The organism is Curvibacter sp. PAE-UM, from assembly GCF_001432305.1.
Classification (GTDB): Bacteria; Pseudomonadota; Gammaproteobacteria; order Burkholderiales; family Burkholderiaceae_C; genus Hylemonella.
Window position 1 is genome coordinate 2,579,232 of sequence record NZ_KQ483358.1, and the last position, 56,675, is coordinate 2,635,906.

The following is a 56,675-nucleotide window of genomic DNA, read 5'->3' on the forward strand; positions in this document are numbered from 1 at the left end:
AGCGCCTCTCTGTCGAGAGCTGCGTCGAGCAGATCAAGAACCTGCTCAAGCGCCCCGAGTTCGCCGAGACCCAGGCATCGAAGACGCTGCTACAGTGCATGGCGCTCAGCACCCGGATTCGGGTCGCCCTGAGCAACCATGCGGACACGCATGCTGTCGATATCGCCACCGAGTGCGTGGACGGCAACGTCACGCTGCGCGGCATCGTGGCCGACGACGCCGAGAAAGCCGCGGCCGTCCGTGTGGTCCAGGGTGTGGCAGGCGTGAAATCCGTCGACAGCCAGTTGCGCGCGTTCACCGACGCACGGCACTTCCCCACCAACCGTCGTTGATCGACGTTGCGCCGTGCCGACCTCGCGTCGCGGCACGGCGCCCTCCCCTGCGCATCAGATCTTGCCGCGCTGCTTGAGCCGGCTGAGGGTCTCGGCCGAGAGGTTCATGTAGGCCGCGAGTTCCTTTTTCGGAATGCGGTCGAACAGTTCGGGGTGCTTGCGCAGAAAACGGTGCACCCGGCCAGGTGCATCCAGCAGGTGCAGTGTGATGGTGTGCGCCATGATTTCACTCATGAGGTTCATCACGCAATATTCAAAGATGCGTTTTTCTTCCGCGTGGCGCTCCAGAAAGGCAATCCACTCGGGCATGGGCAGCTTGACCACACGGGCCTTGGTCACCGAGACGATGCTGTAGGGCGTAGGTGTCTTGAGAGACCATGCGGCGTAGCTGGTCTCCATCTCGCGCTCGGCGGCAAAGCGCAGGATCATTTCCTTGCCCTGGGCATTGGCCACCACCCGCTTGAGCACCCCGTCGAGGATGAAATACTGCTCCATCTCGTGCACGCCCTGGTGCAGCAGGAAATCACCCTTGTTGCAATCCACCACGGTGAGGTGCTGTTCCAGTTCCTCGTGCGACGCCGCACTCATGCCCTTGAGCACGTTATTCTGGCGGAGCTGAACCCGAATGATGTTCTTTTCCGGATGGTTCTCGATGGATGTCATGGGCCAGGGATCGCGCGTTCGCGCCGGTAGCGGGCCGGCTTCCCGTGGAAAGCCGGTTATTTGTCCCGAAAATTGACCGTGGTCAATGGCGGAACCTGAATCGGTTTCTATCATAACCCGTCGATGCAAATGGGCCCTGTTGACACCTCGTCGAACGAGGGCCCGCAGCACCACCTGAAACCCCGATTGCGCGCTCCCGGGGCCCCCCAGATTCGAGGAGCCGCGGATATTTGCCAGCCGGATCGCCCGACTTCCACAGACGTCAAAAACCGAGAGAGACTACACCATGTCCAACGACGCTCAATCCAGAGAACTGACCGACGGTTTCCACCTGGTCATCGATGCTCTGAAACTCAACGGCATCACCAACATCTACGGCCTGCCGGGCATCCCGGTCACCGACCTGACCCGCATGATGCAGGAAGAAGGCCTGCGCGTGATCTCCTTCCGTCACGAGCAGAACGCCGGCAACGCCGCCGCCATCGCCGGCTTCATGACCGGCAAGCCCGGCGTGTGCCTGACGGTGTCCGCCCCCGGCTTCCTCAACGGCCTGACCGCCCTGGCCAACGCCACCACCAACTGCTTCCCCATGATCCTGATCTCCGGCTCCTCCGAGCGCGAGATCGTCGACCTGCAGCAGGGTGACTACGAAGAGATGGACCAGCTGGCCATCGCCAAGCCCCTGTGCAAGGCCGCCTTCCGCGTGCTCAACGCCGAGGACATCGGTGTGGGCATCGCCCGCGCCATCCGCTCCGCCGTCTCCGGCCGCCCGGGCGGTGTCTACCTGGACCTGCCGGCCAAGCTGTTCGGCCAGGCCATGGACGCCGCTGCCGGCAAGGCTTCGCTGATCAAGGTGGTCGACCCCGCGCCGCGCCAGATCCCCGCTCCGGACGCCGTCAAGCGCGCGCTGGACCTGCTCAAGGGCGCCAAGAAGCCCCTGATCCTGCTGGGCAAGGGTGCTGCCTACGCCCAGGCCGACGCCGACATCAAGACCCTGGTCGAGAAGTCCGGCATCCCCTACCTGCCGATGTCCATGGCCAAGGGCATCCTGCCCGACACCCATGAGCAGTGCGCCTCGGCCGCCCGCTCCTTCGTGCTGCCGGAAGCCGATGTGGTGATGCTGGTGGGCGCGCGCCTGAACTGGCTGCTGTCGCACGGCAAGGGCAAGACCTGGGGTGGCAAGGACCACAAGAACGCCGGTGGCCAGAAGTTCATCCAGATCGACATCTCGCCCACCGAAGCCGACAGCAACGTGGCCATCGACGCCCCGCTGGTCGGTGACATCGGCTCCTGCGTGTCCGCCCTGCTCACCGGCATGGGCGCCAACTGGGCCAAGCCCCCGGCCGAATGGACCGGCGCCGTGGCCGAGCGCAAGAACAAGAACGTCGCGAAGATGGCCGAGACCCTGGCCAAGGATCCCTCGCCGATGAACTACCACAGCTCGCTGAACGTGGTGCGCGACATCATCAAGGCCAACCCGGATGCCATCCTGGTCAACGAAGGCGCCAACGCGCTGGACTTCACCCGCTCCATCGTCGACATGTACAAGCCGCGCAAGCGCCTGGACGTGGGCACCTGGGGCGTGATGGGCATCGGCATGGGTTTCGCCGTGGCCGCCGCCGTGGAATCCGGCCAGCCGGTGATCGCCATCGAGGGCGACAGCGCCTTCGGTTTCAGCGGCATGGAGGTCGAGACCATCTGCCGCTACAACCTGCCGGTCTGCATCGTCATCATGAACAACAACGGCGTCTACCGCGGTGACGAGCTGGCGCGTGGCGGCTCCAGCGATCCCTCGCCCCTGGTGTTCGTCAAGGGCGCCCGCTACGACAAGCTGATGGAAGCCTTCGGTGGCGTCGGCGTGCAGGCCAGCACCCCGGCCGAACTGCGCCGCGCGATGGAAGAAGCCATCAAGTCGCGCAAGCCCACCCTGATCAACGCCATCATCGACGAAAAAGCCGGCACCGAAAGCGGCCGTATCACCAGCCTCAACCCCACGAGTGCTGCGACCAAGAAGCACTGATTTCACTAGCGCAACAACCCACAAGGAGATATGCACATGTCTGGAAACCAACCCCTCAAGGGCATCAAGATCATCGACTTCACGCACGTGCAAGCCGGTCCGGCCTGCACCCAGCTGCTGGCCTGGTTCGGCGCTGACGTGATCAAGGTCGAGCGCCCGGGCTCCGGCGATGTCACCCGCAGCCAGCTGCGCGACATGCCCGATGCCGACGCGCTGTACTTCACGATGCTCAACAGCAACAAGCGTTCGCTGACCCTGGACACCAAGACGGCCGAGGGCAAGGAAGTGCTCGAGAAGCTGATCAAGAAGTCCGACGTCATGGTCGAGAACTTCGGCCCCGGCGCCCTGGACCGCATGGGCTTCACCTGGGAGCACATCCAGAAGCTCAACCCCGGCATGGTCCTGGCTTCGGTTAAGGGCTTCAGCGACGGCCACCACTACGAAGACCTGAAGGTCTACGAAAACGTGGCCCAGTGCGCCGGCGGTTCCGCTTCGACCACCGGCTGGTGGAAGGGCGAGAACTCCCAGCCCACCATCTCCGCTGCGGCCCTGGGTGACTCCAACACCGGCATGCACCTGGCCATCGGCATCCTGACCGCCATCATCGGCCGCCAGCAGACCGGCAAGGGCCAGAAGGTGGCCGTGTCCATGCAGGACGCCGTGCTGAACCTCTGCCGCGTGAAGATGCGCGACCAGCAGCGCCTGGAGCGCCTGGGCTACCTGGAAGAGTATCCCCAGTACCCGCACGAGATGGAAGCCTTCGCCGACAAGGTGACCCCGCGTGGCGGCAACGCCGGCGGCGGCGGCCAGCCGGGCTGGATCCTGAAGTGCAAGGGCTGGGAGAAGGATCCCAATGCCTACATCTATTTCACGGTGCAGGGCCACGCCTGGGAGCCGATCTGCGACGCGCTGGGCAAACCCGAGTGGAAGACCGATCCGGCCTACACCACCCCGAAGGCCCGCCAGCCGCACATCATGGAAATCTTCGCCACCATCGAAGACTTCATCAAGGACAAGACCAAGTTCGAAGCCGTGGACATCTTCCGCAAGTTCGACATTCCTTGCGCCCCGGTGCTGTCCATGAAGGAACTGCTGGTCGATGAATCGCTGCGCAAGAGCGGCTCCATCGTCGAAGTGCCGCACCCCGTGCGCGGCAGCTACTTCACCATCGGCAGCCCGATCAAGTTCTCGGACCTCAAGCCCGAAGTCACGGCTTCCCCGCTGCTGGGCCAACACACCGACGAGGTGCTGGCCGAGCTGGGTTACAGCAAGGACCAGATCACGTCCATGCACGGCAAGAAAGCCGTCTGAGGACGTCCTTCCCCGACATGAAAACGGCGCCTTCGGGCGCCGTTTTTTTTGCCTGGACGGTGCTGCCTGTTTTTTCGGCAAGGATCGTGGACTTCTCCTCTGTACGCATGTATCAGTGAGGCCCTGCGCGCACATAAAAAACGACAATATTTCAATGCGTTGAAACCCCTATAATGACCAAGTCATATAGAAGACCTGTCTCTTCTATTCATAAGAATTTTTTATCATTAGAACCAGGAGTTTTTCCATGACCAAGGCCCTCGAAGGAGTGCGCATCCTCGACTTCACACACGTGCAGTCGGGACCCACCTGCACACAGCTGCTGGCGTGGTTCGGCGCCGACGTGATCAAGGTGGAGAAGGCCGGTGAAGGCGATGCCACGCGCGGACAGCTGCGTGACATCCCGAACGCCGACAGCCTGTACTTCACCATGCTCAACCACAACAAGCGCTCCATCACCCTGGACACCAAGAACCCCAAGGGCAAGGAAGTGCTGGTCAAGCTGATCAAGGAATGCGATGTGATGGTCGAGAACTTCGCCCCGGGCGCGCTCGACCGCATGGGCTTTCCCTGGGAGAAGATCCAGGAGATCAACCCGCGCATCATCCTGGCCTCGGTCAAGGGTTTCGGCCCCGGCCCCTATGTCGACTGCAAGGTCTACGAGAACGTGGCCCAGTGCACGGGCGGCGCAGCGTCCACCACCGGCGATCCGGACGGCCTGCCCATGGTGACGGGCGCGCAGATCGGTGACAGCGGCACCGGCCTGCACCTGGCCCTGGGCATCGTCACCGCCCTGTTCCAGCGCGAGAAGACCGGCCGCGGCCAGAAGGTGCTCGCCGCCATGCAGGATGCCGTGCTCAACCTGTGCCGCGTGAAGCTGCGCGACCAGCAGCGCCTGGAGCGCACCGGTGAGCTGCGCGAGTACCCGCAGTTCCCCGACATCGAATTCGGCGAAGCCGTGCCGCGCGCGGGCAACGCCTCGGGCGGCGGCCAGCCGGGCTCCATCCTCAAGTGCAAGGGCTGGCAGAAGGACCCGAACGCCTACATCTACTTCATCACCCAGGGCGCCGTCTGGCCGGCCATCTGCAAGATCATCGGCGAGGAAGACTGGATCACCAACCCGCACTTCGCCACGCCGCAGGCCCGCCTGCCGCACCTGAAGATGATCTTCGCACGCATCGAGGAATGGACCAAGACCAAGACCAAGTTCGAGGCCATGGACATCCTCAACGAGTTCGACATCCCGTGCGGCCCCATCCTCTCCATGAAGGAAATCGCCGAAGACCAGTCGCTGCGCGAGACCGGCACCATCGTGGAAGTCGACCACCCGGTGCGTGGCAAGTACCTGAGCGTGGGCAACCCCATCAAGCTCTCGGACAGCCCGACCGACGTGACCCGCTCGCCCCTGCTGGGCGAGCACACCGAGGAAGTACTGATGCAGATGGGCTACAACAAGGCCCAACTCGACGAATTGCGCGCCGCCAAGGCGATCTGATCCGTCGCTGCCCTGCCCGCTGTACCGCGCGCATGAAAAAAGCCAGGGCCAGCCCTGGCTTTTGCTTTTGTGCCCGCGGTGACTCAGGCGTCTGCCAGCGGCGCCGGGCCTGAGCTCTCGAAATAGTAGGCGATGCGCTGGCGCGGGCCCAGGTACTCCAGCGCCTCGGGCGGCAGGCTGGCCGGCTTGAGACTGCGGCGGATGCCGATGCCGGGCTGGCTTTCCAGGTCCAGGATCAGGGCCTCGTGCTTGGGCACCGAAGGCTCGTGCACGATCACACGGGGCTTGAGCGGGCGCACCGAGTTGACGGAGACGACCAGCGCATAACGGCCGTCGATGAGCTGCACCACCGAACCGGGCGGGTAGACCCCCATCATGCGGATGAAAGCGCTCAGCACGATGTTGTCGAAACGCGCCTTGTGCTGCGCGAACAGCAGGGACAGTGCCTCGTGCGGGGTCAGTGCCGTCACCAGACGGACCGGGTTGCACAGGTTGTCGTAACGGTTGACCAGGGCCAGGATGCGCGCCGGCATCGTCAGGTCGCCGCCAGGCGGCCGCATGGGGAAGCCGGTGCCGTCGATCAGCTCGTGGTGCTGGGCGATGGCCATCAGCGCCCCTTCGCTGAGCTGCATGCGGTTGGCGATGGCCACGCCCTTGTTGACGTGCTCCTGGTAGAGCTTGAAGTCCTCGATGGAAAAGCCGTCCTCGAACCAGCGCACGCGCTGGGGCAGCTGCAGCTTGCCCACGTCGTGCAGGAAGGCGCCCACGCCCAGGTCGACCAGGGCCTGGCCCGCCAGGCCCATGGCCTTGCCCAGCAGCAGGCTCATCACGGTGACGTTGACCGGGTGCATGGCGGCGCGCTCGCCCACGCCTTCGGACAGCAGGCGGATCGCTGCCTCGCCGTCGCAGGCCATTTCCTGCACGAAAGCTTCAATCATGGCCACGCACTCGTCGCGCACGAGTTGCGGCTGATCCAGCACCTGCTCCTGCACGCGCCGGTATTGCTGCTGGGCCACGCCGAATTTCTGCTCACAGGCCTTCAGGCTCTGCTGCTGCGACTCGATCAGCGCAGCGCGGCGCCGGCGAAACTCCCGGTCCTTCGCCAGAGCGCGCGCGGCCGATGCCTCGTCCATGGCCGGCAGGCTCGGCAGTCCATCCGACGGCGAATCGCTCTTGGCCGGCACATAACGCACCTGCTTGAGGCCCAGGCCACGGATGGTTTCGATCTGGCGAGGAGAGGTGATCTTGAAGCTGCCGGTCGGAAAGGGATGCGACATCCAGCCCAGTTCGAGCTCGACGTAGAGCCCGATGCGCAGGTCAGAGATATTGATCAGTTCGGAATCGGAAGACTTCATGGGAATTTCGCGTCTGCCACCACCCTTGAATCCGGCAGACGCGCCGATTCTAGTCCAAGGTTCAGCGCTGCGCAGCGCCAGTCCCATGAAGAATCAACGACTTTGCTACAAATCCTGCAGCAGAACCTGAACTCGTACCCATTTCACACTGTCCGCCAGGATGGCGGGGCGTATCGGTGCACCCATGAACTCCTGCGCAAGCCATCTGCGGCGCAAGGCCGGGGAAGGCTCCACCCACGCATTCATGACCGGGATCAAGATCACCGGGTTGCATCCGCATATCATGAGCCCATGCCCGTCATGGACCCGCACCAGGATATGAACCCAAGCGCCGAAGCCAGCCACACCGTCTTCACTGCCCGTGACCTGTGCAAGACCTACCAGATGGGTGAGGTCCAGGTGAAGGCGTTGCAGGACGTGGACCTGGACATCCGGCGCGGCGAGTTCATCGTGCTGCTCGGCCCCTCGGGCAGCGGCAAATCCACCCTGCTCAACATCCTGGGCGGTCTGGACCGGCCCAGCAGCGGCAGCGCGCGTTTTGCCGAGCACGAGCTCACCGGCGCCAGCGACGCCGACCTGACGCGCTACCGGCGCGAGCACGTGGGTTTCGTGTTCCAGTTCTACAACCTCATCCCCAGCCTGACGGTGCGCGAGAACGTCGAGCTCGTCACCGACATCGCAAACAACCCCATGCCGGCCGCCGAAGCGCTGCGCATGGTGGGCCTGGAAGAGCGGCTGGACCACTTCCCTTCGCAGCTCTCGGGCGGCGAGCAGCAGCGCGTGGCGATCGCGCGCGCCATCGTCAAGCGCCCCGAGGTACTGCTGTGCGACGAACCCACCGGCGCGCTGGACTACGTGACCGGCAAGCTGGTGCTGGAGGTGATCGAGCGCATCAACCGCGAGCTCGGCACCACCGCCATCGTCATCACGCACAACGCGGCCATCGCCGGCATGGCCGACCGCGTGCTCCACCTGGGTGGCGGGCGCATCCAGAAGATCGACGTCAACGCCCACAAGATCAGCCCCTCGGAGCTGTCCTGGTGAAAGCGCTCGACCGCAAGCTGCTGCGCGACCTGCGGCTCATGTGGAGCCAGGCCCTCACCATCGCCCTGGTGGTGGCCAGCGGCGTGGCCGGTTTCATCGCCACCTTCAGCGCCTACGACGCGCTGTCCTGGTCGCGCGAGGTCTATTACACGGAATCGCGTTTTGCCGACGTCTTCGCCAGCCTCAAGCGCGCGCCGCTCGCGCTGGAGCGCCAGCTCGCCGCCCTGCCCGGCGCGGCGCACGTGGAAACCTCGCTCACACAGATCGTGCAGGTCGACATTCCCCATGTGTCCGACCCCATCATCGGCCGCCTGATCGGCATCGATCTGCAGGCGCTGCCGCGCCTCAACCGCCTCCATCTGCGCGAGGGCCGTATGCCCGTCACCCAGCGCGGCAGCGCGCTGGAGGTGCTGGTGTCGGAAGGCTTTGCCATCGCCCGCAAACTCCAGCCCGGCGACCGTATCCACGCCCTGGTCAACGGCAAGCGCGAGGAGCTGCTGATCACCGGCATCGCGCTCTCGCCCGAGTACATCTTCGCCGGCATGGGCGGCTCGCCCGACCTGCGCGGCTTCGGCGTCTTCTGGCTCGACCGCCACGCCCTGGCCGCGGCCTACAACATGGAAGGCGCCTTCAACCAGGTCTCGGTACGCCTGGCCCCCGGCGCCAGCGAGGGCCGCGTGATCGACGGCCTGAACCGCCTGCTCGCACCTTTCGGGGGCATCAGCGCGCACGGCCGCGACGAGCAGATGTCGCACATGATCCTGAACTCCGAGATCAAGGAGCAACGCGTCATGGGCACCGTGCTGCCCAGCATCTTCCTGGCCGTGGCGGCTTTCCTGCTCAACGTGGTGCTGAGCCGCCAGATCGCCACCCAGCGCGAACAGATCGCTGCGCTCAAGGCCCTGGGCTACGGCAACGCGGCCATCGGCGCGCACTACGTCAAGCTGGTGCTGCTCATCGTCATCCTCGGCGTGCTGATCGGTCTGGGTGTGGGCGCCTGGCTGGGCAACTGGTTTTCCGGCATCTACGCCGAGGTGTTCCGTTTTCCCGAGCTGCGCCACCGCGTGCGGCCCGAACTGATCCTGGCCGCCACCGCCATCACCCTGGTCGCCGCCCTGGGCGCCACCTGGCGCGCGATTGCCGCCACCGTGCAGCTGGCCCCGGCCGAGGCCATGCGCCCGCCGGCACCGGGGCACTTTCGGCCCAGCTTTGTCGAGGCCTGGGGCCTGCGCGAGGTCTTCAGCCCGGCCGTGCGCATGGTCCTGCGCACCATGCAGCGCCGCCCGCTGCGCACCCTGCTCACCATCTTCGGCATTGCCGCCTCCATGGCGATCGTCATCAGCGGCACCTTCTGGCGCGACACCATCGACCTGCTGCTGCACACCCAGTTCCGCCTGGTGCTGCGCGGCGACGTCATCATCAGCCTGGTGGAAGCCGCACCCGCGCCCATCACCTACGAGGTGGCACGGCTGCCACACGTCACGGCCGTGGAGGGCGTGCGCAGCGTGCCGGCGCGCCTGGTGCACGGCCAGCACCACTGGCGTGGCAGCGTGCAGGGGCGCAGCGCCGAACCTCAGTTGCAGCGCATCGTGGACGTGGCCCACCAAAATTTCTCCCCGCCGCAGGACGGCCTGCTGCTCACCGACCGCCTGGCCGAGCGCCTGCACATCAAACCCGGCCAGACCGTGCGCGTGGAACTGCTCGAGGGCCGGCGCCAGGTGCTGGAGCTGCCGGTCATGGGCACCGTACAGGAGATGATGGGCATGGGTGCCTACATCGAGCGGCGCAGCCTCAACCGCCTGCTGCAGGAAGGCGACCACGTCAACGTGATCGCCCTCTCGGTCGAGCGTGGCCATGAACCCGAACTGCTGGAGCGGCTCAAGAACCTGCCGCGTGTGGCCGCGGCCTTCAGCAAGTCCGTGATGTTGCGCAACATCGAGGAGATCACCGCGCGCAACGTGCTGGTCTTCAGCGCCATCCTCACCGTCTTTGCCAGCATCATCGCCGTGGGTGTGGTCTACAACCATGCGCGCATCGCGCTGGCCGAACGCGCCTGGGAACTGGCCAGCCTGCGCGTGCTGGGTTTCACCCGCGGCGAAGTCTCCACCTTCCTGCTGGGCGAACTGGCGCTGGAGATCCTGATCGCCATTCCGCTGGGCCTGGTGGCCGGCTACTGGCTGGCCGCCGGCATCGTGCAGTTGATCAAGACCGACGAATTCTTCTTCCCCCTCATCATCCAGCCACCCACCTATGCCTATGCCGCCATCGTCGTGGTGGCCGCCGGCGTGGCCAGCGCATTGATCGTGCGCCGGCGCATCGACACGCTGGATCTGGTGGGCGTGCTGAAGACACGAGAATAGAAACATCAAGCCAGGGAAATCAAGCATGAATCTCTCCAGGAAAAAACTGTGGACCGGCGGCAGCGTGCTGCTCGCCGTCCTGCTGCTGGTCTGGGCCTTCTGGCCCCAGGCCACCGAAGTGGAACTGGGTGCGGTGAGCCGCGGCCCCTTCGAGCGCGCCGTGCAGGAAGACGGCAAGACCCGTTTGCGCGAGCGCTACGTGGTGTCCACCCCGCTGACCGGCCGCGTGCAGCGCATTGCGCTCAAGCAGGGCGACAGCGTGGCGCGCGATGCCGTGCTGGCCACGCTGTGGCCCGTCATGCCCGGCCTGCTGGACGAACGCGCGCGCCAGGAACAGAACGAGCGCATCGGCGCCATGGAAGCGGCCGTGCGCCGCGCCAGCGCCAATGTCGAGCGCGCCAGGGCCGCGCTGGACCAGGCCGTGGCCGACCTCAAGCGCAGCGAGACGCTGGCGCAGCAGGGCTTCGTCTCACCCACGCAGAACGAGACCGGGCGCCTCACCGTTCGCCTGCGCCAGAAGGAGCTGGACAGCGCGCGTCAGGAAGAAGACGCCACCGGCCATGAGCTGGCGCAGGCGCGCATCGCCATCCGCACCTTCAGCCAGGGCGGCACCACCGCGCAACGCAGCTGGGCCATCAAGTCGCCCGTCACCGGCAAGGTGCTCAAGGTCAGCCAGCAGAGCGAGAGCCTGGTGCAGGCCGGCACGCCGCTGCTGGAGCTGGGCGACCCGGGCGACCTGGAAGTGGTGGTGGACCTGCTGACCGAAGACGCCGCCCAGGTCAAACCCGGCACGCCGGCCACGCTGGCCAACTGGGGGGGGGCGCAGCTGCTGCAGGCACGCGTGCGCCTGGTGGAGCCAGCCGCCTTCACCAAGATCTCCGCCCTGGGCGTGGAGGAGCAGCGCGTCAACGTGGTGCTGGACATCCTTTCCCCACGCGAGCAGTGGAACGCCTTGGGGGATGGCTACAAGGCCGACGTGCGCATCGTGGTGCAGACCGAAAAGGATGCGCTCAAGGTACCGGTCAGCGCCCTCTTCCCCTCCGGTGCGCGCGCCGCGCTCTACGCCGTGGAAGGCGGCCGCGCCCGCCTGCACGAGGTGGAGGTGCTGGCGCGCAACGGCAGCGAAGCCTGGGTCAAGAGCGAGCTGGCGCCGGGCACGGAGGTCATCCTCTTTCCGCCGAGTTCGCTGAAGGACGGCGAACGGGTCCAGAAGCTGACAGGCGGGTGAACCGGCCCCCAAGGCCGCCCTTCCTCACGCATCCGTCAGCGCATGGGCCAGCCGACGCGACAGCGCCGTGGCCAGTTTGCCGGATGGCAAGGTCCCGCCCAGCAAGCACGCGCAACTCGCCGTCCGCTGCCGCAGCTGGGTCGCGGTGTCCGGCCGCCCGAGCGCATCGCACAACAAGCCCCAGTCCGGTTCCGTCACCAGCGTGCCGGCCACCAGCAGCACGCCGTGCTGCCTGCGCCGCTGCGCCAGTCCCACAAGCTTGCGGCCCTCGGCATCGACCACTTCCCAGGGCGAGAGGCTGCCGAAGCAGGCCCAGTCCAGCACAGGCAGGCCCCGTGCTGCGAGTGCAGCCTGCGTTCCGGCGATCTGTAATGGCGGCAATGCCATGGCGACCACGCCCAGCTCAGCCAATGCATCAGCGTGCAGCTGGCCCAGATGGCGATAACTTTCCAGCAAGCCCTGCCCCAGCCAGGCGTGGCCCAGCGGCAGCACGAGCGAGACGCTCACCAGCCAGGGGCCGGTGAGCACGGCACCGCCGCCGGATTCGCGCAGCAGCACCTCCATGGATAACGCGCTGCGGGGCACGCGCTCGTACAGGGCGCGCTGCGAGCAGCCCAGCACCAGTGCGGGCTGCTCGTAGGTCCAGACGCGCCACAACGGCGCCGCCACCGGCTGCTCCAACTGCTGGCGGTTCCAGGCCTGCTCCTGGGCGGCAATGCTCGCGATCGGCATCAGGCCAGCGTGGCGACGGGCTTGCCCCGCGCAAAGGTGCCGCCGGCCGGCACCAGGATCTGCGCGATGCGGCCGTCGGCGGGAGCGGTGATCTCCTGGCTGGACTTCACCAGCACCACATTGGCCAGCGGCTGGCCGGCGCGCACGGTGTCACCCGCCTGCACCAGCCACTTGTCCACCAGCGCCTCGACCGCTGCATCCACACCCTCCCATGCCTCGGCAGCCAGGGTGATGTCCGTCATGCGGGTTGCCCTTCGGCCACACGCCCCTTCATCAGCGCCTGCGAGGCCGCCACGATGTTCTCGACCTGCGGGATGACGAACTTCTCCAGCGGACGGCTGTAGGGAATGGGCACGTCGGGCACGGCCAGGCGCTTGACGGGCGCCTTCAGGACCACGGTGTCCAGGTTCTCGGCCACGAGGGCAGCAATCTCGCCCGTGAGGCCGAAGCTGAGGTAGTCCTCGTCCGCCACCAGCAGCCGGCCGGTCTTGGCCACCGACTTGAGCACGGCCTTGCGGTCCAGCGGCACCAGGGTGCGCAGGTCCAGCACCTCGGCACTGATGCCCTGCTTCTTCAGCTCTTCCGCCGCGAGCAGGGACTTCTGCACCATCTGGCTGAGCGTGACGATGGTCAGGTCCGAGCCCTCGCGCACCACCTTGGCCACGCCGAAGGGGATGGTGTACTGCTCCTGCGGCACCTCGTTGCTGCTGCCTTCGAAGTAGGCCATCCAGGGCAGGCCCATGATGCCCTTGTGGTACATGAAGAGCACGGGGTTGTCGTCGCGGATGGCCTGGGTCATCAGGCCCTTGGCGTCGTAGGCGTTGGACGGCACCACCACCTTGAGGCCCGGCATGTGGGCAAAGGTGGCGTAGAGACACTGCGAGTGCTGCGCCGCATCGTTGTAACCGCCGCCGATGGCCGTGGTCAGCACCACCGGCAGCTTGATGTTGCCGCCCGCCATATAGGTGTTCTTGGCCAGGTGGTTGTAGATCTGGTCCATGCAGACGCCGAAGAAGTCGACGAACATCAGCTCGGCGATCGGGCGCAGGCCGGCGGCGGCGGCGCCGGTGGCCGTGCCGATGAAGGCGGTCTCGGAAATCGGCGTGTCCATGATGCGCTCGGGGCCGAATTTGTCGAGCAGGCCGCCGGTGGCACCGAAGATGCCGCCGTACTTGCCGATGTCTTCGCCCATGACGAAGACCTTGTTGTCGCGCTCCATTTCCTGGCCGATCGCCTCGGCAATCGCCTGCGCCATGGTGAGTTTGCGTGTCGTGGTCATCTGGTGTTCCTCCTGGGGAATCGGGTCAGGCAAAGACATGCTGCAGGGCTTCCTGCGGCGCGGGGTAGTCGCTCTTGCGGGCGAAGGCAAAGGCATCGGCCACGCGCTGTCTGGCGCGCGCCACGATGGCCGCCTCTTCCGCATCCGTCATCTGCCCGGCGCTCTTGAGCTGTGCGGCCAGCTTCGGGATGGGGTCGTTCTTGCGCAGGTTCGTCACTTCGTCCTTGGGGCGGTAGACCTCCGGGTCGCCCTGGAAGTGGCCGAGGTAGCGGTCGGTCTTCACCTCGATCAGGCTGGGGCCCTTGCCGCTGCGCGCGCGCGCTATGGCCGGGGCCACCGCCTCGTACACCTCGACCGCATCGTTGTGGGCCACCTTGATGCCGGGCATGCCGTAGGCGCTGGCGCGGTCCGCAACCCATTCGATGGAGGTGGCGCTGGTCTTGGGCACCGAGATGGCCCACTTGTTGTCTTCGCAGACGAAGATCACCGGCAGCTGCCACAGCGCTGCCAGGTTGAGCGACTCGTGCACCGCGCCCTGGTTGGCCGCGCCTTCGCCGAAGAAGGCCACCGCCACCCAGTCCTTGCCCAGCTTCTTGGCGGCCAGGCCCGCGCCGCAGGCCGGCGGCAGGCTGGCGCCGATCAGGCCGCTGCAGCTGAACTTGTGCACCGGATCGAACAGGTGCATGTGCCCGCCCTTGCCCTTGCCCAGGCCGGTGACCTTGCCGAACATCTCGGCTGTCATCGGGTTCAGCGGCACGCCCTTGGCAATCGCGAAGTGGTGCGGCCGGTGCGTGCCAACCACCGTGTCGTCCTGCTTCAGGTGGGCGCAGATGCCTACCGCCACCGGCTCCTGCCCTGCCGCCAGATGCATCTCGCCGGGCACCGGCCCCGAGCCGATGTCGAAGGCCAGGCCGGCCTGGATATTGGGCGGCAGTTTGCCTTCGAGGTAGACATTGGCCATGGTCTCCTCGTAGTTCCGGATCTCGACCATCTTCTCGTACATCCAGAGCAACTTGTCTTTAGGGGTTTGCATCTCTGATTCCTCCTTGTAAGGATCGGGTGGATCCGATGCCCCGGCGCGGTGCGCCGCAAGCAAGCGGAAGGCCCAGAAGAATAGGAAGCCATCCCCGTTTTTCGTTGACGCAGGTCAACTCCGGGGCAGTTAGGGCTGCGCCCAGCCCTTATAAACTCACCCCATGCATCACCATATCCTCCTCCTGTCCGCCCTTCTGGCCAGCCTGTTGCTGGCCGGCTGCAGCACCCGGGCCTGGTACGAAGGCGCCCGGGCCAGTGCCGAAAACGAATGCCGCCGCCAGCCACCCGGTGCCTACGAAGACTGCATGCGCCGCGTGAACCGGCAGACCTACGAGGACTACGAAAAGGAACGCACGCGCAAATAGTCCGGCACCGATGCCCGTGACCAGCCTGATCTTCCCTGAGGTTTGATGTCCCGCCTGACACACGCCATTCATACGTGCGTGCGAAAATGCTCCCCATGAGCGAACGCCCCCAGACCCTCGGCGAGGAAATCGCCAACAGCCTGAGCCATGGCCTGGCACTGCTGGGGGCCCTGATCGCTGCCCCCATCCTCATCGTGGCGGTCAGTCCCTTGAGCGCCGCCAACATCGTGGGCGCTGCCGTGTTCGCGGCCACCATGGTGCTGCTCTACTTCACCTCCACGCTGTATCACGCGCTGCCCCAGGGCCGCGCCAAGCGCGTGTTCATGAAACTCGACCACGGCGCCATCTACCTTTTCATCGCGGGCAGCTACACGCCATTTGCGCTGGGTGTCATGGGCGGCGCCTGGGGCTGGACACTCTTCGGCCTGGTGTGGACCATGGCCGTGGCGGGCGTCACGCTCAAGGCCTTTGACCGCCTCTCGCACCCCTGGCTCTCCACCGGTCTCTATCTCCTCATGGGCTGGCTGGTGCTGATCGCCGCAGTCCCTCTGGTGCAACGCGTGCCCTCGGCCGGCCTGGCCCTGCTGGTCGCAGGTGGCGTGGCCTACACCGCGGGCGTGGTCTTTTTCATGCTGGACTCGCGGGTGCGCTACGCCCATGCCATCTGGCATGTCTTCGTCGCCGCCGGCACCACCCTGCACTACTTCGCCGTGCTCGGCTACGCGGCCTGAACCGGCGCGTCTATTCCAGAAAAAGCCGCGCCTCCTGGCTGGACGCCCAGTCGACCGGCGCATGGGCCAGCACCACGCCCACGTCCAGGCCCAGGGCCAGGGCGGTCTTGTCGGGAAAGCTCACGGCGAGCTTGTTTTCCGTGTAGCCCAGCTCGTGCGCGCGGCAGCGCCAGGAGGCCACATGCAGGATGCCGGCCATGGGCTCGTAGTCCTCGCGCTCGAAGGGCGCGTCCTGATGCTCCAGTGTCTCCACCAGGGCCTCGGGCAGTTGCCAGGCCCGCGCAAATCCGGCGCCGACCTGGGCATAGGAATAACCCAGCAGTTCGCGCTCGGCACGCGCCCGCTGGGGCGCGAAGACGTTGATGCGCTGGTTGAGCTGCTCCATCTCCTTGGGCATGCCGCGATGCAAAACGAGTTCTCCCAGGGCATGGACCAGGCCCACCGTATAAGGCGAAACCTCCACCTTCCTGGCCCGGGTCAGGAGCTGCGTCAGCCGCGCGGTGTCCAGGCTGTAGCGCCAGAACTGCTTCATGTCCACACTGCCCACCTTGCGAAAGGCGCTGGTCATGGCCGCCTCGATGGTCATGTCCCGCACCGGTCGCAGGCCCAGGATGGCCAGAGCCTCGCTCACGGTGCCGACGCGGCGGCGGCGCTGGAAACGCGCGGAATTGGCCACCATGAGCAGGCGCGCGGTCATCACCGGCTCCATGCCCAGCAAGCTGCTCACACGCAAGGCGTCGGGCTCCGGTGCGTTGAGCTCGGTCAGCGCCAGCGCGATCACGCGGGGAATGCTGGGCAGGGCCACGGGGGAGGCAAGCAGGGACTGGAGGTCCATCATGTCTCAAGCTTAGCGTCAAACACCCACACGGCCAACGACTCCGGCCGACTATCATCAGCGTGATCACGCACAAGCGTGACAATGTTCATCATTCCACGACACCCCGGTCGACCGACCGGCAGGTTTTCATGACCACCAGCTTTCTGCGCGCCGCCCTCGTCCTGGGCCTGCTCTCGGCCATCGGCCCCTTCGCCATCGACATGTACCTGCCGGCCCTGCCCTCCATCGGGCAGAGCCTGGGTGCGTCCATCGGCGCGGTACAAGGCAGCCTGATGGCCTTTTTCATCGCCCTGGGCCTGGGCCAGCTGATCTACGGCCCGGCCTCCGACATGCTGGGCCGCAAGCCGCCGCTGTACTTCGGCCTGGCGCTGTTCGCCATCGGCAGCGTGGGCTGCGCGCTGGCACCCGACATCCACACCCTGGTGGCCATGCGTTTCGTGCAGGGCCTGGGCGCCTGCGCCTGCAGCGTGGTGCCACGCGCCGTGGTGCGCGACCTGTACACGGGCCACGAGGCGCTGCGCCTCATGTCCACGCTCATGCTGGTCTTCAGCGTCTCGCCCATCCTGGCGCCGCTGGCCGGCAGCCTGCTGATCGAATGGCTGGGCTGGCGCAGCACCTTCTGGTTCATGCTGGCCGCTGGCGCCCTGGGCCTGATCCTGGTGGCCACGCAGATGGGCGAAACCCGTCCGCCCGAGCAGCGCGCCGGCAGCAGCTGGCGCCAGGCCTTCCGTGGCTATGCCACGCTGCTGCGCGACCGCCATTTCATGGGCCTGGTGCTGATCGGTGCCTTCGGCATCGCGAGTTTCTTCGCCTACCTGGCCAACTCCTCCTTCGTGCTGATCGACCACTACGGCCTCACACCGCGGCAATACAGCATCGTCTTCGCGGCCAATGCGGCCAGCTTCATCGGCATGTCGCAGCTGACCGCCCGCCTGGGTCGGCGCTTCGGCATGAAACCCATGATCGGCATGGCCGCCCACGGCTACGCGGGTGTCATGGTCCTGCTGCTGGCGCTCTTTCTGCTGGGCGTGGACGCCCTGCCCGTGCTGCTGGCCCTGCTCTTCGTGGGCTACGGCTTCCTGGGCTTGATCATTCCCACCTCGGCCATCCTGGCGCTGGAAGACCACGGGCCGATTGCCGGCACCGCGTCGGCGTTGATGGGCACGCTGCAGTTCGCCACGGGTGCGGTGGTGATGGCCATCGTCGGTCTCTTTGTGGATGGCACGGGCCTGCCCATGGTGGCGGGCATCGCGGGCTCGGCGGGGATGACCTGGCTCTTCGTGCGCGGTACCCTGAAGCGTTAAAGGCCCAGGTCAGAGGGCCTGCACCACGCCTCCACCCGGCAACTCCCGCATGCGCCTGATGTCGCGCTGTGGCGGCGCGCCGAACTGGCGGCTGTACTCGCGGTTGAACTGCGAGACGCTTTCGTAACCCACACGCGCGGCCGTGCTGCTGGCGTCCAGGGCCTGCGTCAGCATGAGCTGGCGCGCCTCCTGCAGGCGCAGCTGCTTCTGGTACTGCAGCGGGCTCATGCCCGTGAGTTGGCGGAAATGCTGGCGGAAGGTCGAAGGACTCATGTGCGCGCGTTCGGCCAGCTCGTCCATCAGCACATCACGGCTGAAGTTCAGCTTGAGCCAGGCGATGGCCTGCGCGACCTGGTGGCTCGGTGAGCCCGCGGCGATCAGATGCCGCAGGTAGGGGCCGTGCGGACCGGTCAGCAGGCGCACCATGATCTCCTGCTGGATCAGGGGCGCCAGCCGTGCGATGTGCTGCGGCTCCTGCAGCAGCCGCACCAGGCGGATCACCGCGTCCAGCAGCGGCTCGTCCAGCGGGCCCAGCGATATGCCGCGTGCGGCCTGGTCGCGTGGCAAAGGCGGCAGTTCCATGTCCGCGGCCAGTTGCACCAGCGCGCGCGTATCCAGCGTGAGCAGCATGCCGAGAAACGGTTGGGCCAGATCGGCCTGCGTGACCTGCGAGACCACGGGCAAGTCCACCGTTGCCAGCAGGGACTGGCCGGGCCCGTAGTTCACGACCTGGTCGCTCATGGTCACCTGCTTGCCGCCCTGCGCCACCACGGCCAGGCCCAGCATGTAGATGCAGGCCAGCGGCTCCGTGCGGCCGCTGCGCCGAGCCATCAGCAGCTGGGGGATGGCCGTCTGGTAATCGCCGTCATTTCGGGCAATCCGGCCGATTTCCTGGGCCAGGGTGGCGATGCTCATGCTGAAACCTTCAAGGCAGTTGGAACGGGCGCGGTCACGACTCTGTCACAGAGCGGATGGTTGCGTGGTGCGCCATGGTCCGCACTGTACCTCCCCCGGTTTGGCGGCGATGATTTTTGATGACAGTCGATCAGAAAAGGCAAAAAATAGATCGGAAACGGCAAGCCCGCCGCCGGACCAGGGCGGACACTTCCGGCACCGATCCCCGACCGACCTTTACCCAAGGAGCACGCACTGCCATGAACACCCTCCACGTCAACGGCCGCGAGCATGCGCTCAACACCGACCCCACCACCCCCATCCTCTGGGCCCTGCGTGACAACCTGGGCATGACCGGCACCAAGTTCGGCTGCGGGGCGGCGCTGTGCGGCGCCTGCACCGTGCACCTGGACGGCCAGGCCATCCGCTCCTGCGTCACGCCCATCTCGGCCGCGCAGAACGGCAAGATCACCACCATCGAAGCCGTCACCGACGGCAAGGACCGTGTGGGTGCCGCCGTGTACGCCGCCTGGGTCAAGCACGACGTCGCGCAGTGCGGCTACTGCCAGAGCGGCCAGATCATGAGCGCCACCGCCTTCCTCAAATCCCTGCCGCGCGGCAAGCAGCCCACGGCCGCCGAGATCGACAGCGCCATGGCCGGCAACATCTGCCGCTGTGGCACCTATGCCCGCATCCGCGCCGCCGTGGCCGACGCCGCCAAGACACTCGCCTGAAGGAGCACCCCATGTTGCCCACCACCCTCGCCCAAGAAATGCCGCGCGCCCTGCAACACCTGCTGGCCCGCGATGAACAGACCGACATGACCGCCCTGCCACGCCGCAGCTTCCTCAAGCTCGCCGGTGCCGGCGGCCTGGCGCTCGGCGTCTACCCCGGCCTGGCCACGGCCCAGCCGGCTGCCGCGGCCGGCCTCAAGCCCACCGAACAACCCTCGGCCTTCGTGCAGATCGCAACCGACGGTGAGGTCACCGTCACCGTCAACCGCCTGGAGTTCGGCCAGGGCGTGCAGACGGCCCTGCCCATGATCCTGGCCGAGGAGCTGGACGCCGACTGGAGCAAGGTGCGCAGCCAGCACGGCACGAACAACCCCGCTTATGCCGACCCGCTCTTCGGCATGCACCTCACCGGTGGCTCCAACTCGATCAAGAACAGCTACACGCAATACCGCGAACTCGGTGCCCGCGCCCGCGCCATGCTGCTGGCCGCCGCCGCCATGCGCTGGAACGTGGACGTGCAGAGCCTGCGCACGCAGGCCGGCTGGGTGCTCGGCCCTGGCGGCCGCAAGGCGGGTTACGGCGAACTGGCCGAGGCTGCCATGACCCAGCCCGTACCCGAGAAGGTGACGCTGAAGAACCCGAAAGACTTCCGCATCATCGGCAAGCCCACCGGTCGCCTGGACGCCAAGGCCAAGAGCAGCGGCCAGCAGAACTTCGGCATCGACGTGCGCCAACCCGGCCAGCTCACCGCGGTCATCGCGCGCCCGCCCGTCTTCGGCGCCAAGCTCGCCTCGGTCGACGACAGCGCGGCGCGTGCCGTGCCCGGCGTCAAGGCCGTGCTGCGGGTGCCGCTGGACCGCGGTGCCGAAGGCGTGGCCGTGATCGCCGAGGGCTACTGGCCCGCCAAGCAGGGGCGCGACGCGCTCAAGCTGCAGTGGGACACCAGCAATGTCGAGAAGGTGGACAGCGAACGCCAGCTGGCCCAGTACCGGCAGATGGCCCAGGAGAGCGGCCCGCGCCACTTCGACGCCGACATGGGGCCCCTGGCCGGTGCCCCGAAACAGATCGAGGCCGAGTTCGTCTTCCCCTACCTGGCCCACGCGCCTATGGAGCCGCTGAACTGCACCGTGTTGATCAGCGACCAGGGCGCCGAGCTCTGGGTCGGCTCACAGATGCCGGGCCTCGACGGCATGGCCGCAGCCCGTGTGCTGGGCCTCAAGCCCGAGCAGATCAAGGTGCATGTGCAGGCTGCAGGCGGTGGTTTCGGCCGACGTGCCATTCCCAGCAGCGAATACGTGGTCGAGGCCTGCACCATCGCCAAGGCCGCGCGCACTGCGGGCCTGAACGTGCCCGTGCGCACGCTCTGGAGCCGCGAGGACGACATCAAGGGCGGCTACTACCGCCCCATGCACCTGCACCGCGCGCGCATCGGCTTCGATGAAAAGGGCAAGGTGCTGGCCTGGGACCACGTCGTGGTGGGCCAGTCCATCCTCGCTGGCTCCGTGTTCGAGGCCTTCCAGGTGAAAAACGGCATCGACGCCACCGCCGTCGAAGGCCTGCGTGAGCCCTACCCCATCCCCATGCGCCTCACCGTGCACCACCCCAAGCTCAACGTGCCCGTGCTCTGGTGGCGCAGCGTGGGGTCCACCCACACGGCCTACGTGATGGAGACGCTGATCGACGAGATCGCCCGCGCCACCAAGCAAGACCCTGTGGCCTACCGCCTCAAACTCATCGGCGACAAGCACCCGCGCCACCGCGCCGCGCTGCAGCTGGCCGTGGAGAAAAGCGGCTACGGCAATAAGGCTTTGCCCCGGGGCCGCGCCTGGGGCGTGGCCGTGCACGAGTCCTTCAGCACCGTGGTGGCCTATGTGGTGGAAGCTTCGGTCAAGGACGGCCAGCCCGTGCTGCACCGTGTGACAGCCGGCGTGCATTGCAACCTGGTGGTGAACCCGCGCACCGTGGAAGCGCAGGTGCAGGGTGCTGCACTCATGGGCCTGTCCATGTGCCTGCCCGGTGCGGCCATCACGCTCAAGGACGGCGAGGTGCAGCAGAGCAACTTCGGCGACTACGCCGTGCCGCGCATCACCGACATGCCGCAGATCGCCGTGCACGTGGTGCCCAGCACCGACGCGCCCACCGGCATGGGTGAACCCGGCCTGCCACCGCTGGCCCCGGCTTTCGCGAACGCCATCGCGCGCCTGACCGGCAAGACGCCGCGCGAACTGCCCTTCAAGCTGGCCTGAGCCCATGGAGGATCTCGACACCCTGGTCCTGCGCACCGCGCAGCGTTGGTTGACCGAGGGGCAGGCCGTGGTGCTCGTCACCGTGGCCCGCACCTGGGGCTCCTCGCCGCGCCCGCCCGGCTCGCTCATGGCCATCAACGGCCGGGGCGAGACCGTGGGCTCGGTCTCGGGCGGCTGCATCGAGGACGACCTCATCCACCGCATCCGCGAGGGCGGCGTGGAAGCGGCCATGACCGGCGCCGCGCCCACCGTGCAACGCTACGGCATCTCGGCCGACCAAGCGCATCGCTTCGGCCTGCCCTGCGGCGGCACGGTGGAACTGGTGCTGGAGCGCGTGGCGCCGCACAGCCGCCTGGGTGACCTGCTGGTCGCCTGTGAGCAACGGCAAAGCACCGAACGCGTGCTGGACCTGAAGACCGGCGCGGTGACCCTGCGCCCGGGCCGGCGTGATGGCGTGCCGCAGCTCGACGAAGCCACCTTGACCACCTACCTCGGCCCGCAGGCCCGTCTCATCGTCATCGGCGCGGGCGACCTCTCGCGTTTCCTGAGCCAGATGGCGCTGAGTCTGGGCTTCGAGGTGTTTGTGTGCGATCCGCGCGAAGAACACCGCGCCACCTGGAGCCTGGCCGGCGTAACGCTTACGCATGAGATGCCCGACGACCTGATTCTGCGACTCAAACCCGACGCGGGCACCGCCGTCGTCGCCCTCACGCACGACCCCAAGCTCGACGACCTGGCGCTGATCGACGCCCTGCAGTCCGAGGCCTTCTACGTCGGCGCCATCGGCTCCCGCCGCAACAGCACCACACGCCGCGAACGGCTGCATGAGCACTTCGATATTTCGTATGAGGTGCTGGACCGCCTGCACGGGCCGGCCGGGCTGTACATCGGCAGCAAGACGCCGGCGGAGATTGCGCTGTCCATCATGGCGGAGGTGGTGGCGGTGAAGAATGGAGCAGCAATCACAGTCGCCGAACGACTACGAATTGGCGAAATAGGTCGAGCAGATTTCGCCCGCAAGGAAGAAGATTTTTTTCAGTCGCGTCGTCTAAAAGCAAAGTTCACCTTGACACCTTAACTACGAGGAAAAAAGATAAGGCGCGCGAAGCAAAACCGTCTGGGCGAGAAGTCGAACATCGTCGGCAGGTTGAGTTTGAAAATGCTGCCTGTATCGCCTGAACTTCGACCATTCCGAAATGAATCTACTTCCTCCATGAACGATTTCATTACGAAGTTCAAACAGCCAAGACGCTTTTTCAATTAAGACTGATGGCAGATTGAGTTCTTGCAACCCCTGCAGAATCGACTTTTCAACTGAGCCACGCTCTCCAAACATTGCATCAAGAGAAACAAAATAATTAATGTAGGCCTCGATGTCGCCCGAATTCATCCCCCTATTAAAGAAATGAGTGGACTTCTCAATTCGACTTCGATCTGAACCGGAACACCTAGAACTGCTGGCGTACCAATCTTGGATTAATGCTACGTCCTTAGAGGAAAGTGGTATGTCGGTGACATAAAACGGCATAACAGGATCACAATCTTTTCTCGTTATCTGAGCTTCTTTCGACAATCGATGGGGGAACTGAATGAGAAATTCATATGGATAGCTCATAGCCTTAAAAAAAGGTCTGGCAGCACTTTCCGACGCAATCGCAAACAGGATTGCCGCCAACGTCCTAAACTTCAGGGCACCGCTAAATCTAACCCCATCTGACGTTCCGTACTCTTCCGCAACAAGAACACACTCGAAATGACCAGGGGGAGAGAATGTACGATCCCCATCATTTCCGATTTGCGGGCGAAGCGGTGTCCAACCACTAAACCTGTATCCCTTCTCAACCAGTTGATTCCACGCCACCTCATCGTCTCTTTTTATGAGACGAACAGAGTCGTTATCTAGAGAAAAACTTGGGACCTGGAATCGAGGAACTGCGTAGAGAACACATCGATGGCCTATCCGCTGCCGAAGATTGGATTCAATTTCTCCTTGTATTGAGGCTGCAAATTGCGGGACAGGGACTACACGACAATCAAATAAGGTTCTATTTCGGCAAAGGAATACAGCGTCCCCATCGAAAATCTTATTGTCGAGGCATATTTCCTGCAGCGTTGTTGTTACCGCATCTGAAACAGATTCAAGATCACAATTTCTAAATTCTGATGAGTCTTCAATTACCAGCAAAGAAACACTCTCAATCGCCTGAAATGTGTCAGCGGTGTACCACCAAGATAAAGCGATCCCACTGGGAAAAACAAAAGGCTTTTGCTTTCCTGCAAAAAATTGAAGTGATGGTCGTCTTTCTGAGTCTTCTACTCGCAACAGAATATTTTTCGTTAGACGAACTATCTGACTTAGAAGTGGTGTCATACATATAAGCACTAAAACCTAATTTTTCATTCTAGATATCAATTAGCATCAATTTAAGTCTTAAGCAATTAGCCGACCAACCAAAAGCAAACCCCGCTACGGCGGGGTTTGCTTTTGACAAGAGCCGGAACATCTCAGCCCATGTGCAGCCCGCCATTGACCGAGAAATCCGCCCCGGTCGAGTACCCGCTCTCCTCGCTGGCGATCCAGGCAATGATGGACGCGATCTCACCCGGCTCGCCCAGGCGCTTGACGGGGATGGTGCCGACGATCTTGTCCAGCACGTCCTGGCGGATGGACTTGACCATGTCGGTGCCGATGTAACCCGGGCTCACGGTGTTGACCGTCACGCCCTTGTTGGCCATTTCCTGCGCCAGCGCCATGGTGAAGCCGTGCATGCCGGCCTTGGCGGCCGAGTAGTTGGTCTGGCCGGCCTGGCCCTTCTCGCCGTTGACCGAGCTGATGTTGATGATGCGACCCCAGCCGCGTTCCACCATATCGCCCACCACCTGCTTGGTGACGTTGAACATGGAGTTGAGGTTGGTCTCGATGACGGCGTCCCAGTCCTCGCGGGTCATCTTGAGGAACATGCGGTCGCGGGTGATGCCGGCGTTGTTGACCAGCACGTCGATGGGGCCGTGCTCGGCCTTGGTCTTGCTGAAGGCCTCCACGGTGGACTCCCACAGACCGACGTTGCCGACCGAAGCGTAGAAGGTGTAACCCAGGGCCTTCTGCTCGCCCAGCCACTTGTCGAAGTCTCGCGTGGGGCCGCAGCCGGCGATGACCGTGAAACCTTCCTTGTGCAGGCGCTGGCAGATGGCGGTGCCGATGCCACCCATGCCGCCGGTGACGTAGGCTACTTTCTTACTCATGATGCTCTCCTCGTTGAACTCGTTCTCAATCTAAGGGCTGCGCTCTGCCGGCGGCCCTAGGCAAAACCCGCGTGTGGGGCAAACCCTCAGCGCTCGATGGTCAATGCAACCCCCATGCCGCCGCCGATGCAAAGACTGGCGATGCCCTTCTTCGCATTACGACGCTGCATCTCGTGCAGCAGCGTGACCAGGATGCGGCAGCCCGATGCACCAATCGGGTGACCGATGGCAATGGCACCACCGTTGACGTTGACCTTGCTGGTGTCCCAGCCCATCTCCTTGTTGACAGCGCAGGCCTGGGCCGCGAAGGCTTCGTTGATCTCCAGCAGGTCCAGATCAGCCGCCTTCCAGCCGGCGCGTTGCAGGGCCTTGGTGGAAGCCGGCACCGGGCCCATGCCCATGGTGGCCGGGTCCAGGCCGCTGGTGGCGTAGCTGGCGATGCGGCCCAGGGGCTTGAGCCCCAGCGCGGCAGCCTTCTTCGCCGTCATGACCATCACGGCGGCGGCACCGTCGTTGATGCCCGAGGCATTGCCCGCCGTCACGCCGCCGGCCTTGTCGAAGGCCGGGCGCAGGCTGGCCAGGGCTTCGGCATTGGTCTTGCGGTTGATGAACTCGTCGGCGTCGAACACCAGCGGGTCGCCCTTTTTCTGCGGCAACAGCACCGGCACGATCTCGTCCTTGAAGCGGCCGGCATCCTGCGCGGCGGCAGCCTTCTGCTGGCTGGCCAGGGCCAGCGCGTCCTGCATCTCGCGGGTGATGCCGTACTGCTTGGCTACGTTCTCGGCCGTGATGCCCATGTGGTACTGGTTGTAGACGTCCCACAGGCCGTCGACGATCATGGTGTCGATCAGCTTCCAGTCGCCCATGCGCTGGCCGTCGCGCGAGCCCGGCAGCACGTGGGGCGCCAGGCTCATGTTCTCCTGGCCGCCGGCGATGACGATGTCGCTGTCGCCCGTGGCCACGGACTGGGCCGCCAGCATCACGGCCTTGAGGCCGGAGCCGCAGACGGCGTTGATGGTGAGCGCCGGAATTTCCTTGGGCAAGCCGCTTTTCATGAGCGCCTGGCGCGCCGGGTTCTGGCCGGCGCCGGCGGCAAGCACCTGGCCCAGGATGACTTCTCCGATCTGCCCCACATCCACCTTGCTGCGCTCCAGCAGGGCCTTGATGACGATGGCGCCGAGTTCGGTGGCCGGCATTTTGGCCAGGCCGCCGCCGAACTTGCCAACCGCGGTGCGTGCCGCGGCAACGATGACGATGTCTTCCATGATGTGTCTCCTATGCTTTCTGTTTCACATAACGGCCCGGGGCCGCTTCGATCACCTTGTATTTGCTGCCCTTGCCATACTTTTTCGGTGCAGCAATTTGCTTGCCAGCCTGTTTCTCCAGCCAGGCGGCCCAGTCGGTCCACCAACTGCCGGCGTGTTCGTCGGCGCCTTCGAACCAGGCGTCGAAGCTCTTGGGCAGCTTGCCGTCGGCGCGGATCCAGTGGCTGCGCTTCTTTTTCTCGGGCGGGTTGATGACACCCGCGATGTGTCCGGAAGCGCCCATGACAAAACGCTTCTTGCCCGGCAGCACCTGGGTGCTGGCGTAGGCGCCGGGAATGGGCACGATGTGGTCTTCGCGCGAGCCGTAGATGTAGACGGGCACGTCCACCTTGCGCAAGTCCACCTTTTCGCCGCAGACGGTGAGCCTGCCCGGCTTGACCAGGTTGTTTTCGAGGTAGGTGTTGCGCAGGTACCAGGCGTAGAAGGGACCGGGCAGGTTGGTGCTGTCGCTGTTCCAGTAGAGCAGGTCGAAGGGCGGCGGGGTTTCGCCCTTGAGGTAGTTGCCCACCACGTAGTTCCAGACCAGGTCGTTGGGGCGCAGGAAGCTGAAGGTGGAGCCCAGGTCGCGCCCGGCCATCAGGCCGCCCTGCCCCATCTGCTGCTCGCGCAGGCGCACCGAGTTCTCGTCGATGAAGACGTCGAGGATGCCGGTGTCGCTGAAGTCGAGGAAGGTGGTGAGCAGGGTGAGGCTGTGCACGGGTTGCTCGCCGCGCGCGGCCAGCACGGCCAGGGCCGTGCCCAGGATGGTGCCGCCCACGCAGAAACCCAGGGCGTTGATCTGTTCGGCGCCGCTGATCTCCTGCACCACGTGGATGGCCTGGATGGCGGCGTCCTCGATGTAGTCGTCCCAGGTCTTGTGGCCCAGGCTCTCATCCGGGTTGCGCCAGCTCACCACGAAGGTGCGGTGCCCTTGCGCCACGGCGTAGCGGATCAGCGAGTTCTCGGGCTGCAGGTCCAGGATGTAGTACTTGTTGATGCAGGGCGGCACCAGCAGGAAGGGCCGCTCGTAGACCTTCTCGGTGAGCGGCTTGTATTCGATGAGCTGGAAGAGCTCGTTCTCGTAGACCACGGCGCCTTCGCTGGTGGCCACGTTCTTGCCGACCTCGAAGCGGCTTTCGTCGGTCATGCTCACATGGCCCTGGCCGAGGTCGTGCAGCATGTTCTGCATGCCCCTGGCAATGCTCTCGCCCTTGGTCTCGATGGCCTTCTTCTGGGCCTCGGCATTGAAGGCCAGGTAGTTGCTGGGCGCGCTGGCCGCCACCCACTGTTCCACGCCAAAGCGGATGCGCGCGCGCGTCTTGGCGTCGGCCTGCACGGCATCGGCCATCTCCATCAGCAGGCGGGCATTGAGCAGGTAGGTGGAGGCCGTCATGGCCGCCAGCGGGTTCTCGCCCCAGGCCGGCGCGGCGAAACGCCGGTCGCCGCTCACGGCCGCACTGGCGCCCTGCTGCATGAGTTGCGTGAGGTCCTGCACATACTGCTGCTGCAGTGCCTGCAGCTTGTCGGGCGGGATGCTCACCGGATGCTCCATCGCCGGGAGTGCGGCGGGGCCCTGGCCGGGATGCGCGCCCTGGAAGGACTGGAAGAGCTTGAGCCAGCTGTCACCGTAGGCCTGCTGGAACTGCTGCGCCGCTTGCGCCCAAAATTCGGGGGTATCCTGTGTCACGCTGGGTCCTTCGTGCTGGAAATACGCTTCCAGTATGTCAGGCTTGGACCTTCGTTATCCTGACAAAACCGAAATTACCCATGTTCCTGATACTGATAGCCATCGGCTGGCTTTACGTTGCGCTGATGATGGCCGTGGCCGAGGCCACCAGCCCCATCGGTACCGTGCTGGGCGCGATCATCACCTTCCTGCTGTATGGCGTGGGGCCGGTGGCCCTGCTGCTCTACATCCTGGGCACGCCGGCGCGCAAAAAGATGCGCAAACAGCGCGAGGCCGATGAAGTGGCGGCCTGGCAGCAGGCCCAGGATGCGCAGACCGGTTCAGCCCAGCCAGATGCAGGCAGCGAGGCGGCCGCTGACGCGGTCGCGCCGGTGCGAAAAGAACCGTGATGGATTCGTGACGGTGCACCACGATGGTGAGCTGTCGTTGCCGTAGACCTGCCCGATCCCCAGCGCTGCCAGACGCCGTCTTGCCAGGGCCGGCAGGTCGGCCAGCCATTTGCCGGGCGCGGTCGCCGGATGGAAACAACTGGTCGCCCGCGGGCTCCAGACCTCGAAAGCTGCCTTCACCTCGGGGCCGACCTCGAAGGCCTGCGGGCCGATGCAGGGACCCAGCCAGACCATGAGCTCGCGTGCGTCGACCTGCAGGGCAGCGTGCAGGGTTTCGATCACACCCACCCCGCCCTCGCCCGCCAGGCCACGCCAGCCGGCGTGGGCAGCAGCGACAAAGCTGCCTCGGTTGTCAGTGAAGAGCAGCGGCAGGCAGTCGGCCACCATGATGGTGCAGGCCACGCCGCGCTCACGCGTGAGGCAGGCATCGGCCTCGGTGCCCTGGGGCGTGTGCGCATCCAGCGCCACCACGCCCCTGCCATGCACCTGTTTCAGAAAGACCGGATGCGCGGCCAGGGCCTGGGCCAGCAGGGCACGATTGGTGCCCACAGCCAGCGGGTCGTCGCCCACGTGGTCACCGAGATTGAGACTGTCGTAAGGCGGCTGCGAGCGGCCACCGGCGCGCGTGGTGCAGACCGCGCGCACCCGCTCCGGCGCGGGCCACTTCGGGATCAGCCAATCCGGATGCATCAGGGTTCGTTGTCGGGGCAGCTGGAGGGCTGCGCCTGCTGGAAGGCCGGCAGTTGCATGCAGGCGTTGAAAGCGCCCATGGTCAGCGGCAGGCCGTCGAGGTTCACGTCGAAGCGCTGGCCGTTGAAGATCTGCGGCACCAGGCAGCAGTCGGCCAGGGTGGGCGTGCCGCCCCAGCAGTAGACCGAGGGCGGCAGGCCGGCCTGCTGGCGCAACGCGGCCAGGGTGGCCAGTTGGCGCTCGAAGCTCTCCAGGCCCTCACGCACCCAGTGGCGGTACCAGGTGTTCTTGGCGTCCTCGCTGACCTTGAGCTCACGCACCAGGTACTTGAGCACCCGCAGGTTGTTGAGCGGATGGATCTCGCAGGCGATGGACTGGGCCAGCGCGCGCACCCTGGCACGGCCGGCCGCGTCGGCAGGCAGCAGCGGCGGCTGGGGATGGGTCTCGTCCAGGTACTCGATGATGGCCATCGACTGGGAAAAGCGCTCGCCGTCGACTTCGAGCAGCGGCACCAGGCGGTCGGCCGAGACCTCGGCGTAACCCGGGAGCTTGTGGTCGCCGCGCGCCAGATGGACGGGGATGTAGTCGTAGGCCAGGCCCTTGAGCGCCAGCGCGATGCGCACGCGAAAAGAGGCGGAGGAGCGGAAATAGTTGTGCAGCTTCATGCCAACGAGGATAAACCGGAAATAGTTCCCTTTTTGCTGCTTGTTGGCTCAACCAAGGGGTGATGCATCGACCTAAAATCGGACCATTCTTATTTAATAAACTAGGTCGTTGGAATGGACCGTCGGACACCGGGCTTACAGGCCCCCATCCGCACACGCTTCGCACAGAGTGGCCGTCAGCCCCTGCCTATGCAACTGCTCTGGCTTGGCGCCCTGCTGCTTGCGCTGATCTGGAGCACCGTGCTGTGGGAGTCGCGGCGCATCCACCAGGACCACCTGGACAAATTCCGCAGCGAACTCGTACATCTGTCCGAAGTACTCGATGTCGCCCTGGTGCGGCAGATCGAAAGTCTGGACAACGCCCTGCTGTTCCTGCGCGCCGAATACCTGGACCATCCCGAAGACATCAACCGCACGATACGCCTGCTGCGTGAGGGCCCCTTCCGGGATTTCGAAGTCCACGTCACCGTCATCGGCACGGATGGTTACCCGAAATTCACCGACGTACCGGGCCAACCGGCACCTGCGTATCTCGGTGACCGCGCACATTTCCGCGTCTTTGCCGACGGTGGTCCGGACCAGCTGTACATCAGCGACCCGGTCATGGGGCGCCTGACCAAGCGCTGGGGCTTGCAGCTGGCACGTCCGCTGCTGGGCAAGGACGGGCGCTTTCTTGGCGTCATGGTCGTCTTCCTGCCACCCGAGCAGTTGACCCGCTTCATCCAGACCCTGAATGTCGGCACCGACACCATCATGTCGGTGCTGTCGGCACGCGGCGCACTGATCAGCCGCTCGGTCGATCTGGAGAAATACCGGGACAGCCGGATGGATGCCGCACAGCTGGCCGAGTACCAGAGCCAGCGCACGGGTTACTCCCTGCGCCACTCGATACTCGACCAGGTCGAACGCGGCATTGCCCATCGCTGGGTCAGCACCTACCCGCTGCTGCTGGTGGTGTCGCGTTCGCCGGAAACCGCCCATACGGAGATCCGCGGACTCAAGGAAGTGCTGTTCTTGCTGGGCGGCATGATCAGCCTGGTCGTGATCGGCGCCCTGTGGCTGCTGGGCCGGGCCATGCAGCAGCACCGCAAGGACGACGTCGAGTTGCGGATTGCCGCGAAAGCTTTCCAGACCCAGGAAGGCATGTTCGTCACCGACGAGAACGGCGTCATTCTGCGCATCAACAGCGCCTTCACGGAGATCACCGGCTTTACCGCCGGTGACATCGTGGGCAAGAACCCGCGCCTGCGCAGTTCCGGCCGCCACGACGCCGCCTTCTACAGCGCCATGTGGGCGCGCATCAGGGCAACCGGTAGCTGGAAGGGCGAGATCTGGAACCGGCGCAAGAACGGGGAGATCTATCCCGAGTCGGTCACCATCACGGCGGTCAGGGGCGCGGATGAGGCGGTCACGCATTACGTGGCGACGATGCACGACATCAGCGAACGCAAGGCGGCCGAGGAGCAGACACACACCCTGGCCTTCTATGACGCCCTGACCCAGTTGCCCAACCGTCGGCTGCTGCATGACCGCTTGCAGCAGACCATGCTGGCCTCGATGCGCAGCGGGCACCACGGCGCCCTGCTGTTCATCGATCTGGACCGGTTCAAGCAGCTCAACGACACCCTGGGACACGATTACGGCGACCTGCTGCTGCAACAGGTGGCGCAGCGCCTGAAAGAGTGCGTGCGACAGGCCGATACCGTGGCACGCCTGGGCGGTGACGAATTCGTGGTCCTGCTCGAAGAGCTCAACCCCGATGCACTCGTTGCCCAGGAGGAAACCATCGCCGTCGGCCAGAAAATCCTGGCCAGCCTGAACCGCCCTTACGATCTGAACGGCCATTCACACCCCAGCACACCCAGCATCGGCGCCACCATCTTCTGCGGCCTGCAGAACAGCCGCGAAGAACTGATCAAGCAGGCCGATCTGGCCATGTACAAGGCCAAGAGCGCCGGCCGCAATACGCTGTGCTTCTTCGACCCCGCCATGCTGCAACAGGATGGTGAGGCCACGTCCGCCGGTCGCTTGTAGACTTGCGACCTGCCCAGCACCCGTATCAGGAGACCCGCATGATTCTTGAAATTGCCGACATCCGCATCCACGCCGATCAGCAGACCGCCTTTGACGAAGCCATCCAGCGCGGCCTGGCCACGGTCATCAGCAAGGCCCGGGGTTACCGCGGTTTCAAGGTCAACAAGGGGGTCGAGCACCCGGACCGTTATGTGCTGATGATCTTCTGGGACACGCTGGAAGACCACACCGTGCATTTCCGCCAGTCCCCGGCCTTTGCCGAGTGGCGCGCCATCGTGGGCCCCTTCTTCGCGGCGCCGCCACAGGTGGAGCACTTCACACTGCTTGCGAAATCGTGAAGCACCCCCGTTGACAGTTCACTTCGTGTAACTGCCCGGGGACCGCGCCAGAGGCTCGGTCTCTTCGGTCTGTCCGAACCTGCACAGGCAGGTTCAGAGCCGCAGACCTCAGCCCCTCAAGGGGGCAACGCCAGTGGCCCGGCAAAGCCGGTTCCACGGCGTTCCGCGACGAAGACAGGACACAGCCTGACGTCCGCCCGGAAATCAATCCTTGGCGTGGCCGGCCACGAGCTTGCTCAGCAGGCGCATCATCTGCTCGCGCTCGGTGGCATTGAGTGGCCCCAGGATGCGGGTCTGCACCCGCGCCACGGCGCGTTTCATCTGCTGCACGGTCGACTCGCCCTCAGGCGTGATCCAGAGCAGCTTTCGGCGGCGGTCGTTCTGGTCGGCCTCGCGCCGCACCCAGCCCTTGGCCTCCAGACGACCGATCACCGAACCCGAGGTGGCGGGATCGAAAGCCACGCGTGCAGCCAGCGTGACCTGGTCCGCCCCCGGGGTGTCCATGAGCGCATTGAGCAGAGCGAACTGCACGGGTGTGACGTCGTAGCTGGCCGTCTCCTCCATGAAGGCGGCCACCGAAACCTGGTGGGCCCGGCGGATCAGGTGACCCGGGGCGTGGGGAAAGTCGTAGCTCTTGCTCATGGGGTTCGTCTTCCTGGTGGTCGGCAAGTGTATTCGCCCGGCGCAGGGAGTCGGCCGCCCCCGGGAAAACCCGGGCGGCACCCTGGCTTACTGATATGTATGCTTATTAAATGACAATCACCTGGTACACCCTGATGACCGGGCCCGTACCCGACCCATTCTTGCCCCGGCGCGAAACGTGCGTGGCATTACCATCGGCAGTCACCGTCAGGAACCGGCCATGAACGCCCCCCACCCTTCTGCCACCGCCCGCCAGTCGCTCTACCGCGACATGTCGCTGCTGAACCTGAGCCCGCTGTGGGAGGTGCTGCACGCGCTGGTGCCACTGCAGCCGGCCTCGCCCTGCGTGCCGGCCCACTGGAAATACGAGCAGCTCCGCCCCTATCTGCAACGCGCCGGCGAAGTCATCACCGCCGAGGAGGCCGTGCGCCGCGTGCTGATCCTCGAGAACCCGGCGCTGCGCGGCCAGTCCGCCGTGACGCAGTCGCTCTACGCCGGGCTGCAGCTGATCCTGCCGGGCGAGGTGGCGCCCAGCCACCGCCACACGCAGAGTGCGCTGCGTTTCATCGTGGAAGGCACCGGCGCCTACACGGCCGTGGACGGCGAGCGCAGCACCATGCACCCGGGCGACTTCATCATCACGCCCAGCTGGACCTGGCACGACCATGGCAACGAGGTGGACGAGCCGGTGGTCTGGCTCGACGGCCTGGACATCCCCATGATCCGCTTCTTCGACGCCGGTTTCGCGGAAAACGGCACGACCCGCTCGCAGCCGGTCACGCGCCCCGAAGGCGCCAGCTTCGCGCGCTACGGCCACAACATGGCGCCGGTGCGCGGCAACGCGCCCTTCGGTGCCACCTCGCCCATCTTCAGCTACCCCTACGAGCGCAGCCGCGAGGCCCTGCACCAGCTGGAGCGGTGCGCACCGATCGACGCCAGCGACGGCTACAAGCTGCGCTACATCAACCCGCTGACCGGCGGCACACCCATGCCCACCCTGCAGCCTTTCCTGCAGCGCCTGCCTGCGGGCTTCGAAGGCCAGGGCTGGCGCCAGACCGATGGCGCGGTCTACAGCGTGGTGGAGGGTACGGGTACTGCTTACATCGAAGGCCCGCAGGGCCCGGTACGATTCGATTTCGAAGCCCGCGACCATTTTGTCGTGCCCTCCTGGCAGGCGCTGCGCCTGCAGTCGACGGCCGGTTGCGTGCTCTTCAGTTTTTCAGACCGCCCGGTGCAAGAGGCCCTGGGCATCCACAAGGAAGAAAGGCTCGCATGAGTTTCGTCATCACCGCCCCGGCCCCCGTCTCAGTGCCCGTGGTCGGCAGCAAGGACCGTTTCCCCGTCGGCCGCATCTACTGCGTCGGCCGCAACTACGTGGCCCACGCCCAGGAGATGGGCTTCACCGGCCGTGAACCGCCCTTCTTTTTCATCAAGCCGGCCGACAACTGCCTGGTCATCGAGCCGGGCCAGACCCCTGATCTGCACTACCCGAGCCTGACCAAGGACTTCCACCACGAGATCGAGCTGGTGGCCTGCATCGGCACGGGCGGCAAGAACATCAAGGCCGCCGACGCGAAGAAACACATCTGGGGCTACGCCGTGGGCCTGGACATGACCCGGCGCGACCTGCAGGGCGAGCAGAAGAAGCTGGGCCGCCCCTGGTGCATCGGCAAGACCTTCGACGAAGCCTGCCCCATCGGCGCCATCACGCCAGCCGCGCAAGCCGGCGACGTGGAGAAGGCCGGGATCTGGCTGCAGGTCAACGGCCAGGACCGCCAGCGCAGCGACGTCACCAAGCTGATCTGGAACATCGGCGAGATCATCGAGCACCTCAGCACCGCCTGGGAATTGCGCCCCGGCGACCTGATCTACACCGGCACCCCCGAGGGCGTGGCGGCCGTGGTGCCGGGCGACGTGATGGAAGGCGGCGTTGCAGGGTTGACCCCTATCCGCCTCAAGGTGGTCTGAACCGGGAGCACCCCTACAATCGCGGCCCATGATCTACAAGATGTTGGGAACACTGGCCAAGGCCTGCGCCATCCTGGCCGGTGTGCTGCTGACGGTCATCACGCTGATGACCTGCCTCAGCGTGATGGGGCGCAACACCACCGGCACCACGCTGGTCGGTGATTTCGAGCTCACGGGCGTGGCCGCCGGTGCGGCGATCGCCCTCTTCCTGCCCTGGTGCCAGCTGCGCCGCGGCAACATCATCGTGGACTTCTTCACAGCCCGCGCCAGCGAGCGCACCACCGCCGCGCTGGACCGCATCGGCGCCTTCGTGCTGGGCCTGTGCATGGCCCTGCTGGCCTGGCGCACCGTGCTCGGCGGCCTGAGCGCCTGGAGCACGCAGTCGGCCACCATGATGCTGGGTTTTCCCGAGTGGATCGTCTACACGCTGATGGTGCCGCCCCTGATCCTCACGGCCCTCATCGGCCTGAGCCAGGGCCTGCTGGGCTTTGACCCGGAGGTCCAGGCATGAGCGCCGCCGGGCCGTCCCAAGGCGCGAAACGTGGCGTGGCGAGACGCCAGCGCCTCTTCGTCCCGTCCAAGCCTGCGCAGGCAGGCTTGGAGCCGCGGGACTCAGCCCCCTCGGGGGGCAGCGCAGCACACACAGTGGCAAGCGTGGGGGCCAGCATATGACCCCCGTGACCCTGACCCTGATGATCTTCGGCATCATGCTGCTGCTGATGGCGGTACGCATCCCGATTGCGATCGCCATGTTCGTGGCCGGGGCCATCGGCTACGTGACCCAGGCCGGCTGGCTGCCGCTGTCCAATTTCCTCAATACCCAGGCCTTCGCGCGTTTTGCCAGCTACGACCTGTCGGTGATCCCGCTGTTCATCCTGATGGGGCATTTCGCCACCCAGGGCGGCATTTCCAAGGCCCTGTTCGGTTTTGCCAGCGCCGTGATGTCGCGCCTCAAGGGCGGCCTGGCCATGGCCGCCGTCCTGGCCAGCGCGGCCTTCGGTGCCATCTGCGGCTCCTCGGTGGCCACGGCAGCCACCATCACCTCGGTGGCCCTGCCCGAGCTCAAGCGCCACGGCTATTCCGGCCGCCTGTCCACCGGCACCCTGGCCGCCGGCGGCACGCTGGGCATCCTGATCCCGCCCTCCGTCCCGCTGGTGATCTACGCCATCCTGACCGAGCAGAACATCGCCAAGCTCTTTGCCGCGGCCATGGTGCCGGGCCTCATCGCCATGACCGGCTACATGATCGCCATCGCGGTCTACGTGCGCCTGGTGCCGGGCCAGGCACCGGAAAAGGACGTGGTCACTGAAAAGATCACGCTGCAGTCGCTCAAGGGGGTCATCCCCATCGCGCTGATCTTCCTGATCGTCTTCGGCGGCATCTATGGCGGCATCTTCACGCCCACCGAGGGTGCGGCGGTCGGCGCAGCGGCCACCTTCGTGATGGCCCTGGCCTTGCGCGAGCTGACGCTCAAGAAGCTGGCGCACTGCTTCTACGCCACGGCGGAGAGCTCGGCCATGATCTTCATGATCTTCATCGGCGCCGACCTGATGAACTCTGCGCTCACGCTCACGCAGGTACCGGCCCAGCTGGCCAGCGTGGTCGGCGGCTGGGGCCTGCCGCCGCTGATGGTGGTGTCCGCCATCCTGCTGCTCTACGTGGTGCTGGGCGCAGTCATGGACGAACTGTCCATGATCCTGCTGACCATCCCGATCTTCTTCCCCATGGTCATGGGCCTGGATTTCGGCATGCCCCCTGAATCGGTGGCCATCTGGTTCGGCATCATGGTGCTGATGACGGTGGGCTTCGGCCTGCTGGCGCCACCCGTGGGCCTGAACGTCTACGTGGTCAACGGCATGGCCAAGGACGTGCCCATCAGCGAGAGCTACCGCGGCGTGATGCCCTTCCTCATCAGCGACGTGCTGCGCACGCTGCTGCTGCTGTTCTTCCCGGCCGTTTCCCTGTGGCTGGTGAAGTACGTGGGCTAGCCGCTGCGAACGCACGCCAGCGGCATAACAGCCAGGGACCCTCTGCAGAACTCCCGTCATGCGCGTTCGAGTCCAAAACGGGATGATTTGGCCGCCAACACCACGCAGCGTGTGCTCCAGCACACGCAAGGGGTTTGGTGGGCAAAGGGCCCGTTTTGGTTCGAACCCGAAGGGGCGTGGTTTTGCGGGCGATCCGTAGCGTTGCAAAACCAGGCAAGCCGTTCAGGCTTGCCTTGGGTTTTGCGCCTTGCGGCTCATCCCGCAAAATCCACGCCGCGCGCAACGCGAGTTCTGCAGAGGGTCCCTAGATTTGAGGGAAAGCCCCAGCACGGGCCAATGTGAATTTCGGCTAAGGTGCAGTCTGAACCCTCAAGAGGAGACAGACCATGATCCAGCGCCGTACCCTGCTCAAATCCACCGCTGCAGCTGCAGCACTCGGTGTCCCGACCCTGGGCCTGGCCCAGCAGAGCGTGACGCTCAAGTTCCACACCTTCATGTCCCCCATGTCGGCCGTCTGGAACACCATGCACAAGCCGTGGATGGACAAGGTCGAGAAGGAATCGGGTGGCCGCATCAAGTTCGAGGCCTATCCGGCCATGCAGCTGGGCGGCACGCCGGTGCAGCTCTACGACCAAGCCCGCGACGGCGTGGTCGACGTGGTCTGGACACTGCCGGGCAACACCGCCGGGCGCTTCCCGCGCATCGAGGTGTTCGAGCTGCCCTTCATGCTCAACAACGCCGAGGCCACCTCCAAGGCCTATTGGGAATACGTGCAGACCGTGGCGGTCGACGAATTCAAGGACACACACCCGATCGCCCTGCACGTGCACGGCCCCGGCATGTTCCATACCAAGGCCAAGCAGATCAAGACCCCGGACGACCTCAAGGGCCTGAAGATGCGCGGCCCGACCCGCCAGGTCACCAAGCTGCTGCAGGCCGTGGGCGCCACGCCGGTAGGCATGCCGCTGCCGCAGATCCCGGACGCGCTGTCCAAGGGCACGATCGATGGCTGCGTGATCCCCTGGGAAGTGGTGCCGGCCGTCAAGGTGCACGAGCTCACCAAGTTCCACACCGAGTTCCCGGCCGGCCACACGGGCCTGTACACCACGACCTTCGTCATGACCATGAACAAGGCCAAGTACGAGTCGCTGGCACCGGACCTCAAGAAGGTCATCGACAACAACTCCGGCCTGGCCACCTCGGGCTGGCTGGGCAAGCAGCAGCAGGCCAGCGACATCCCGGGCCGCAAGCCGGCAGTCGAGCGCGGCAACACCATCTACACGCTGAGCAATGCCGAGGCGCAGGAGTTTGTCAAGCGCTCCAGCGAAGTGGACAACGAGTGGGTGGCCGACATGAACAAGCGCGGCTTCGACGGCAAGAAACTGCTGCAAAGCGCCAAGGACCTGATCGCCAAACACGGCAAATAGTCCTCTTCAGCCTTAAGCAAAAAGCGCCCATGAGGGCGCTTTTGTTTTCTCGCCTCCGAGCTTGCGCTTGACGATCAGCGTACCGGACTCAGTTCGTGCTGCCCATCGCCGCCTGGGAACTGAGTTCGAGCAGCGCCAAATTGCGATCAAATCCTGTGTATGCCTGCTGCGCATAAGCCTTGGACCAAGTGACCTGCGTCGCAAGGCCGACCGGCTGGTTCCCCGGCAAACCACAGGCCGGGCGGCCCCGCTGAGCCTCCGTGCAATCGAGTCGAGTGATGCGCATATAGGCGCCATACCGGTCCACTAAGTAGAGCTCCAACTCAGTATTGAAAGCCCCCAACTGCCCTCCGAGCTTGTCCAAGTTCTGGTTGATCTCCTTGCGGTGTGCCGGCACAAAAACGGCCTGAATACCCCCATTGGGCTCATGGCGGAGTTGTACGCAAAGATTTAGGCTTCTGCTGCTTTGGATATGGTGGTATTCGGGGTTTTGGGCCTGATCAGCCGCAGCGCACTGCTCAGCGCCTTTCCAGCTGAAACGGGGCATATCGTTCACTATGCGATTGAACGTCGCAACAAGCAAGGATTTGGCTGTTGTCCCCTCGAACTGGGCCAGCGTCAGCGTTGTCAGTTTGACCGCACCAGGACCACTTGAGGTCGAGGTTGTCGTATATCTGGGCTGAGTATCGCTGTCATGATCTGTCGCTGCGACCACCACCCACTCCCCTTCGGGAATGGGCAGTTGTTTCCTGGCACCCAAGCGACCTACCGTGATCACCCCTGGCCCCCGGACCCTGTGGCCAGCACCAAGAGGTATGGCCCCGGAAGCTGGCTCGGCCCATGCGTTGAGCCTGCCTGCGGCAGTAGAGACCTGGGGCTGCGTGATGGTGGCCGCCACTGCGGGCGCACTGATTCCCAATGTTGGGGTCACTGGAGCTGTACTGGCGATCGTGGGCTGTACGTTGCCAGATGAACGCTTCATCGCTAACCGTGCGAGGAGGGCAAAACGCCCGTTAGGATAAGCATCCAGATACGCTGCGTACGCATCGGCTGTGTCCATGCGCTCCACAGATTTCCAGAAATCCACTTCGACCGCGGCCCTGTCTGCCGTGGACGGGGCCTTGTTCTGACTCACGGGCTGGGCGATGGTCCCAGTTGCTGTCCCCAGCGACACAAAAAATATCAGACTGAGTTTGGAAATGAATATGGAAATATTCATGATGTCTCGTTGCTCCCCTATCTAGTTAGTTGACGGATATATCCTATAGCGCAGGTCTAGGAATCCGCGCCGGCCCGGCCAAATCCAACCCGAGTTACCACCTGCCATGTGACATTCAGACCACAGATATGCCCATGCAAATTGAGGCTCCAAATGCAAGGCAGCCCCAAACGATCGCTGTAGCCCGCGGCCTGCGCCCCATGGGTCGCCAGCAGAAAACCAGCAAAAACCCGACCCGGATTGCGCGCGCCAAGTTTGCCGGAGGAGCCTCCCGCCGAAAACGTATTGGCTCAGAACTGTGGTCGCACCAGCCGGACCACCAGCGGCGTGCGCCGACCCACATCGCCACGCGCCTCGCCAGTGCCCATGTGCACCGCCCAGCCCTGCTGGACACCCAGGTTGTCCTGAGTGCCCCCGCGTCCCTGCTGGATGTTGCCGTAATGGTAGGGGTTGGACTGCGTGGTATCGATGCGTGAGGTGCTGGTCCAGTACCAGTCCTGCGGTGCGGCCGGGAACAAGTCCTTGCCCTGCTCGCTGGCGGCCCAGCGTCGCAGCTCCGTCAGGCGCGGCAAGCGCCAGGCCACCCCCTCGGCCTTGAAGCGTGCCGTGGCCAGGGCCACGGCCTCGCCATACGTCATCTCACGCGGCTGCCCGGTACAGGTCTTCCCGTTCCAGGCCATGCCCTCCACACAGCGGGGCCAGGCCAGCTTGCTGCGCGGATCGACCACATAGCTGCCATCGGCCGTCGGGGCCGGGCTGGCTGCCGCCGGGGGCGTGGCCTGCGCGGCGGCGCTGCCAGCCAGCAGCACGAACAGACCTGCCGATAGAACACGTTTCATGATCCGCCTTTGCACACGCCGGGCATCAGGCGCCCGCCTTCACCACCTGGAGCACGTCCGCGAACGCCGGATGCTCGGCCGAGCGCAGCCACTCGAAGGCCACCATCTCGGTCGTCACCAGTTCGGCACCGGCACCGGCCAGGCGGTCGAAGGCCGCATCACGGTTGCGCTCGCTGCGCGAACCGCAGGCGTCGGTCACGACCCAGACCTCGAACTCGTCGTCCAGCAGGTCCAGCGCCGTCTGCAACAGGCAGACGTGCGCCTCGCAACCGGCCAGAACAATGGTGTTGCGCCCATCTGCCGGCTGGGCCGGCTTCTGCAGATGTTTGGGCAGGCTGCGCGCGTTGCCTTGCGGCGCACGCGCCGGCGGACGCAGCAGTTCGGCCAAGCCATCGGCCACGCCGCTGAAGGACATCTTGGGAAAGGTCTTGCCGCCGGCCTGGGCGATCAGGGCCTGCAGCGCGGGCACGGTGGGCCCCAGGCCTGCGGGGTTCTCTTCGGTGGCGAAAACCGGTACCTTGAGCAGGCGCGCCATCTGCGCCAGGCGACTGGCGTTGGCCAGCACGGCCAGGCCCTCATGGATGGCGGGCATCAGCTTGCCCTGGTAGTCCACCAGCAGCAGCTGGGAATCATCGAGTTCGAGCAGCATCTTGTCTCCTTCAGGCGATGCGGACCACCACACGGCCGCGCACCTGGCCAGCCATGAGTTGCTGGGCCTTGGCGATCGCGTCCTCCAGCGGCACTTCCTCGACCATGCGCTCCAGCAATGCAGGGTCAAGGTCACGCGCCAGGCGGTCCCAGGCGCGCTGGCGTTTGGGCAAAGGGGCCATCACGGAATCGATGCCGGCCAGCGTGACGCCACGCAGGATGAAAGGCATCACCGTGGTGGGCAGGTCCATGCCCTGGGCCAGGCCGCAGGCCGCCACCACGCCGCCGTAGCGCGTCTGCGCCAACGCATTGGCCAGGGTGTGCGAGCCCACGGCATCGACCACCGCGGCCCAGCGTTCCTTCTGGAAAGGCTTGCCGGGCTTGGCCAGTTCTTCGCGGTCGATGATGGCGCTGGCGCCCAGCGCTTTCAGATAGTCGGCCTCGGCCGCCTTGCCAGTGGCGGCCACCACCTGGTAACCGAGCTTGCCCAGCAGGGCGATGGCCACGCTGCCCACGCCGCCGGTGGCGCCGGTGACCAGCACCTCGCCTGTGCCGGGCTTGACGCCATGGTCTTCCAGTGCCAGCACGCAGAGCATGGCGGTGTAGCCGGCCGTGCCGATGGCCATGGCCAGTCTTGGCGTGAAGGCGGCTGGCAGCTTGACCAGCCAGTCACCCTTGAGCCGGGCCTTCTCGGCCAGGCAACCCCAGTGCGTCTCGCCCACGCCCCAGCCGTTGTGCACAAAAGCGTCACCCGCCTTCCAGGCCGGGTGGCTGGATTCGAGCACGGTGCCGGCGCCGTCGATGCCGGCCACCATGGGCCAGTTGCGCACCACCGGCCCCTTGTTGCAGATGGCCAGGCCGTCCTTGAAGTTGAGCGTGGAGTACTGCACCGCCACCGTCACCTCGCCGGCCGGTAGCCTGGCTTCGTCGATCTGCTGCAGGGAGGCCGTGAATCCGTTGGCATTGTCCAACACGAGCGCTTTGAACATGAAGGAGTTCTCGATGAATATCTATTTAAAATCAGTCACTTAGGCTGTTTTTGATGAAAAAGCTTTAATTGACACCGACACTGGCACCGCACTATGCTAACCGCATGCGTACCGTTTGTATCGCCCTGCTGCTGAGTCTGCTTGCCTGTGCACCTGCCGGCGCCAGCGGCGCGGGCGATGATGAACTGGACCGCTTCCTCAATGCACGCGGTCTGGTGGACGCCCCGGCGCGTGGCATCCCGGCACCGGCACAAGCTGGCCCGGCGCCGGTGCGCACCGAGCCGCCCCCGGCCAGCACGACTTATCCCGCCAGCGCGAACCAGCCGATGGACCGCATGTCCGAGCTGGTGGTGGCGGCCATGGGCGCACTGGGCGTGCCCTACCGCCGCGGCGGCAACACCTACGACTCGGGCTTCGACTGCAGTGGTTTCGTGCGGGCCGTGGTCGGGCAGACGCTGGGCCTGATGCTGCCGCGCAATGCGGCGCAACAGGCGGCCGCCACGCATCAGATCGAGCGCACCGAGCTCCAGCCTGGCGACCTGGTCTTCTTCAACACCCTGCGCCGCACCTACAGCCATGTGGGCATCTACGTCGGCGACCACAAGTTCATCCACTCCCCCAAACCGGGCGCGGCCGTGCGCATCGAGGACATGCGCGTGAACTACTGGGACCGGCGCTTTGATGGCGCCCGGCGTGTCACGGGCCAGGCCCCCGCTCGCGCGCCCACTCAGGCCGCAACGATGCCGGCTCACGTCTATACCAACTACTGAGTCAGCACCACGCTGCGGAGGCAGGATTCGCATACCTCCGGGGGAATCCGGCACAATGCCTTTTCCCTGCTAACCTCCATGAGGAATTTCCATGTTCTATACCGTTGACACCGCCAAATCCTTCGAACAGGCCGCCGCCGATCTGGACGCTGCCGTCAAGCGCCATGGCTTCGGCGTGCTGCACGTGCACGACATCGGCAACACCCTGCGCAGCAAGGGCCTGAGCTTCACCGAGAACTGCCGCGTCTTCGAGGTCTGCAATCCGGCCCAGGCTGCCAAGGTGCTGGCCGCCGACATGCAGATGAACATGGCCTTGCCCTGCCGCATTTCGGTCTACACCGAAAAAGGCAAGACCAGGATCGGCATGATCAAGCCCACCGACATGCTGGCCATGCTCTCCCAGGATCCGGCCCTGGGCCAGGTGGCCCGGGAAGTCGACGAGAAAACCACCCTGATGATCAACGAGGCGAAATGATGCGACCTGCCCTGCACCGACTCCTGCGCCAGACCGCGACCCTGCTGCTGGCCGGCAGCAGCCTCTGGGCCCTGGCCCAGGAAGCCAGCCAGCCCACCTACGCCGGCGCAGAGCCGCTGGGCGCGGCCATGGAGAACTGGGCCTATCCCTATCCGGTGCAGATGTTGCAGTTCGAGGTGGAGGGCCGGCCGGTGCGCATGGCCTATATGGACGTCAAGCCGCAGAATCCCAACGGCCAGACCATCGTTCTCCTGCACGGCAAGAACTTCGGCTCGGACTACTGGGCCAACACCCTGCGCGCCATGTCGACCTACGGCTTTCGCGTGATCGCCCCGGACCAGATCGGCTTCGGCAAGTCGTCCAAGCCCGAGATGCGCTACACCTTCGGCATGCTGGCCGAGAACACCGCACGCCTGCTGGACCACCTCAAGCTCAACCGGGTCACGGTCATCGCCAACAGCATGGGTGGCATGCTGGGTGTGCATTTCGCGCGTCGTTACCCGGACCGCGTGATCGCCCTGGTGCTGGAAAACCCGCTGGGCCTGGAAGACTACGTGGCCAGCATCCCGCCCCAGCAGACACCCAACCTCGTGAAGCTGGAGATGGCACAGACGCCGGCGAGCTACCGCAACTTCGTCAAGGGCTACTTCCCGGTCTGGAAACCCGAGTTCGAGCGTTTCGTGGAGCAGTTCGCGCGCGTGCAATTCAGCGGGGACTACCCGCACTTCGCCCTCGTCTCGGCCCTGACCTACCAGATGATCTACGACGGGCCGATCTACAACGAGCTGCCCCAGCTCAAGGTGCCGACCCTGCTGGTCATCGGCCAGAACGACCGCACGGTCTTCGGCCGCCGGTTCGCGCCGCCCGAGGTGGTCAAGCCCATGGGCAACTTCCCCCTGATGGGACGTAACGCACAGCAGCGCATCCCGGGCGCGGTACTCAAGGAATTCAACGGCGTGGGCCACGTGCCGCATCTGGAACAGCCCGAGCGTTTCCACGCGGTGGTCATGGACTTCATCTACGGCAAAAAATAAACCCTGAGGGCTGACGCCCTCAGGGTTGCGCGCGGCGTGTGACGGCGGCTTATTTGTCCGCCGGTTTCTCCGCACTGCCCTTCTTGTTGACCTTGTTCTGGATCCAGGTGTCGGCAGGCTTGAGCACCTTCTCGTTGACGGTGCCAAAGGCTTTGCCCACCCCCTTGTCAGCGGCGGACGCGCCTTTCTGGATGCCTTGCTCGGCCACCTCGCCGGTTTTCTTGGTCGTACGCGCGGCCTTGTCGACGAAACGCTCTTCCTCGGCATGCACCGCCGGCCAGGCCAGAGCGACCAGCAGGCCACAACACCATCCCAGTTTTTTCATCACGATCTCACTCCAGTATCAAGAGGTCAGGTCAACAGGGACCCTGTTGCGAAATCTAGCATCATTGGACTCGCACGCCAAGCCACGACTGTTGGAGTGGTCGGGGCTACTTTGGTTCCTTCTCATTTCCGGGTGACAGGTCGATCTCCACCGACTGGCCACGGTCGATCGCACCACCAGCCTGCGACGGCGCGCTGCGTGCCATCTGCACGCCCTCCAGCAGGGCAAAGACGCCGCCACCGGGCCGCGCGTTGTCCACCGCCGTGTCGGACGACACATTGCCCGTGACCGATGAGCGATCGGGCACCACGCGGTTGATACCGGTGTTGTCCGCCAGGCTCAGGCCGACCTCCGGCCGGCCATTGACGGTGAAGACCCCGTCACCGGCATTGCTGACCTGGCTGAAATTGCCGCTGACGCTGCCGCCGGGCGCGTCCAGGCTGAGGTTGGACGAGCCGCCGGACAGATTGACCGGCCCATCGGCATGCACCGTGGCCGTCTGGGTATTCAGCGTCAGCTGAACCCCACCGCCCGAATCGACCACCGCCGCCGGTGCGCTGACGGAGCCGACCACGGAGTCACCGCTCAGGGTGGCCGTCTGCGTCGCCACGACGTCCACGTTCGCACTCCCCTGCGCCGTCACGGCCACGTCCGCACCCGAAATCGTGCCCGTGATGTTGTTGCCGGCCACTGTTGCATCACCGCCGGCGCTGACATTGGCCGAAACATCGCCGCTGCTCTGCACTGCCACATTGCCCAGGCTGATGGTGCTGCCCGTCACGTCGCCGCTGGTGGTGAGCGTGTTGTTGCCCGCGACATCCAGGGCGCGCAGGGTATGGTTGCTGAGCGCCACCAGGCCCAGGGCGTTGATCTGGTAGCGCTGGACCCACAGGGTGTCGCTCAGGCTGTAGCGGTTGGCACTGACGTCGAATTGTTCCAGCGGGCTGCTTTCCGTGCCACCGCTGCGCATGCTCACGTTGCCGCGGTTGCTGCCCGAGCCCGCGGCCAGCGTCAGGCTGTAGGCCCCGCCAGCGGCATTGCTGATGTGGCCGTCGAGCTGGATGTCGGCGCCGGTCGTGGCCAGCCGGGTGTCGGCCAGCAACCGGACCGGTGCCTGGAAACGGATGCCGCCCGCCCCCTGGGCCGTCACCTGGCCGCCGATGCCGGAGTCGGCCGCACCGGCCTGAAGCTCCAGCCCCTGCACGGTGGCATCGGCAAAGCTGAGGTTGCGCCGGCTGTCGAGGCTCACGGTTTCGCTGTAGCTGCCGGGCCCGATCGTGATCCGGGCGCCGCTGCCGGACTGGCTGATCGCAGTCGCAATCGACATGGCCTGCGTGCCGCCACCGACCAGGTAACCGACGCCGACTTCGAAGTTCTGCGTGCGGGAGCTGCCATCCCAGCCCTGGATGGTGCTGGAAGACACCCCTGGCACATTGACGGCGAAGTCGTAGGCATTTTGCTGCGTGGCCTGCAGCCAGGTGTACTGGCTGCTGCCGGCACTGGCCGCATTGCGCACGGCGTAGCCGAAGCCGGTTATGTTCAGCGTGCCGAAATCATGCAGCGCCGACTCGTCCTGCAGGTACACCGGGTTGACTTCATTGAACTGGTTGTTGCCTTCGATGCTGATGTTGTTGGCCCGCTGGTTGTAGCTGCGGTTGGCCTGGTACAGCGCCACCCCGCCCCAGGCGTTGTTCAGCGTGGCGCTGTAGCGCACCGTCACGTTGGCGCTGTCGGTAATCTGCAATCCCGCCCCCTGGCTGCTGCCGGCGTCGTTGCCGACCGGCGCGCCGTTGAGGGTGACATGGTCGATGAGGGCGCCATCGACCCCGTTGAGGTCGAGTTCGGCCTTGCCGGCGCCGCGGCTGGTGACGTTCATGATGGTGAAGTTGCGCAGGCGCGCTTCGGCACCTCCACCGGGTGAGACCTTGATGCCGTAGGCCGAAGGATAGAAAGCCGAGGGCCCGTAAAAAGTGAAGTCGCGCAGGGTGACGTTATCGGCACTGACGGACATGCCATAAGGGGTCGTGATCCCGCTGGCATCGATGGTCGTCGTTGCCTCACCGGCACCGATCAGCGTCAAGGGCTTGTTGACATTCAGCGTCGAGGCCTGCGTGTAGCTTCCCGAGGCCACCTTGACCGTGCCGCCGCTGACCACCGCGTTGATGCCGCTCTGGACGGTGTTGACCGGCGTGAGCCGGCTGCCCTGGTTGCTGGCCGACCCGCTGCCTGCGACCTGCACCTGCGTGCGGTTGGACGCGGTGTAGGCCTGGTCCTGCACTGCCCAACCGCCGTTGGCGCTGCTCAGGCCCAGCAGGCTTTGTTGCCAGCTCAGGGTGGGCGCGGCGGCGATGGGCGTGCTGTTGCTGATGATCGTGCCGCCCACGATGTGACCGTTGAGGTGCAGGTTCAGGCCCCACTCGTTGCCGACCGTTCCCTCGCTGTTGCCGGTGATGGCGATGCCGCTGGCGTCGGTGTACTGCACCGAGATGCCGCTCTTGGTGTTCTCGATGCGGTTGCCGCTGACGCTGCCCGTGCTGTTGCGGCCATGGATCAGGATGCCGGTGCGCAGATCGTGCAGGTTGTTGTTGCGAATCGTGAAGCCGGTGATGCCATCGGCCACCACGATGCCGCGGCTGATGTTGGGCCGCGAGGTGGCGTAGTAATCGTAGTACGGCTGGTTCAGCGGCCCGACGACTTCCAGGTTTTCCACGGCCACGTTGGCGGCGCTGAGGGTGATGCCGTTGACCTCGGCCACATCGGGCACCAACAGCCTGGCGCCGGTCTCCCCCAACAAGCTCAGGTTCGCCTTGTTCAGCGCGACTTGCTCGGTATGGTCGCCGGCCTTGAGGACCACCGTCGCACCGGCACCGGGTGTACCGGTCTTGGCGATGCTGACCGCGTCGCGCACGCGCGCCCCCGGGCTGACCTCGATGCGATTCGAGCTGCCGCTGACCGTGGGCGCATCCAGCGCAGACTTGAGCAGCACCACGTCGCCGTTGACCACCAGGGTGCTGCTGGCCTGCTGCACCCCCTCCAGGTTGATGACACCGGACAGGAGGTTGGCGGCGTCGCCGGTGGTCATCAGCAGCTGCGCCCCCACCAGGCTGGCGCCGGCGTCGTTGGACACGCTGGTACCGATCGCGCCGGTTGGCAGGGCGAACTCAAAGAGGCCACCGTTGAGTGTCACCGTGGCCCGGTCGGTCCCGGACAGGGCGATCCGCCCCCCGGTGGCCGTGATGTTGCCGTGGTTCACTACCGAAGGCGCCACCAGGGCCACCAGGCCCGCGTTGTTGGCGGTGATGCTGCCCTCGTTGCGCACGCTGCCGGTGGCGCCGGTGATGGTGATGACGCCGCTGTTGACATCGTCCATGAAGGGGCTGACGCTGACCGTTCCCGTGGACGCGATCAGGGAGCCGACGTTGATCGTCGCCCCGTTGCCGAACAGCACGCCGTTCGGGTTCATCAGCAGCACCATGCCATTGGCAGACAAGGTGCCATAGATCTCGGACAAACCGGCGCTGGCCGAGACTCGGTTCAGTACGGCCGCGCTGGCACTGGGTTGCACGAACTCGACCGTTTTCCCCGCGTTGATATTGAAGGATGTCCAATCGATGATCGCCCGGTTGCCGGTCTGGGTCAGGGTGAGCTTGTTGCCCGTCAGGTCACTGGCCACACTGCCCGCGGCCACCGTGCCGCCCATGGGCAGGCCGGCGATGGACGGGTTGATGTCGGCCCGGCCCGGCGTGCAGAAGCACAAGGCCACGGCCAGTGGCAGGGTCTTGAGGGTCATGCCCGCAGGCATACCACGACGCGTGCGCCGCCCGTGGGCAAGGGAGTGAAATCGTTGGCTCGTCATCGTGAACCTTTCAGGAGTTGGTTCGCAAGCACGGTCCGTTGGCTAGACCTGGATCAGGCTAGAACTGGATCAGTAGTGAGGCCAGCAGGCGCACGGCCTTGCCGCCATCCGGGAGACTGGCGACCGGTTTGGTCAGGGGCCAGGCGGCTTCAAACTGGGCCGTCGCCGGCCCGGCCATGAAAAGACGGGTGCCGAACCCGGCCGACGCCAGGCTCTGGCTGACCGGGGTGCTGGCAGACTGGTTGCCGACCTTGGAGACCTCGCCGATGTCGTAGAAGCTGAACAGGTGATAAGAGCGCAGCCCGCTGCCACCCACCGGCACGGCATAACGCGGCTCCAACCGCAAGGCCAGCCCCCGATCCCCCACCAGTTCTGCGGCCTCGTAGGCACGGCCATAACGGCGCCCACCCAGGGCAAACTGCTCGGAGGACAGCAGCGGCGTATCCGCGGTCCACTGCCCGGCCAGTCCCGTGGTGAGGCCCCAACGGCCCCCCAGCGGCTGGTAACGCGCATAGTCGAAGGTCAGCTTGCTGAAATGCCCATCTGCGCCGACGCGGCTCTTGAGCACATCACCCCCCTGCGTCCCGCCCAGACCCCGGCTGAAGTCGACATCGAGACTGTTCTGCCCATCGAGCGCGTCCAGCCGGCGCCAGGTCAGCCCGGTGCGCAGGGCGCGTATCTTGTCGTCGCTCACGCGCGCGCCCAGGATCTCGCTGCGGATATCGGCCTGGTCGTAGGTCACGCGCGCCAGCAGACTGTGGTTGCGGGTGCGCAGCCAGGGTGAGCTCAGTGTCAGTGCCATGGCATCCGAGTAGCCACGGACATCGAAGGCACGCAGGGTGTCGCCCGGCTGGGTGCGTGCCTGCGAGGCCGACAGCCCCAGCGCCAGCCCCTCCCCATTCAGCACCTGGCTGTAGGAGAGCTGGGCAAAGGACATCTGCGTATTGCCCGTACCCGCGCCGATGAAACGCCACTGGTCGTTGACACCGAGCAACTGGTTGCCGGTGACGCCCACCGTGGCCTGGTTGGGCCCCAGGTAGCGGGTGCCGTAGTTGTCGATCGAGGCAAAACCTTCCACCTCCTTCACGCTGGCGATCAGCGTCAGATCGGCAGCCCCCACCGTCTGCGATGGCGACAGCACGCTGCGCAGCCGCACGCCGGGGAAATCGTTGGCGATCAGCAGGTAACGCTCCAGCACCTGGGCCGACAGCGGCCGGGAGGCCTGGATCTTCGCGGCGATCTCCTCCAGCTGCGGACGCACGCGCGGGTCGCCTTCGATCCGCACGCTGGCCACGTAACCCTCGACCGCGCGCAGGGTGAGCGTGCCCTCGGCCAGCGACTGCGGCGGCACGATCACCACCGACAGGAAATAGCCGTCGTTGCGGTATTGCACCGTCAGGGCCTGCGCCAGGGCAAAGATGTCGCTGCCACTGATTTCGCGCTCGAGGTAGGGGCCGGTATGCACCTGCCATTGCGCCGGTGTGTACACCGTACTGCCCTCGACCCGGATCGTGCGCAGCGTGACGCGCAAGGCCTTCACGGCCTCTGGCAACACCGCGTCAGTGGCCCCTTTGAGTTCGGGCAGTCGGGTTTCCGTCGATGCCGCCGCCGGTGCGTCGAATCGCTCGCGCAGGCGGCCAGGCTCGGCCGTCGCCGGCGGAACCACCGTTTGTGCCTGCACACCACAAGCCGACAGGAGCAGTGCGCCTGCCAACATCCAACGTACGTATCTCATTTTTCCCCTTCAGGTCAGCTCTTCGAGAGCGCCTTCTTCACGTTTCGCAGTTCATGAAACCGGGTCGCCCTTTTCACACTCCACTATTTGTAACTCGATGTAATCCAGTGTAACCTTTTGTAACATAAAAAGCAGGATCATGGCCAACCCCCAGGGGCATGGCCTCCAGGGGGATGGACAGTAAAAAAAGGCGCTACAAGACGCCCGAGTTCTTGAAGGCGAAAAGATCTGGCGGTGGGTCGATGCTCTGGCCCAGCGTGGGGCTACCGGTGCTCTTGCCGCAGTCAGCGGCGTCCCCGCTTCCTGTCACCTGTGCGGCTCATTCAATGTATCGGCCCCGGACTCAATTCACTGTTCGACAGCGCACATAGGGCATGGCCGTCACATGCACGTTGAGGGCCACGTCACGCAATTCGAAGGCCTGCTTGGCCGATAGCGAGGAAGAAGCCCGCCAACGCTTTCGTCACTGGCCATGTTTCGCAACGAGCGACCGGCTTGTTTGCGTGTTGGTAAACACGTCGGTGCAAAACCACGCGCCACTCCGCCACCACAGAAGTCCACTCTGGCAGATGGGACAGCCGGACGAATCTTTACTTGTACACTTTGTACGATTGATCTATCAACGCCCGGGGTGCTGCGTACCATGTCTTCTAAGTTCATGTGGATCATCGGTCTGGCCATGGCGCTTCCGGTCGCGTCACACGCAGCCGCATACAAGTGCACCGATGCCAAGGGCAGGGTATCTTTTTCCGACATCCCCTGCCCTACAAGCGCCGCCACGGCAGAAAAGGTAATGGGCCGCGGCGCAGGCTACAACCCTTTGTCGGACGAAGAGAAAAGCGAATTCAAAAGGGGTGTGATGATGAGCTGCACCGGGCCGCGCAATGTGTGCGAATGCTTTGGCGAAACTCTGGCCAACACCCTGACCTACGAGGAGGTTCAGCAGGCCATGAAAAACCGCAACCAGCCAACGCCCTTCATCGAAGAGAAGTCGAAAAAAGCCATGCGCTCCTGTCAGGCTACGGAGTCCAGGCGTTGACACGTGATCTGTATGCCTTGCTGGGCGTAACGCCCGAGGAAAACGCAGAGACCATTGCCGCGGTGTGCGCCAGGAAGCTGGATGAGGCCCTAGATCACAACACCAAAGTCGTCTTGCGCCATGCACGTGAAGTGCTGTGCAACCCTGTCTCCCGCGCCGCCTATGACACCAGGCAACGCGAGAAAAGTGCACCGTTGGACTCGTGGCAACTCCCCGTTGAACAGTCCAGTGGGGGTTTGAGGCACGTCAGACTTGTACTGACGTTGCTGATCGGCCTTCTGGCTCTGGGCATCAGCGCCTGGCTATTGGCAAAAAAGGCCAAGACCACTGCGGCCCCGGCGAAACGCCCCACCTACGTCGTCGTCGAGCAGACCGTCCCGGTACCAGCCACACCCGCCCCGAACCTGCCGAGCACGGCAGCGAATGCTGTCAACCCCGAAACGCTGTATGCGGCAGCAGCACCCAGCGTGGTCGTGGTCGAATCCATGAATGCAAACGGCCAGCCCTACAGTCGTGGCAGTGGGGTCGTGATCGGCCAGCAGACCGTGATCACCAATTGCCATGTGATCGATCGCGCCATCACCGTCAAAGTCAAATCTGGCGCCTCCGAGTTCAGCGCCTCCAGTGGCACCTCGGATACTTACCTGGATCTGTGCATCCTGCAGGTGGAGGGTTTGTCCGTGCCTGAGGTCAGGCGTGGCAGCACGAAAACCCTGCAGGTGGGGCAGACGGTCTATGCGATCGGTGCTCCGCAGGGGCTCGACCGAACACTGAGTCAGGGGCTGATCTCGGCACTGCGCGAGACACCCGATGGCACCGTGATTCAGACCTCTGCAGCCATTTCGCCGGGATCATCCGGGGGTGGCTTGTTCGATGCCGAGGGGCGTCTCATCGGCATCACCACGTTCCAGACCAAGCTGGGGCAAAACCTCAACTTTGCGCTTCCGGTGGATTGGCTGGAGACCATGCGCACCCGCTAGGCCATGCGCCGCATGACGATGGCGCCCATGGCGGCATCGGATAAGCCAGACGAGCCTTGCGCGTCTGGTTCTGCGACAACAGCCGTCTACTTGCGCGCCGGAGGCACGTCGGTGCAGGAACCGTGTGCCACTTCCGCCGCCATGCCGATGCTTTCGCCCAGCGTGGGGTGCGGGTGGATGGTCTTGCCGATGTCCACGGCGTCGGCACCCATCTCGATGGCCAGCGCGATCTCGCCGATCATGTCGCCCGCATGCGTGCCCACGATGCCGCCACCGACGATGCGGTGCGTCTCCTCGTCGAACAGCAGCTTGGTGAAGCCTTCGTCGCGGCCGTTGGCGATGGCGCGGCCCGAAGCCGTCCAGGGGAACAGGCCCTTCTTGACCTTCACCCCTTGCGCCTTGGCCTGCTCCTCGGTCAGGCCCACCCAGGCCACTTCCGGATCGGTGTAGGCCACGCTGGGGATCACACGGGCGTTGAAGGCGGCCGAGGCCAGTTCCTTGTTGCCCTGCAGTTCGCCGGCAATCACCTCGGCCGCCACGTGCGCCTCGTGCACTGCCTTGTGCGCCAGCATGGGCTGGCCCACGATGTCGCCGATGGCGAAGATGTGCGGCACATTGGTGCGCATCTGGATGTCCACCGGAATGAAACCGCGGTCGGTCACGGACACGCCGGCCTTCTCGGCGGCGATCTTCTTGCCGTTGGGCGTGCGGCCGACGGCCTGGAGCACCAGGTCGTAGGTCTGGGGTGGCGGAACCGCCCCACCCGGCTCGGCGCTTTCAAACGTCACCTCGATGCCCTGGGGCGTGGCCTTGGCGCCCACCGTCTTGGTCTTGAGCATGATGTTGTCGAAACGCGGCGCGTTCATCTTCTGCCAGACCTTGACCAGGTCGCGGTCGGCACCCTGCATCAGGCCGTCCATCATCTCCACCACGTCCAGGCGCGCGCCCAGGGTGCTGTAGACCGTGCCCATTTCCAGGCCGATGATGCCGCCGCCCAGGATGAGCATGCGTTTGGGGACTTCCTTGAGCGCCAGCGCGCCGGTGCTGTCGACCACCCGCGGATCGTCCGGCATGAAGGGCAGGCGCACGGCCTGCGAACCGGCCGCAATGATGGCCTTCTTGAAGGCGATGACCTGTTTCTTGCCGGTCTTGTCCTGCGCCGTGCCGCTGGTCTCTTCCACTTCCACGTGGTTGGGGCCAACAAAGGCGCCGTAACCCCGCACGATGGTGACCTTGCGCATCTTGGCCATGGCGGCCAGGCCACCGGTGAGCTTGCCCACCACTTTTTCCTTGTGCCCACGCAGCTTGTCGATGTTCAGCACCGGCTTGCCGAAGTCCACGCCCAGCGCACTCATGTGGCTGACTTCGTCCATCACGGCGGCCACGTGCAACAGGGCCTTGGACGGGATGCAGCCTACATTGAGGCAGACGCCGCCCAGCGAGGCATAACGCTCGACCAGCACGACTTTCAGGCCGAGATCGGCCGCGCGGAAGGCGGCCGAGTAACCGCCGGGGCCGGCACCGAGCACGAGCAGATCGCAGTCCAGGTCGGCGCTGCCGCCGAAGCTGGCCGCCGCAGGCGCGGATGTCGCGGCCTTGGGGGCGGCGGGCGCTGCAGCAGCAGGCGCCGCTGCGACGGGAGCCGGTGCGGCAGCCGCAGACGACTCAAGCAGCAGGACCACCGAACCTTCAGCAACCTTGTCGCCGATCTTGACCTTGAGCTCCTTGACCACACCGCCCTGGCTGGCCGGGATCTCCATGGAGGCCTTGTCGGACTCCACGGTGATCAGGCTCTGCTCGGGCTTGATGGTGTCGCCGGGCTTGACCAGCAGCTCGATCACGGAGACCGATTCGAAGTCACCGATGTCCGGGACCTTGATTTCTATGAGTGCCATCGGTTTTCCTTACAGCATGACACGGCGGAAATCGCCGAGCACCTGGGCCAGGTAGGCGTTGAAACGTGCGCCCGCAGCGCCATCGATCACACGATGGTCATACGACAGCGAGAGCGGCAGCATCAGACGCGGCTGGAAGGCCTGGCCGTCCCAGACCGGCTTCATCGCGCTCTTGGACAGGCCCAGGATGGCCACTTCCGGCGCGTTGATCAGCGGCGTGAAGTAGGTGGTGCCGATGCCACCCAGCGAGGAGATCGAGAAGGTGCCGCCCTGCATGTCGGCAGCGCTCAGCTTGCCATCGCGCGCCTTCTTGGAGAGTTCGGCCATCTCGGCAGAGATCTCCAGCAGGCCCTTCTGGTCGGCGTTCTTGAGCACGGGCACCACCAGGCCATTGGGCGTGTCGGCCGCAAAGCCGATGTTCCAGTAGTTCTTCAGGACCAGCTGCTCGCCGTCGAGACTGGCATTGACCTCGGGGAATTTCTTGAGCGCTGCCACCGCCGCCTTGATGACAAAAGCCAGCATCGTGACCTTGATGCCCGCCTTCTCATTCTCCTTGTTGAGCTGCACACGCAGGGCTTCCAGCTCGGTGATGTCGGCGTCCTCGTAGCTGTTGACGTGCGGGATCATGACCCAATTGCGGTGCAGGTTGGCGCCGCTGATCTTCTTGATGCGCGACAGCTCCTTGCGCTCGATCGGGCCGAACTTGGCGTAGTCGACCTTGGGCCAGGGCAGCAAGCCCAGGCCGGCACCATCACCACCACCGGACGAAGCCGTGCCCATGGCCTGGGTCCGCGCCGCGCCGCTCATCACGGATTGGGTGAAGCGCTTGACGTCTTCGTCGACGATGCGGCCCTTGGGGCCGCTGCCTTTTACCTCTTCCAGCGGCACGCCGAGTTCGCGCGCGAACTTGCGCACCGAGGGGCTGGCGTGCGGCAACTGGCCCTTAGGGGCCGAGGGGTCGTGGGCGGGTACGACGAGAGAGGCCACGGGCGCGGGGGCCGCGGCGGGTTTTGCCGCCACCGGTGCGGCGGCAGGTGCGGCCACGGCGGGCGCCGCTGCAGGCGCCGGGGCTGCCGCGGGTGCCGCGCTGGCGCCCGCATCGGCCGACTCCAGCATCAGCACCACGGAACCCATGGCGACCTTGTCGCCGATCTTGACCTTGAGCTCCTTGACCACACCGGCGTGGCTGGAAGGAATCTCCATGGAGGCCTTGTCGGACTCGACCGTGATGAGGGACTGCTCGGCCTTGACGGTGTCGCCGGGCTTGACCAGCAGTTCGATGACTGCAACCGACTCGAAGTCACCGATGTCCGGGACCTTGATTTCTATGAGTGCCATGTTTGTTCTTCCTTGTTGAGCCGGGACGACTTCGCGGCATGGGCTTTCATCGTTGCACGACAAAAGCCTTCACTGCCCAGTGCATCCCGTTCTGCGCTCAGGCGTAAAGGGGATTCACTTTGTCTGTCTTGATCTTGTACTTGGCGATGGCCTCGGCCACCTTCTCCATCGGCACCGTACCCTCTTCGACCAGCGACCTGAGGGCCGCCACCACAATGTAGTGGCGGTTGACCTCGAAGTGCTCACGCAGCTTGCTGCGGAAATCGCTGCGACCGAAGCCGTCGGTGCCCAGCACCTTGTAGGTCCGGCCCTTGGGAATGTAGGGGCGGATCTGCTCGGAGAAGGTCTTCACGTAGTCGGTCGAGGCGATCACCGGGCCGGCATGCGGCTCGAGTTGCTGCGTGACGAAGGCGACACGCTGCTTCGCTGTCGGGTGCAGCAGGTTCCAGCGCTCGACGTCCTGGCCGTCGCGCGCCAGTTCGTTGAAGCTCGGGCAGCTCCAGACGTTGGCGGTCACGCCCCAGTCTTTCTCGAGCAGCTCCTTGGCGAACATGGATTCGCGCAGGATGGTGCCCGAACCCAGCAGGTTGACCTGCGGGGTCTTCTTGCCGGCCTTGGCTTCCTGCAGCAGGTACATGCCCTTGATGATCTGCTCTTCGGTGCCGGCCTTGAGCCCGGGCATGGCGTAGTTCTCGTTGAGCAGGGTCAGGTAGAAGAAGACGTTGTCCTGCTTCTCCACCATGCGCTTCAAGCCATGGTGCAGGATGATGCCCACTTCGTGCGCGAAGGTCGGGTCGTAGCTCACGCAGTTCGGGATGGTGCTGGCCAGGACCTGGCTGTGGCCGTCCTCGTGCTGCAGGCCTTCGCCGTTGAGCGTGGTGCGCCCGGAGGTGCCGCCCAGCAGGAAACCGCGCGCCTGCATGTCGCCAGCCGCCCAGGCCAGGTCGCCCACGCGCTGCAGGCCGAACATCGAGTAATAGATGTAGAACGGGATCATGATGCGGTTGTTCGTCGAATACGACGTTGCCGCGGCGATCCAGCTGCAGATGCCGCCCGCCTCGTTGATGCCTTCCTGCAGGATCTGGCCGGCCTTGTCTTCCTTGTAGTACATGACCTGGTCCTTGTCGACCGGGGTGTACTTCTGCCCTTCGGGGTTGTAGATGCCGATCTGGCGGAACAGGCCTTCCATGCC

51 protein-coding genes (2 of these 51 cut by a window edge) are annotated in these 56,675 nt (G+C 65.1%); 26 read left to right on the forward strand and 25 right to left on the reverse strand.

Features of this window, described 5'->3' with window-relative positions:
* A protein-coding gene (locus AO057_RS12490) for a cytidylate kinase family protein (protein WP_057676262.1) crosses the window boundary here: on the forward strand, positions 1–332 show its final stretch. The gene continues 502 nt to the left of window position 1, outside the view; only the last 332 of its 834 coding nucleotides appear in the window; its start codon lies beyond the left edge, outside the window; the stop codon is at positions 330–332.
* A 54-nt stretch (positions 333–386) separates the two neighbouring features.
* Here the strand turns inward: AO057_RS12490 and AO057_RS12495 are convergent, their stop codons facing one another.
* Complete coding sequence (locus AO057_RS12495; RefSeq protein ID WP_057676263.1) at positions 387–995, reverse strand: Crp/Fnr family transcriptional regulator; 609 nt, start codon at positions 993–995, stop codon at positions 387–389.
* Positions 996–1,281: 286 nt separating this feature from the next.
* Here AO057_RS12495 and oxc point away from each other — a divergent pair, with 286 nt between their 5' ends.
* The 3 genes from oxc (at position 1,282) to frc (AO057_RS12510) (ending at position 5,821) form a co-directional block, all read left to right on the forward strand.
* Positions 1,282–3,015 carry an oxalyl-CoA decarboxylase gene (gene oxc / locus AO057_RS12500; protein ID WP_057676264.1) on the forward strand — a complete coding sequence of 578 codons (1,734 nt, stop codon included), beginning with the start codon at positions 1,282–1,284 and terminating at the stop codon, positions 3,013–3,015.
* Between the two features lie 36 nt (positions 3,016–3,051).
* Positions 3,052–4,326 carry a formyl-CoA transferase gene (gene frc, locus AO057_RS12505; protein ID WP_057676265.1) on the forward strand — a complete coding sequence of 425 codons (1,275 nt, stop codon included), beginning with the start codon at positions 3,052–3,054 and terminating at the stop codon, positions 4,324–4,326.
* A 247-nt stretch (positions 4,327–4,573) separates the two neighbouring features.
* Entirely contained in the window at positions 4,574–5,821 is a 1,248-nt protein-coding gene (gene frc, locus AO057_RS12510; RefSeq protein WP_057676266.1) for a formyl-CoA transferase, read from the forward strand.
* Between the two features lie 83 nt (positions 5,822–5,904).
* Here the strand turns inward: frc (AO057_RS12510) and AO057_RS12515 are convergent, their stop codons facing one another.
* Complete coding sequence (locus AO057_RS12515; protein ID WP_057676267.1) at positions 5,905–7,176, reverse strand: HD-GYP domain-containing protein; 1,272 nt, start codon at positions 7,174–7,176, stop codon at positions 5,905–5,907.
* A gap of 318 nt (positions 7,177–7,494) precedes the next feature.
* Between AO057_RS12515 and AO057_RS12520 the strand changes: the two genes are divergently transcribed.
* The 3 genes from AO057_RS12520 to AO057_RS12530 are packed head-to-tail and all read left to right on the forward strand — an operon-like array spanning position 7,495 to position 11,808.
* Positions 7,495–8,220 carry an ABC transporter ATP-binding protein gene (locus AO057_RS12520; protein ID WP_057677285.1) on the forward strand — a complete coding sequence of 242 codons (726 nt, stop codon included), beginning with the start codon at positions 7,495–7,497 and terminating at the stop codon, positions 8,218–8,220.
* The gene (locus AO057_RS12525) at positions 8,217–10,580 is read left to right on the forward strand and encodes an ABC transporter permease (RefSeq protein ID WP_057676268.1); all 2,364 of its coding nucleotides are present in this window, start codon (positions 8,217–8,219) and stop codon (positions 10,578–10,580) included. Before AO057_RS12520 ends, AO057_RS12525 begins: the two co-directional genes overlap by 4 nt.
* 25 nt (positions 10,581–10,605) lie before the next feature.
* Positions 10,606–11,808, forward strand: coding sequence for an efflux RND transporter periplasmic adaptor subunit (locus AO057_RS12530; protein ID WP_057676269.1), 1,203 nt, complete (start codon positions 10,606–10,608; stop codon positions 11,806–11,808).
* A 24-nt stretch (positions 11,809–11,832) separates the two neighbouring features.
* Here the strand turns inward: AO057_RS12530 and AO057_RS12535 are convergent, their stop codons facing one another.
* The 4 genes from AO057_RS12535 to AO057_RS12550 are packed head-to-tail and all read right to left on the reverse strand — an operon-like array spanning position 11,833 to position 14,852.
* On the reverse strand, positions 11,833–12,540 hold the full coding sequence (locus tag AO057_RS12535) for a lipoate--protein ligase family protein (RefSeq protein ID WP_057676270.1): 708 nt from the start codon (positions 12,538–12,540) through the stop codon (positions 11,833–11,835).
* Entirely contained in the window at positions 12,540–12,782 is a 243-nt protein-coding gene (locus AO057_RS12540) for a lipoyl domain-containing protein (protein WP_057676271.1), read from the reverse strand. Before AO057_RS12540 ends, AO057_RS12535 begins: the two co-directional genes overlap by 1 nt.
* Entirely contained in the window at positions 12,779–13,819 is a 1,041-nt protein-coding gene (locus AO057_RS12545) for an alpha-ketoacid dehydrogenase subunit beta (RefSeq protein ID WP_057676272.1), read from the reverse strand. Before AO057_RS12545 ends, AO057_RS12540 begins: the two co-directional genes overlap by 4 nt.
* A 25-nt stretch (positions 13,820–13,844) precedes the next feature.
* Entirely contained in the window at positions 13,845–14,852 is a 1,008-nt protein-coding gene (locus AO057_RS12550) for a thiamine pyrophosphate-dependent dehydrogenase E1 component subunit alpha (protein WP_057676273.1), read from the reverse strand.
* Between the two features lie 163 nt (positions 14,853–15,015).
* Here AO057_RS12550 and AO057_RS12555 point away from each other — a divergent pair, with 163 nt between their 5' ends.
* Both AO057_RS12555 and AO057_RS12560 read left to right on the forward strand, forming a co-directional pair.
* Positions 15,016–15,219 (forward strand): hypothetical protein, encoded by a 204-nt coding sequence (locus tag AO057_RS12555; protein ID WP_057676274.1) that lies wholly within the window; start codon positions 15,016–15,018, stop codon positions 15,217–15,219.
* 86 nt (positions 15,220–15,305) lie between these two features.
* Positions 15,306–15,950: a PAQR family membrane homeostasis protein TrhA gene (locus AO057_RS12560; RefSeq protein ID WP_057676275.1), complete on the forward strand. Its 645-nt coding sequence runs from the start codon at positions 15,306–15,308 to the stop codon at positions 15,948–15,950.
* Between the two features lie 10 nt (positions 15,951–15,960).
* On the opposite strand, the gene AO057_RS12565 is transcribed toward AO057_RS12560, so the two are convergent.
* Positions 15,961–16,788, reverse strand: a complete 828-nt coding sequence (locus AO057_RS12565) for an HDOD domain-containing protein (RefSeq protein ID WP_240480778.1) — start codon at positions 16,786–16,788, stop codon at positions 15,961–15,963.
* Between the two features lie 128 nt (positions 16,789–16,916).
* On the opposite strand from AO057_RS12565, the gene AO057_RS12570 reads away from it, so the two are divergent.
* Entirely contained in the window at positions 16,917–18,092 is a 1,176-nt protein-coding gene (locus tag AO057_RS12570; protein WP_057676277.1) for a multidrug effflux MFS transporter, read from the forward strand.
* A gap of 9 nt (positions 18,093–18,101) precedes the next feature.
* Here the strand turns inward: AO057_RS12570 and AO057_RS12575 are convergent, their stop codons facing one another.
* A complete protein-coding gene (locus AO057_RS12575; protein ID WP_057676278.1) occupies positions 18,102–19,007 on the reverse strand; it encodes an AraC family transcriptional regulator in 906 nt (301 codons plus the stop codon).
* Positions 19,008–19,246: 239 nt separating this feature from the next.
* Between AO057_RS12575 and AO057_RS12580 the strand changes: the two genes are divergently transcribed.
* Genes AO057_RS12580 through AO057_RS12590 form a run of 3 tightly spaced genes read left to right on the forward strand, consistent with a single transcriptional unit; the run spans position 19,247 to position 23,044 of the window.
* Positions 19,247–19,720 (forward strand): (2Fe-2S)-binding protein, encoded by a 474-nt coding sequence (locus tag AO057_RS12580; RefSeq protein ID WP_057676279.1) that lies wholly within the window; start codon positions 19,247–19,249, stop codon positions 19,718–19,720.
* An 11-nt stretch (positions 19,721–19,731) separates the two neighbouring features.
* Complete coding sequence (locus AO057_RS12585) at positions 19,732–21,966, forward strand: xanthine dehydrogenase family protein molybdopterin-binding subunit (protein ID WP_057676280.1); 2,235 nt, start codon at positions 19,732–19,734, stop codon at positions 21,964–21,966.
* A gap of 4 nt (positions 21,967–21,970) precedes the next feature.
* Complete coding sequence (locus AO057_RS12590) at positions 21,971–23,044, forward strand: XdhC family protein (RefSeq protein WP_057676281.1); 1,074 nt, start codon at positions 21,971–21,973, stop codon at positions 23,042–23,044.
* On the opposite strand, the gene AO057_RS17845 is transcribed toward AO057_RS12590, so the two are convergent.
* From AO057_RS17845 to AO057_RS12605, 4 genes are all read right to left on the reverse strand, one after another.
* On the reverse strand, positions 23,045–24,289 hold the full coding sequence (locus AO057_RS17845; RefSeq protein WP_156404553.1) for a hypothetical protein: 1,245 nt from the start codon (positions 24,287–24,289) through the stop codon (positions 23,045–23,047).
* 182 nt (positions 24,290–24,471) lie between these two features.
* A complete protein-coding gene (gene phbB, locus AO057_RS12595) occupies positions 24,472–25,209 on the reverse strand; it encodes an acetoacetyl-CoA reductase (protein ID WP_057676282.1) in 738 nt (245 codons plus the stop codon).
* Positions 25,210–25,295: 86 nt separating this feature from the next.
* A complete protein-coding gene (locus AO057_RS12600) occupies positions 25,296–26,474 on the reverse strand; it encodes an acetyl-CoA C-acetyltransferase (RefSeq protein WP_057676283.1) in 1,179 nt (392 codons plus the stop codon).
* A gap of 10 nt (positions 26,475–26,484) precedes the next feature.
* The gene (locus AO057_RS12605; RefSeq protein WP_057676284.1) at positions 26,485–28,200 is read right to left on the reverse strand and encodes a PHA/PHB synthase family protein; all 1,716 of its coding nucleotides are present in this window, start codon (positions 28,198–28,200) and stop codon (positions 26,485–26,487) included.
* An 80-nt stretch (positions 28,201–28,280) separates the two neighbouring features.
* On the opposite strand from AO057_RS12605, the gene AO057_RS12610 reads away from it, so the two are divergent.
* Positions 28,281–28,589, forward strand: a complete 309-nt coding sequence (locus AO057_RS12610) for a hypothetical protein (RefSeq protein ID WP_057676285.1) — start codon at positions 28,281–28,283, stop codon at positions 28,587–28,589.
* On the opposite strand, the gene pgeF is transcribed toward AO057_RS12610, so the two are convergent.
* Positions 28,521–29,279, reverse strand: a complete 759-nt coding sequence (pgeF, locus tag AO057_RS12615) for a peptidoglycan editing factor PgeF (protein ID WP_057676286.1) — start codon at positions 29,277–29,279, stop codon at positions 28,521–28,523. The two genes, AO057_RS12610 and pgeF, sit on opposite strands and share 69 nt — an antisense overlap.
* Positions 29,279–29,944 carry a maleylacetoacetate isomerase gene (gene maiA / locus AO057_RS12620; RefSeq protein WP_057676287.1) on the reverse strand — a complete coding sequence of 222 codons (666 nt, stop codon included), beginning with the start codon at positions 29,942–29,944 and terminating at the stop codon, positions 29,279–29,281. The genes pgeF and maiA overlap by 1 nt, the downstream gene beginning before the upstream one ends.
* Before the next feature lie 189 nt (positions 29,945–30,133).
* On the opposite strand from maiA, the gene AO057_RS12625 reads away from it, so the two are divergent.
* Both AO057_RS12625 and AO057_RS12630 read left to right on the forward strand, forming a co-directional pair.
* Positions 30,134–31,978: a sensor domain-containing diguanylate cyclase gene (locus tag AO057_RS12625; protein WP_057676288.1), complete on the forward strand. Its 1,845-nt coding sequence runs from the start codon at positions 30,134–30,136 to the stop codon at positions 31,976–31,978.
* 38 nt (positions 31,979–32,016) lie between these two features.
* Positions 32,017–32,316 (forward strand): antibiotic biosynthesis monooxygenase family protein, encoded by a 300-nt coding sequence (locus AO057_RS12630; protein WP_057676289.1) that lies wholly within the window; start codon positions 32,017–32,019, stop codon positions 32,314–32,316.
* A 204-nt stretch (positions 32,317–32,520) separates the two neighbouring features.
* Here AO057_RS12630 and AO057_RS12635 read toward each other — a convergent pair whose 3' ends face one another.
* The gene (locus AO057_RS12635) at positions 32,521–32,958 is read right to left on the reverse strand and encodes a MarR family winged helix-turn-helix transcriptional regulator (protein ID WP_057676290.1); all 438 of its coding nucleotides are present in this window, start codon (positions 32,956–32,958) and stop codon (positions 32,521–32,523) included.
* A gap of 220 nt (positions 32,959–33,178) precedes the next feature.
* Between AO057_RS12635 and gtdA the strand changes: the two genes are divergently transcribed.
* The 5 genes from gtdA (at position 33,179) to AO057_RS12660 (ending at position 38,341) form a co-directional block, all read left to right on the forward strand.
* Positions 33,179–34,234 (forward strand): gentisate 1,2-dioxygenase, encoded by a 1,056-nt coding sequence (gtdA, locus tag AO057_RS12640; protein ID WP_057676291.1) that lies wholly within the window; start codon positions 33,179–33,181, stop codon positions 34,232–34,234.
* Positions 34,231–34,926, forward strand: coding sequence for a fumarylacetoacetate hydrolase family protein (locus AO057_RS12645; protein WP_057676292.1), 696 nt, complete (start codon positions 34,231–34,233; stop codon positions 34,924–34,926). Before gtdA ends, AO057_RS12645 begins: the two co-directional genes overlap by 4 nt.
* A 28-nt stretch (positions 34,927–34,954) precedes the next feature.
* Positions 34,955–35,437, forward strand: coding sequence for a TRAP transporter small permease (locus AO057_RS12650; protein WP_057676293.1), 483 nt, complete (start codon positions 34,955–34,957; stop codon positions 35,435–35,437).
* A 157-nt stretch (positions 35,438–35,594) separates the two neighbouring features.
* The gene (locus AO057_RS12655) at positions 35,595–36,914 is read left to right on the forward strand and encodes a TRAP transporter large permease (RefSeq protein WP_057676294.1); all 1,320 of its coding nucleotides are present in this window, start codon (positions 35,595–35,597) and stop codon (positions 36,912–36,914) included.
* 386 nt (positions 36,915–37,300) lie between these two features.
* Complete coding sequence (locus AO057_RS12660; RefSeq protein WP_057676295.1) at positions 37,301–38,341, forward strand: TRAP transporter substrate-binding protein; 1,041 nt, start codon at positions 37,301–37,303, stop codon at positions 38,339–38,341.
* Positions 38,342–38,429: 88 nt separating this feature from the next.
* On the opposite strand, the gene AO057_RS12665 is transcribed toward AO057_RS12660, so the two are convergent.
* From AO057_RS12665 to AO057_RS12680, 4 genes are all read right to left on the reverse strand, one after another.
* The gene (locus AO057_RS12665; RefSeq protein ID WP_057676296.1) at positions 38,430–39,560 is read right to left on the reverse strand and encodes a hypothetical protein; all 1,131 of its coding nucleotides are present in this window, start codon (positions 39,558–39,560) and stop codon (positions 38,430–38,432) included.
* A 290-nt stretch (positions 39,561–39,850) separates the two neighbouring features.
* A complete protein-coding gene (locus AO057_RS12670) occupies positions 39,851–40,399 on the reverse strand; it encodes an Lcl domain-containing protein (protein WP_057676297.1) in 549 nt (182 codons plus the stop codon).
* 25 nt (positions 40,400–40,424) lie between these two features.
* Positions 40,425–41,048 carry a hydrolase gene (locus AO057_RS12675; RefSeq protein ID WP_057676298.1) on the reverse strand — a complete coding sequence of 208 codons (624 nt, stop codon included), beginning with the start codon at positions 41,046–41,048 and terminating at the stop codon, positions 40,425–40,427.
* A 10-nt stretch (positions 41,049–41,058) separates the two neighbouring features.
* Positions 41,059–42,036 (reverse strand): acrylyl-CoA reductase (NADPH), encoded by a 978-nt coding sequence (locus AO057_RS12680; RefSeq protein WP_057676299.1) that lies wholly within the window; start codon positions 42,034–42,036, stop codon positions 41,059–41,061.
* Positions 42,037–42,140: 104 nt separating this feature from the next.
* On the opposite strand from AO057_RS12680, the gene AO057_RS12685 reads away from it, so the two are divergent.
* The 3 genes from AO057_RS12685 (at position 42,141) to AO057_RS12695 (ending at position 44,315) form a co-directional block, all read left to right on the forward strand.
* Complete coding sequence (locus tag AO057_RS12685; protein ID WP_057676300.1) at positions 42,141–42,806, forward strand: C40 family peptidase; 666 nt, start codon at positions 42,141–42,143, stop codon at positions 42,804–42,806.
* A 91-nt stretch (positions 42,807–42,897) separates the two neighbouring features.
* Positions 42,898–43,281: a DUF302 domain-containing protein gene (locus tag AO057_RS12690; RefSeq protein ID WP_057676301.1), complete on the forward strand. Its 384-nt coding sequence runs from the start codon at positions 42,898–42,900 to the stop codon at positions 43,279–43,281.
* On the forward strand, positions 43,278–44,315 hold the full coding sequence (locus tag AO057_RS12695) for an alpha/beta fold hydrolase (RefSeq protein ID WP_205630022.1): 1,038 nt from the start codon (positions 43,278–43,280) through the stop codon (positions 44,313–44,315). Before AO057_RS12690 ends, AO057_RS12695 begins: the two co-directional genes overlap by 4 nt.
* Positions 44,316–44,364: 49 nt before the next feature.
* On the opposite strand, the gene AO057_RS12700 is transcribed toward AO057_RS12695, so the two are convergent.
* From AO057_RS12700 to AO057_RS12710, 3 genes are all read right to left on the reverse strand, one after another.
* On the reverse strand, positions 44,365–44,640 hold the full coding sequence (locus AO057_RS12700; RefSeq protein ID WP_057676303.1) for a hypothetical protein: 276 nt from the start codon (positions 44,638–44,640) through the stop codon (positions 44,365–44,367).
* 106 nt (positions 44,641–44,746) lie between these two features.
* On the reverse strand, positions 44,747–48,430 hold the full coding sequence (locus tag AO057_RS12705) for a beta strand repeat-containing protein (protein ID WP_057676304.1): 3,684 nt from the start codon (positions 48,428–48,430) through the stop codon (positions 44,747–44,749).
* A 124-nt stretch (positions 48,431–48,554) separates the two neighbouring features.
* Positions 48,555–50,231: a ShlB/FhaC/HecB family hemolysin secretion/activation protein gene (locus AO057_RS12710; protein ID WP_082605548.1), complete on the reverse strand. Its 1,677-nt coding sequence runs from the start codon at positions 50,229–50,231 to the stop codon at positions 48,555–48,557.
* A 643-nt stretch (positions 50,232–50,874) separates the two neighbouring features.
* Between AO057_RS12710 and AO057_RS17550 the strand changes: the two genes are divergently transcribed.
* Positions 50,875–51,270, forward strand: coding sequence for a DUF4124 domain-containing protein (locus AO057_RS17550; protein WP_168163372.1), 396 nt, complete (start codon positions 50,875–50,877; stop codon positions 51,268–51,270).
* On the forward strand, positions 51,267–52,250 hold the full coding sequence (locus AO057_RS17555) for a trypsin-like peptidase domain-containing protein (protein WP_168163373.1): 984 nt from the start codon (positions 51,267–51,269) through the stop codon (positions 52,248–52,250). Before AO057_RS17550 ends, AO057_RS17555 begins: the two co-directional genes overlap by 4 nt.
* Positions 52,251–52,336: 86 nt before the next feature.
* On the opposite strand, the gene lpdA is transcribed toward AO057_RS17555, so the two are convergent.
* The 3 genes from lpdA to aceE all read right to left on the reverse strand — a co-directional run.
* The gene (gene lpdA, locus AO057_RS12725) at positions 52,337–54,145 is read right to left on the reverse strand and encodes a dihydrolipoyl dehydrogenase (protein ID WP_057676308.1); all 1,809 of its coding nucleotides are present in this window, start codon (positions 54,143–54,145) and stop codon (positions 52,337–52,339) included.
* A 9-nt stretch (positions 54,146–54,154) separates the two neighbouring features.
* Complete coding sequence (aceF, locus tag AO057_RS12730; protein ID WP_082605551.1) at positions 54,155–55,483, reverse strand: dihydrolipoyllysine-residue acetyltransferase; 1,329 nt, start codon at positions 55,481–55,483, stop codon at positions 54,155–54,157.
* Between the two features lie 97 nt (positions 55,484–55,580).
* A protein-coding gene (gene aceE, locus AO057_RS12735; RefSeq protein ID WP_057676309.1) for a pyruvate dehydrogenase (acetyl-transferring), homodimeric type crosses the window boundary here: on the reverse strand, positions 55,581–56,675 show its 3' end. Its footprint extends 1,629 nt past the window's final position; only the last 1,095 of its 2,724 coding nucleotides appear in the window; its start codon lies off the right edge, out of view — the gene reads right to left on this strand; it ends in the stop codon at positions 55,581–55,583.

Bases quoted from the DNA above. Each gene is read 5' to 3' on its own strand.
- AO057_RS12495 (WP_057676263.1), bottom strand. From the start codon at position 995: ATGACATCCATCGAGAACCATCCGGAAAAGAACATCATTCGGGTTCAG.
- oxc (WP_057676264.1), top strand. From the start codon at position 1,282: ATGTCCAACGACGCTCAATCCAGAGAACTGACCGACGGTTTCCACCTG.
- frc (WP_057676265.1), top strand. From the start codon at position 3,052: ATGTCTGGAAACCAACCCCTCAAGGGCATCAAGATCATCGACTTCACG.
- frc (WP_057676266.1), top strand. From the start codon at position 4,574: ATGACCAAGGCCCTCGAAGGAGTGCGCATCCTCGACTTCACACACGTG.
- AO057_RS12515 (WP_057676267.1), bottom strand. From the start codon at position 7,176: ATGAAGTCTTCCGATTCCGAACTGATCAATATCTCTGACCTGCGCATC.
- AO057_RS12520 (WP_057677285.1), top strand. From the start codon at position 7,495: ATGAACCCAAGCGCCGAAGCCAGCCACACCGTCTTCACTGCCCGTGAC.
- AO057_RS12530 (WP_057676269.1), top strand. From the start codon at position 10,606: ATGAATCTCTCCAGGAAAAAACTGTGGACCGGCGGCAGCGTGCTGCTC.
- AO057_RS12535 (WP_057676270.1), bottom strand. From the start codon at position 12,540: ATGCCGATCGCGAGCATTGCCGCCCAGGAGCAGGCCTGGAACCGCCAG.
- AO057_RS12540 (WP_057676271.1), bottom strand. From the start codon at position 12,782: ATGACGGACATCACCCTGGCTGCCGAGGCATGGGAGGGTGTGGATGCA.
- AO057_RS12545 (WP_057676272.1), bottom strand. From the start codon at position 13,819: ATGACCACGACACGCAAACTCACCATGGCGCAGGCGATTGCCGAGGCG.
- AO057_RS12550 (WP_057676273.1), bottom strand. From the start codon at position 14,852: ATGCAAACCCCTAAAGACAAGTTGCTCTGGATGTACGAGAAGATGGTC.
- AO057_RS12555 (WP_057676274.1), top strand. From the start codon at position 15,016: ATGCATCACCATATCCTCCTCCTGTCCGCCCTTCTGGCCAGCCTGTTG.
- AO057_RS12560 (WP_057676275.1), top strand. From the start codon at position 15,306: ATGCTCCCCATGAGCGAACGCCCCCAGACCCTCGGCGAGGAAATCGCC.
- AO057_RS12565 (WP_240480778.1), bottom strand. From the start codon at position 16,788: ATGATGGACCTCCAGTCCCTGCTTGCCTCCCCCGTGGCCCTGCCCAGC.
- AO057_RS12570 (WP_057676277.1), top strand. From the start codon at position 16,917: ATGACCACCAGCTTTCTGCGCGCCGCCCTCGTCCTGGGCCTGCTCTCG.
- AO057_RS12575 (WP_057676278.1), bottom strand. From the start codon at position 19,007: ATGAGCATCGCCACCCTGGCCCAGGAAATCGGCCGGATTGCCCGAAAT.
- AO057_RS12580 (WP_057676279.1), top strand. From the start codon at position 19,247: ATGAACACCCTCCACGTCAACGGCCGCGAGCATGCGCTCAACACCGAC.
- AO057_RS12585 (WP_057676280.1), top strand. From the start codon at position 19,732: ATGTTGCCCACCACCCTCGCCCAAGAAATGCCGCGCGCCCTGCAACAC.
- AO057_RS12590 (WP_057676281.1), top strand. From the start codon at position 21,971: ATGGAGGATCTCGACACCCTGGTCCTGCGCACCGCGCAGCGTTGGTTG.
- phbB (WP_057676282.1), bottom strand. From the start codon at position 25,209: ATGAGTAAGAAAGTAGCCTACGTCACCGGCGGCATGGGTGGCATCGGC.
- AO057_RS12600 (WP_057676283.1), bottom strand. From the start codon at position 26,474: ATGGAAGACATCGTCATCGTTGCCGCGGCACGCACCGCGGTTGGCAAG.
- AO057_RS12610 (WP_057676285.1), top strand. From the start codon at position 28,281: ATGTTCCTGATACTGATAGCCATCGGCTGGCTTTACGTTGCGCTGATG.
- pgeF (WP_057676286.1), bottom strand. From the start codon at position 29,279: ATGCATCCGGATTGGCTGATCCCGAAGTGGCCCGCGCCGGAGCGGGTG.
- maiA (WP_057676287.1), bottom strand. From the start codon at position 29,944: ATGAAGCTGCACAACTATTTCCGCTCCTCCGCCTCTTTTCGCGTGCGC.
- AO057_RS12625 (WP_057676288.1), top strand. From the start codon at position 30,134: ATGCAACTGCTCTGGCTTGGCGCCCTGCTGCTTGCGCTGATCTGGAGC.
- AO057_RS12630 (WP_057676289.1), top strand. From the start codon at position 32,017: ATGATTCTTGAAATTGCCGACATCCGCATCCACGCCGATCAGCAGACC.
- AO057_RS12635 (WP_057676290.1), bottom strand. From the start codon at position 32,958: ATGAGCAAGAGCTACGACTTTCCCCACGCCCCGGGTCACCTGATCCGC.
- gtdA (WP_057676291.1), top strand. From the start codon at position 33,179: ATGAACGCCCCCCACCCTTCTGCCACCGCCCGCCAGTCGCTCTACCGC.
- AO057_RS12645 (WP_057676292.1), top strand. From the start codon at position 34,231: ATGAGTTTCGTCATCACCGCCCCGGCCCCCGTCTCAGTGCCCGTGGTC.
- AO057_RS12650 (WP_057676293.1), top strand. From the start codon at position 34,955: ATGATCTACAAGATGTTGGGAACACTGGCCAAGGCCTGCGCCATCCTG.
- AO057_RS12655 (WP_057676294.1), top strand. From the start codon at position 35,595: ATGACCCCCGTGACCCTGACCCTGATGATCTTCGGCATCATGCTGCTG.
- AO057_RS12660 (WP_057676295.1), top strand. From the start codon at position 37,301: ATGATCCAGCGCCGTACCCTGCTCAAATCCACCGCTGCAGCTGCAGCA.
- AO057_RS12665 (WP_057676296.1), bottom strand. From the start codon at position 39,560: ATGAATATTTCCATATTCATTTCCAAACTCAGTCTGATATTTTTTGTG.
- AO057_RS12670 (WP_057676297.1), bottom strand. From the start codon at position 40,399: ATGAAACGTGTTCTATCGGCAGGTCTGTTCGTGCTGCTGGCTGGCAGC.
- AO057_RS12675 (WP_057676298.1), bottom strand. From the start codon at position 41,048: ATGCTGCTCGAACTCGATGATTCCCAGCTGCTGCTGGTGGACTACCAG.
- AO057_RS12680 (WP_057676299.1), bottom strand. From the start codon at position 42,036: ATGTTCAAAGCGCTCGTGTTGGACAATGCCAACGGATTCACGGCCTCC.
- AO057_RS12685 (WP_057676300.1), top strand. From the start codon at position 42,141: ATGCGTACCGTTTGTATCGCCCTGCTGCTGAGTCTGCTTGCCTGTGCA.
- AO057_RS12690 (WP_057676301.1), top strand. From the start codon at position 42,898: ATGTTCTATACCGTTGACACCGCCAAATCCTTCGAACAGGCCGCCGCC.
- AO057_RS12695 (WP_205630022.1), top strand. From the start codon at position 43,278: ATGATGCGACCTGCCCTGCACCGACTCCTGCGCCAGACCGCGACCCTG.
- AO057_RS12700 (WP_057676303.1), bottom strand. From the start codon at position 44,640: ATGAAAAAACTGGGATGGTGTTGTGGCCTGCTGGTCGCTCTGGCCTGG.
- AO057_RS12705 (WP_057676304.1), bottom strand. From the start codon at position 48,430: ATGACCCTCAAGACCCTGCCACTGGCCGTGGCCTTGTGCTTCTGCACG.
- AO057_RS12710 (WP_082605548.1), bottom strand. From the start codon at position 50,231: ATGAGATACGTACGTTGGATGTTGGCAGGCGCACTGCTCCTGTCGGCT.
- AO057_RS17550 (WP_168163372.1), top strand. From the start codon at position 50,875: ATGTCTTCTAAGTTCATGTGGATCATCGGTCTGGCCATGGCGCTTCCG.
- lpdA (WP_057676308.1), bottom strand. From the start codon at position 54,145: ATGGCACTCATAGAAATCAAGGTCCCGGACATCGGTGACTTCGAATCG.
- aceF (WP_082605551.1), bottom strand. From the start codon at position 55,483: ATGGCACTCATAGAAATCAAGGTCCCGGACATCGGTGACTTCGAGTCG.